At 65.2% G+C, this 56,482-nt stretch carries 54 protein-coding genes (1 of these 54 cut by a window edge); 14 read left to right on the forward strand and 40 right to left on the reverse strand.

Features of this window, described 5'->3' with window-relative positions; genetic code table 11:
* Positions 1-27, forward strand: partial view of a 2-isopropylmalate synthase gene (leuA, locus tag JMY28_RS03195; RefSeq protein WP_201694446.1) — the 3' portion only. Its footprint begins 1,620 nt before the window's first position; 27 of the gene's 1,647 nt are visible here — the last part of the coding sequence; the start codon falls outside the window, past its left edge; it ends in the stop codon at positions 25-27.
* A gap of 143 nt (positions 28-170) precedes the next feature.
* Here the strand turns inward: leuA and JMY28_RS03200 are convergent, their stop codons facing one another.
* Complete coding sequence (locus JMY28_RS03200; protein WP_042270104.1) at positions 171-554, reverse strand: nuclear transport factor 2 family protein; 384 nt, start codon at positions 552-554, stop codon at positions 171-173.
* A 578-nt stretch (positions 555-1,132) separates the two neighbouring features.
* On the opposite strand from JMY28_RS03200, the gene rpoH reads away from it, so the two are divergent.
* From rpoH to cydB, 4 genes are all read left to right on the forward strand, one after another.
* Positions 1,133-2,068 (forward strand): RNA polymerase sigma factor RpoH, encoded by a 936-nt coding sequence (gene rpoH / locus JMY28_RS03205; RefSeq protein WP_201694447.1) that lies wholly within the window; start codon positions 1,133-1,135, stop codon positions 2,066-2,068.
* Positions 2,069-2,269: 201 nt separating this feature from the next.
* Positions 2,270-2,572, forward strand: coding sequence for a cytochrome oxidase putative small subunit CydP (gene cydP, locus JMY28_RS03210; protein WP_236596663.1), 303 nt, complete (start codon positions 2,270-2,272; stop codon positions 2,570-2,572).
* Complete coding sequence (locus JMY28_RS03215; protein WP_201694448.1) at positions 2,559-4,145, forward strand: cytochrome ubiquinol oxidase subunit I; 1,587 nt, start codon at positions 2,559-2,561, stop codon at positions 4,143-4,145. The genes cydP and JMY28_RS03215 overlap by 14 nt, the downstream gene beginning before the upstream one ends.
* A 37-nt stretch (positions 4,146-4,182) precedes the next feature.
* Complete coding sequence (gene cydB, locus JMY28_RS03220) at positions 4,183-5,319, forward strand: cytochrome d ubiquinol oxidase subunit II (protein WP_201694449.1); 1,137 nt, start codon at positions 4,183-4,185, stop codon at positions 5,317-5,319.
* Between the two features lie 83 nt (positions 5,320-5,402).
* On the opposite strand, the gene nagE is transcribed toward cydB, so the two are convergent.
* The 11 genes from nagE to JMY28_RS03275 all read right to left on the reverse strand — a co-directional run bounded on the left by nagE (position 5,403) and on the right by JMY28_RS03275 (position 18,585).
* Entirely contained in the window at positions 5,403-7,166 is a 1,764-nt protein-coding gene (gene nagE, locus JMY28_RS03225) for an N-acetylglucosamine-specific PTS transporter subunit IIBC (protein WP_201694450.1), read from the reverse strand.
* Between the two features lie 118 nt (positions 7,167-7,284).
* The gene (gene ptsP, locus JMY28_RS03230) at positions 7,285-9,879 is read right to left on the reverse strand and encodes a phosphoenolpyruvate--protein phosphotransferase (protein WP_201694451.1); all 2,595 of its coding nucleotides are present in this window, start codon (positions 9,877-9,879) and stop codon (positions 7,285-7,287) included.
* A 12-nt stretch (positions 9,880-9,891) separates the two neighbouring features.
* Positions 9,892-10,899, reverse strand: a complete 1,008-nt coding sequence (locus tag JMY28_RS03235) for an SIS domain-containing protein (protein WP_201694605.1) — start codon at positions 10,897-10,899, stop codon at positions 9,892-9,894.
* A complete protein-coding gene (gene nagA, locus JMY28_RS03240) occupies positions 10,892-11,995 on the reverse strand; it encodes an N-acetylglucosamine-6-phosphate deacetylase (RefSeq protein WP_201694452.1) in 1,104 nt (367 codons plus the stop codon). Before nagA ends, JMY28_RS03235 begins: the two co-directional genes overlap by 8 nt.
* A 94-nt stretch (positions 11,996-12,089) precedes the next feature.
* On the reverse strand, positions 12,090-12,824 hold the full coding sequence (locus JMY28_RS03245; protein WP_201694453.1) for a GntR family transcriptional regulator: 735 nt from the start codon (positions 12,822-12,824) through the stop codon (positions 12,090-12,092).
* Between the two features lie 523 nt (positions 12,825-13,347).
* On the reverse strand, positions 13,348-14,160 hold the full coding sequence (locus tag JMY28_RS03250) for a MetQ/NlpA family ABC transporter substrate-binding protein (RefSeq protein WP_201694454.1): 813 nt from the start codon (positions 14,158-14,160) through the stop codon (positions 13,348-13,350).
* Positions 14,161-14,344: 184 nt separating this feature from the next.
* Positions 14,345-14,986: an SCO family protein gene (locus tag JMY28_RS03255; protein WP_201694455.1), complete on the reverse strand. Its 642-nt coding sequence runs from the start codon at positions 14,984-14,986 to the stop codon at positions 14,345-14,347.
* A 4-nt stretch (positions 14,987-14,990) separates the two neighbouring features.
* Positions 14,991-15,896, reverse strand: coding sequence for a heme o synthase (gene cyoE, locus JMY28_RS03260; protein ID WP_201694456.1), 906 nt, complete (start codon positions 15,894-15,896; stop codon positions 14,991-14,993).
* Between the two features lie 9 nt (positions 15,897-15,905).
* The gene (locus JMY28_RS03265; RefSeq protein WP_201694457.1) at positions 15,906-17,015 is read right to left on the reverse strand and encodes a COX15/CtaA family protein; all 1,110 of its coding nucleotides are present in this window, start codon (positions 17,013-17,015) and stop codon (positions 15,906-15,908) included.
* A gap of 38 nt (positions 17,016-17,053) precedes the next feature.
* Positions 17,054-17,698 (reverse strand): SCO family protein, encoded by a 645-nt coding sequence (locus JMY28_RS03270; RefSeq protein WP_201694458.1) that lies wholly within the window; start codon positions 17,696-17,698, stop codon positions 17,054-17,056.
* 104 nt (positions 17,699-17,802) lie between these two features.
* Positions 17,803-18,585 carry an SURF1 family protein gene (locus JMY28_RS03275; protein WP_201694459.1) on the reverse strand — a complete coding sequence of 261 codons (783 nt, stop codon included), beginning with the start codon at positions 18,583-18,585 and terminating at the stop codon, positions 17,803-17,805.
* A 105-nt stretch (positions 18,586-18,690) separates the two neighbouring features.
* On the opposite strand from JMY28_RS03275, the gene JMY28_RS03280 reads away from it, so the two are divergent.
* A complete protein-coding gene (locus tag JMY28_RS03280) occupies positions 18,691-18,900 on the forward strand; it encodes a twin transmembrane helix small protein (RefSeq protein ID WP_028201826.1) in 210 nt (69 codons plus the stop codon).
* A gap of 134 nt (positions 18,901-19,034) precedes the next feature.
* Here JMY28_RS03280 and JMY28_RS03285 read toward each other — a convergent pair whose 3' ends face one another.
* From JMY28_RS03285 to JMY28_RS03320, 8 genes are all read right to left on the reverse strand, one after another.
* Positions 19,035-19,892 (reverse strand): cytochrome c oxidase subunit 3, encoded by an 858-nt coding sequence (locus JMY28_RS03285; RefSeq protein WP_201694460.1) that lies wholly within the window; start codon positions 19,890-19,892, stop codon positions 19,035-19,037.
* A 108-nt stretch (positions 19,893-20,000) separates the two neighbouring features.
* Complete coding sequence (locus JMY28_RS03290; RefSeq protein WP_201694461.1) at positions 20,001-20,222, reverse strand: DUF2970 domain-containing protein; 222 nt, start codon at positions 20,220-20,222, stop codon at positions 20,001-20,003.
* A 34-nt stretch (positions 20,223-20,256) separates the two neighbouring features.
* Positions 20,257-20,835 (reverse strand): cytochrome c oxidase assembly protein, encoded by a 579-nt coding sequence (locus JMY28_RS03295; protein ID WP_051481078.1) that lies wholly within the window; start codon positions 20,833-20,835, stop codon positions 20,257-20,259.
* A 40-nt stretch (positions 20,836-20,875) separates the two neighbouring features.
* Positions 20,876-21,016 carry a cytochrome oxidase small assembly protein gene (locus JMY28_RS03300; protein WP_208867222.1) on the reverse strand — a complete coding sequence of 47 codons (141 nt, stop codon included), beginning with the start codon at positions 21,014-21,016 and terminating at the stop codon, positions 20,876-20,878.
* Positions 21,017-21,164: 148 nt separating this feature from the next.
* On the reverse strand, positions 21,165-22,778 hold the full coding sequence (gene ctaD / locus JMY28_RS03305; RefSeq protein ID WP_201694462.1) for a cytochrome c oxidase subunit I: 1,614 nt from the start codon (positions 22,776-22,778) through the stop codon (positions 21,165-21,167).
* Between the two features lie 119 nt (positions 22,779-22,897).
* A complete protein-coding gene (gene coxB / locus JMY28_RS03310) occupies positions 22,898-24,565 on the reverse strand; it encodes a cytochrome c oxidase subunit II (RefSeq protein ID WP_201694463.1) in 1,668 nt (555 codons plus the stop codon).
* Between the two features lie 89 nt (positions 24,566-24,654).
* Positions 24,655-25,131: a DUF2244 domain-containing protein gene (locus JMY28_RS03315; RefSeq protein ID WP_201694464.1), complete on the reverse strand. Its 477-nt coding sequence runs from the start codon at positions 25,129-25,131 to the stop codon at positions 24,655-24,657.
* Positions 25,132-25,398: 267 nt separating this feature from the next.
* The gene (locus JMY28_RS03320; RefSeq protein WP_201694465.1) at positions 25,399-26,394 is read right to left on the reverse strand and encodes a methyltransferase domain-containing protein; all 996 of its coding nucleotides are present in this window, start codon (positions 26,392-26,394) and stop codon (positions 25,399-25,401) included.
* Positions 26,395-26,577: 183 nt separating this feature from the next.
* Between JMY28_RS03320 and JMY28_RS03325 the strand changes: the two genes are divergently transcribed.
* Entirely contained in the window at positions 26,578-27,324 is a 747-nt protein-coding gene (locus JMY28_RS03325) for a ComF family protein (protein WP_201694466.1), read from the forward strand.
* A gap of 42 nt (positions 27,325-27,366) precedes the next feature.
* Positions 27,367-27,837 (forward strand): tRNA (uridine(34)/cytosine(34)/5-carboxymethylaminomethyluridine(34)-2'-O)-methyltransferase TrmL, encoded by a 471-nt coding sequence (gene trmL, locus JMY28_RS03330; RefSeq protein ID WP_201694467.1) that lies wholly within the window; start codon positions 27,367-27,369, stop codon positions 27,835-27,837.
* Positions 27,838-27,850: 13 nt separating this feature from the next.
* Here the strand turns inward: trmL and JMY28_RS03335 are convergent, their stop codons facing one another.
* The 5 genes from JMY28_RS03335 to JMY28_RS03355 all read right to left on the reverse strand — a co-directional run bounded on the left by JMY28_RS03335 (position 27,851) and on the right by JMY28_RS03355 (position 30,874).
* Positions 27,851-28,384, reverse strand: a complete 534-nt coding sequence (locus JMY28_RS03335) for an O-acetyl-ADP-ribose deacetylase (RefSeq protein ID WP_201694468.1) — start codon at positions 28,382-28,384, stop codon at positions 27,851-27,853.
* A 70-nt stretch (positions 28,385-28,454) separates the two neighbouring features.
* Positions 28,455-29,453, reverse strand: coding sequence for an NAD(P)H-dependent glycerol-3-phosphate dehydrogenase (locus JMY28_RS03340; protein ID WP_201694469.1), 999 nt, complete (start codon positions 29,451-29,453; stop codon positions 28,455-28,457).
* Between the two features lie 46 nt (positions 29,454-29,499).
* The gene (gene secB, locus JMY28_RS03345; protein ID WP_201694470.1) at positions 29,500-29,964 is read right to left on the reverse strand and encodes a protein-export chaperone SecB; all 465 of its coding nucleotides are present in this window, start codon (positions 29,962-29,964) and stop codon (positions 29,500-29,502) included.
* A gap of 227 nt (positions 29,965-30,191) precedes the next feature.
* Positions 30,192-30,452, reverse strand: a complete 261-nt coding sequence (grxC, locus tag JMY28_RS03350; RefSeq protein WP_133185323.1) for a glutaredoxin 3 — start codon at positions 30,450-30,452, stop codon at positions 30,192-30,194.
* On the reverse strand, positions 30,449-30,874 hold the full coding sequence (locus JMY28_RS03355) for a rhodanese-like domain-containing protein (protein WP_028201814.1): 426 nt from the start codon (positions 30,872-30,874) through the stop codon (positions 30,449-30,451). Before JMY28_RS03355 ends, grxC begins: the two co-directional genes overlap by 4 nt.
* 222 nt (positions 30,875-31,096) lie before the next feature.
* On the opposite strand from JMY28_RS03355, the gene gpmA reads away from it, so the two are divergent.
* The 3 genes from gpmA to JMY28_RS03370 all read left to right on the forward strand — a co-directional run bounded on the left by gpmA (position 31,097) and on the right by JMY28_RS03370 (position 34,770).
* Entirely contained in the window at positions 31,097-31,846 is a 750-nt protein-coding gene (gene gpmA, locus JMY28_RS03360) for a 2,3-diphosphoglycerate-dependent phosphoglycerate mutase (protein WP_201694471.1), read from the forward strand.
* Between the two features lie 392 nt (positions 31,847-32,238).
* A complete protein-coding gene (locus JMY28_RS03365; protein WP_201694472.1) occupies positions 32,239-33,831 on the forward strand; it encodes a S41 family peptidase in 1,593 nt (530 codons plus the stop codon).
* Positions 33,832-34,008: 177 nt separating this feature from the next.
* Positions 34,009-34,770 carry a HesA/MoeB/ThiF family protein gene (locus tag JMY28_RS03370; protein WP_201694473.1) on the forward strand — a complete coding sequence of 254 codons (762 nt, stop codon included), beginning with the start codon at positions 34,009-34,011 and terminating at the stop codon, positions 34,768-34,770.
* An 81-nt stretch (positions 34,771-34,851) separates the two neighbouring features.
* Here JMY28_RS03370 and ptsP (JMY28_RS03375) read toward each other — a convergent pair whose 3' ends face one another.
* The 7 genes from ptsP (JMY28_RS03375) to JMY28_RS03405 form a co-directional block, all read right to left on the reverse strand.
* Positions 34,852-36,591 (reverse strand): phosphoenolpyruvate--protein phosphotransferase, encoded by a 1,740-nt coding sequence (ptsP, locus tag JMY28_RS03375; protein WP_201694474.1) that lies wholly within the window; start codon positions 36,589-36,591, stop codon positions 34,852-34,854.
* 213 nt (positions 36,592-36,804) lie between these two features.
* The gene (locus JMY28_RS03380; RefSeq protein WP_201694475.1) at positions 36,805-37,074 is read right to left on the reverse strand and encodes an HPr family phosphocarrier protein; all 270 of its coding nucleotides are present in this window, start codon (positions 37,072-37,074) and stop codon (positions 36,805-36,807) included.
* 85 nt (positions 37,075-37,159) lie between these two features.
* Entirely contained in the window at positions 37,160-37,756 is a 597-nt protein-coding gene (locus tag JMY28_RS03385) for a PTS sugar transporter subunit IIA (protein ID WP_201694476.1), read from the reverse strand.
* A 454-nt stretch (positions 37,757-38,210) separates the two neighbouring features.
* On the reverse strand, positions 38,211-39,164 hold the full coding sequence (gshB, locus tag JMY28_RS03390; protein ID WP_201694477.1) for a glutathione synthase: 954 nt from the start codon (positions 39,162-39,164) through the stop codon (positions 38,211-38,213).
* Between the two features lie 135 nt (positions 39,165-39,299).
* On the reverse strand, positions 39,300-40,589 hold the full coding sequence (gshA, locus tag JMY28_RS03395; protein WP_201694478.1) for a glutamate--cysteine ligase: 1,290 nt from the start codon (positions 40,587-40,589) through the stop codon (positions 39,300-39,302).
* Positions 40,590-40,992: 403 nt separating this feature from the next.
* The gene (locus JMY28_RS03400) at positions 40,993-42,495 is read right to left on the reverse strand and encodes an ammonium transporter (protein WP_201694479.1); all 1,503 of its coding nucleotides are present in this window, start codon (positions 42,493-42,495) and stop codon (positions 40,993-40,995) included.
* 52 nt (positions 42,496-42,547) lie between these two features.
* Positions 42,548-42,886: a P-II family nitrogen regulator gene (locus JMY28_RS03405; RefSeq protein ID WP_028201804.1), complete on the reverse strand. Its 339-nt coding sequence runs from the start codon at positions 42,884-42,886 to the stop codon at positions 42,548-42,550.
* Between the two features lie 528 nt (positions 42,887-43,414).
* Here JMY28_RS03405 and JMY28_RS03410 point away from each other — a divergent pair.
* Positions 43,415-43,672 (forward strand): accessory factor UbiK family protein, encoded by a 258-nt coding sequence (locus JMY28_RS03410; RefSeq protein ID WP_028201802.1) that lies wholly within the window; start codon positions 43,415-43,417, stop codon positions 43,670-43,672.
* 200 nt (positions 43,673-43,872) lie between these two features.
* Positions 43,873-45,537 (forward strand): YifB family Mg chelatase-like AAA ATPase, encoded by a 1,665-nt coding sequence (locus tag JMY28_RS03415; protein ID WP_201694480.1) that lies wholly within the window; start codon positions 43,873-43,875, stop codon positions 45,535-45,537.
* Positions 45,538-45,960: 423 nt separating this feature from the next.
* Here JMY28_RS03415 and JMY28_RS03420 read toward each other — a convergent pair whose 3' ends face one another.
* On the reverse strand, positions 45,961-46,557 hold the full coding sequence (locus JMY28_RS03420; protein WP_236596664.1) for a hypothetical protein: 597 nt from the start codon (positions 46,555-46,557) through the stop codon (positions 45,961-45,963).
* Between the two features lie 197 nt (positions 46,558-46,754).
* Between JMY28_RS03420 and JMY28_RS03425 the strand changes: the two genes are divergently transcribed.
* Entirely contained in the window at positions 46,755-47,240 is a 486-nt protein-coding gene (locus tag JMY28_RS03425) for a TlpA disulfide reductase family protein (RefSeq protein ID WP_407945465.1), read from the forward strand.
* Between the two features lie 112 nt (positions 47,241-47,352).
* On the opposite strand, the gene JMY28_RS03430 is transcribed toward JMY28_RS03425, so the two are convergent.
* The 7 genes from JMY28_RS03430 to lipA form a co-directional block, all read right to left on the reverse strand.
* Positions 47,353-48,693: a sigma-54-dependent transcriptional regulator gene (locus tag JMY28_RS03430; protein ID WP_201694607.1), complete on the reverse strand. Its 1,341-nt coding sequence runs from the start codon at positions 48,691-48,693 to the stop codon at positions 47,353-47,355.
* 51 nt (positions 48,694-48,744) lie between these two features.
* Positions 48,745-50,673 carry a sensor histidine kinase gene (locus tag JMY28_RS03435; protein WP_407945459.1) on the reverse strand — a complete coding sequence of 643 codons (1,929 nt, stop codon included), beginning with the start codon at positions 50,671-50,673 and terminating at the stop codon, positions 48,745-48,747.
* Positions 50,674-50,892: 219 nt separating this feature from the next.
* Positions 50,893-52,179, reverse strand: a complete 1,287-nt coding sequence (locus JMY28_RS03440) for a dicarboxylate/amino acid:cation symporter (RefSeq protein WP_201694608.1) — start codon at positions 52,177-52,179, stop codon at positions 50,893-50,895.
* Positions 52,180-52,477: 298 nt separating this feature from the next.
* Positions 52,478-53,365 (reverse strand): ABC transporter permease subunit, encoded by an 888-nt coding sequence (locus tag JMY28_RS03445; protein ID WP_201694483.1) that lies wholly within the window; start codon positions 53,363-53,365, stop codon positions 52,478-52,480.
* Positions 53,362-54,165, reverse strand: a complete 804-nt coding sequence (locus JMY28_RS03450; RefSeq protein ID WP_201694484.1) for a taurine ABC transporter ATP-binding protein — start codon at positions 54,163-54,165, stop codon at positions 53,362-53,364. The genes JMY28_RS03445 and JMY28_RS03450 overlap by 4 nt, the downstream gene beginning before the upstream one ends.
* A 16-nt stretch (positions 54,166-54,181) precedes the next feature.
* A complete protein-coding gene (tauA, locus tag JMY28_RS03455; protein WP_201694485.1) occupies positions 54,182-55,234 on the reverse strand; it encodes a taurine ABC transporter substrate-binding protein in 1,053 nt (350 codons plus the stop codon).
* A 242-nt stretch (positions 55,235-55,476) separates the two neighbouring features.
* On the reverse strand, positions 55,477-56,478 hold the full coding sequence (gene lipA, locus JMY28_RS03460; RefSeq protein ID WP_201694486.1) for a lipoyl synthase: 1,002 nt from the start codon (positions 56,476-56,478) through the stop codon (positions 55,477-55,479).
* Positions 56,479-56,482 lie beyond the last annotated feature (4 nt).

Consider the following 56,482-nt stretch of genomic DNA (forward strand, 5'->3'; position numbering starts at 1 on the left):
CAAGCAGATCGGCGCGTGGCGGCCTGACGCCCCTCGCACGCGGCAAGGTAAGCAGTTTGACGTTAAGCAGGGAAATCGGCGGGATTGTTGAGCGCCGGCGGCAAAACGGGCCGCCAGCGTGCGCCTGAAACGCCTTAAGCGGCGTTCCAGCGAGTGGACTTACCAGGTCATCACTCGATCGCGCAACGTGTCGCCTGCCATGCGAGCAGACGCCAATGCCCCCCTTCCTGCGTCTGGATCGCCGTGTAGGCAATAGGAAAGAGCAGCGCGCCGTTGTTCGCTTCCATCTCGATCAGCACGCGGCCCGAGACTACGCAGGCCTCGTTTCCAGCGTGAAGCACGTCCTGCGACTGGATCTCGATCTGGCGGTACCGGCGGCGGCCCGCCGTGATCGCCTCGATGAACTGCTGTTTGGTCTCGCGTTTGCCGTTGGTGTGGACGAAGGTCGCGTGATCGGACAGCAACTGGTCCAGCGACGTGCCGTCGCCGTCAACCATCGCGCGAAAGCGCTCGCGCTCAAGTCCGCGAATCGCATCGATTAATTTTGCCGCCATCGCTAGAGCCCCTTGCGCGCCGGCCCGCGCCTGAGCGCAGATCCACGCCGAAGATTTTCAGCATACGTCTGGCTGAAATTTATACCAGGATTCGGCGCAAGGATACTTGCGATCAAAGACAACGTCTCCATCTATACACCACAAACCATGCGCCCGGTGAAAACCGCGCATGGCGGTGGCGGCATCCCCATGGCCGCGCCCTGATGTCGCAGCGCAGCACTTTCAGCTTCGTCCGATGTCTATATATTAGGTTCCGTGGCAATGTCCGAGCGCCGCGTGGCCTGTCGAGAACCCCTGATTCAACCCTTTATTTCCCGCGCCCTCGCGCTGGACGGTTGTCCCGTTCTAGAGTGTTCCTTCGGCCTGCCCCCCCTGCGCTGGCCTGCGCCGGGCGCGAGGCCCCGCCCCGCTTGGCTGCCGGCGTTTAGTGTAATCTATCGATACAACCATTTCGATAGGAACAAAGGAACCTTGAAGCCCCTACAGACTCCAAGTATTAGCACTCGGCAATTCAGAGTGCTAACATCCAGCGTGGAGTCGCTGTCTGACTTTTGCAAGATTCCTAAGGAGTTCGCTACGTGAGCAACGCAATGACCATGACCCTTCCGAATACGCTGAGCCCGTCATCGGCCAAGGCCGGGGGCTCATTGGCGCTCGCGAATGCTTCCCTGTTGCCCGGCCAGCTGGGCAACATCGACGCCTATATTCAAGCCGTGAACCGGATCCCGATGCTGACGCCGCAGGAAGAGCGCCAGTTCGCGACCGAGTTTCGCGAGCAAAACAATCTTGAAGGTGCGCGCCGTCTGGTGCTGTCGCACCTGCGTCTCGTCGTGTCGATCGCACGTAATTACCTCGGCTACGGCCTGCCGCACGCCGACCTGATCCAGGAAGGCAACATCGGCTTGATGAAGGCCGTGAAGCGTTTCGACCCCGAGCAGAATGTCCGCCTCGTGTCGTACGCGATGCACTGGATCAAGGCCGAGATCCACGAGTACATCCTGCGCAACTGGCGCATGGTGAAGGTCGCCACGACCAAGGCGCAGCGCAAGCTGTTCTTCAACCTGCGCAGCCACAAGCAGGGCCTGCAGTCGTTCACGCCGGAGGAAATCGACGGCCTCGCGCAGGAACTGAACGTGAAGCGCGAAGAGGTCGTGGAGATGGAAACGCGCCTGTCAGGCGCTGACATCGCGCTCGAAGGCCAGACCGATGACGGCGAGGAGTCGTTCGCCCCGATCGCCTGGCTCGCCGACTCGCATAGCGAGCCGAGCGCCGTGCTGGCCGCACGTTCGCGCGACCGCCTGCAGTCCGACGGCATCGCGAGCGCGCTGGAAGCGCTCGACGCCCGCAGCCGCCGCATCATCGAGGCGCGCTGGCTCAACGTCGAGGACGACGGTTCGGGCGGCTCGACTCTGCACGAACTAGCCGACGAGTTCGGTGTTTCGGCCGAGCGCATTCGCCAGATCGAGGCAAGCGCCATGAAAAAGATGCGCACCGCGCTCGCCGAGTACGCGTAAGCACTACGCGTAAGCCTTAGCAGGCCTGAACGCTAAACCGAAAACCCCGTTCCCGCGAACGGGGTTTTTCTTTTGCGCGCCCCGCAAGCTGAGCACCTTCGCACCGGCCTCGCTGTTTCCACCCTAAGATGATTTCGAGGTGGTGAGCCAGAGGCCGCGCCGCGGTCTGGCCTCGCAACGCGTTCGAGGGCACCCGTCGTCATGATCCCGGCTTCCGGTCAACGCCAGCGCACACCGTCGTTGCTGCGCACGCGCATCCTTCAGTGGATGCGCGGCCCCACCTTCGCGCGCGATATTGCCCTCGTTCTTGTCATCAAGCTCGTCCTGCTGATGGCGCTCAAATACGCATTCTTCAATCACCCGCAGGCAGAAGACATGAACATGCCGCCTGCCGCTGTCGCGCAGGCCATCCTGGCCGTGCCCATGACATCAAAGCTCAAGCCATCCGCGTCCCAACCTCAGACCATGCCGCCACAACGAGGAGACCGTTATGCCCACGATTGAATCGGTGGAACTCTCGCGTCTTCAGTTCGCCATCACCGCGCTCTACCACTTCCTCTTCGTGCCGCTCACGCTCGGCCTCTCGTGGCTGCTCGTCATCATGGAGTCCGTCTACGTGATGACCGGCAAGGTGATCTACAAGGACATGACGCAGTTTTGGGGCAAGCTCTTCGCCATCAACTTCGCGATGGGCGTCACCACCGGCCTCACGATGGAGTTCCAGTTCGGCACCAACTGGTCGTACTACTCGCACTATGTGGGCGACATTTTCGGCGTGCCGCTCGCCGTGGAAGGGCTCGCGGCGTTCTTCCTCGAATCGACCTTTGTCGGGGTGTTCTTTTTCGGCTGGAATCGTCTGTCGAAAGGCGCGCATCTCTTCACCACGTTTCTCGTCGCGCTCGGCTCGAATCTTTCCGCGCTGTGGATTCTCATCGCCAACGGCTGGATGCAGAACCCCGTGGGCGCGGCGTTCAACTACGAAACCATGCGCATGGAACTCACCAACCTGTTCCAGGTGATTTTCAACCCCGTCGCGCAGGTGAAGTTCGTGCACACGGTTTCGGCCGGCTACGTGACGGCGTCGATGTTCGTGCTCGGCATTTCGTCGTGGTACCTGCTGCGCCGGCGCGACGTGGAGTTCGCGCTGCGCTCGTTCGCGATCGCCGCGGGCTTCGGCCTGGCGTCCACGCTGTGCGTGCTGATCCTCGGCGACGAATCGGGCTACACCGACGGCGTCGTGCAGCAGGTCAAGCTCGCCGCCATCGAATCCGAATGGGACACCGCGCCCGCCCCGGCGCCGTTCACGCTGTTCGGCCTGCCTAACCAGAAGGAAGAGCGCACCGACTACGCGATCCGCATTCCCTGGCTAATGGGCATCATCGCCACGCGCTCGATCGACACACCCGTGATCGGCCTGAAAGACCTGATGGGTCGCGCCGAGGTGCGCATCCGCAACGGCATGCTCGCGTACGCCGCGCTGCAAAAGATGAAAGAAGGCAGCGCCGACACCGAAACGCGCGACGTGTTCGAAGCGCACAAGGCCGACCTCGGCTACGGCCTGCTCCTCAAGCGGTTCACGCCGAACGTGGTCGACGCGACCTCCGAGCAGATCAGGGCCGCGTCGAGAACCGCGATACCGCCCGTTGCACCCGTATTCTGGTCGTTCCGCGTCATGGTGGGTCTCGGCATCTTCTTTCTCGTAACCTTCGTGCTCGCCTTCTGGTTCTGCGCGCAGCGCTCGCTGCTCAAGGAGAACCGCCGCTGGTTCCTCCGCTGGGCGCTGGTGGCGATCCCGCTGCCGTGGCTCGCCGCCGAGTTCGGCTGGGTCGTCGCGGAAACGGGCCGCCAGCCGTGGACCATCGCTGAGGTGCTGCCCACGCGCCTTTCGGCTTCGAGCCTCGCGCCCGGCGACGTGATGCTGAGCATCGCGGGCTTCGTGATCTTCTACACCGTGCTCTTCATCATCGAGATCACGCTGATGTTCAAGTACGCGCGCCTCGGGCCGTCGTCGCTGCACACCGGCCGTTACTTCCACGAGCAGACGGCCACGCTGGCGACCGACGGCAAGGTCATGTGATCGACGCGAGATAACGAAAGACGCGAGGGAACACGCCATGGACTACGCAACGCTCAAGTTGATCTGGTGGGTGCTGATCGGTGTGCTGCTGATCGGCTTTGCGCTTACCGACGGCTTCGACATGGGCGCGGCCGTGCTGCTGCCCTTCGTCGGCAAGAACGACGAGGAACGCCGTATCGTCATCAACGCGGTGGGCGCGACGTGGGAAGGCAACCAGGTCTGGTTCATCACCGCGGGCGGCGCGATGTTCGCCGCCTGGCCGCTCGCCTACGCGGCGTCGTTCTCGGGCTTCTACTTCGCGATGCTGCTCGTGCTCTTCTCGCTGTTTTTCCGGCCCGTGGGCTTCGACTATCGCGGCAAGCGCGTGGACGTGAGATGGCGCCAGGGCTGGGACTGCGGTCTCTTTATCGGCGGCTTCGTGCCCGCGCTCGTGTTTGGCGTGGCGTTCGGCAATCTGCTCCAGGGCGTACCGTTCGCCTATGACACGGACCTGCGCGTGACGTATCACGGCAGCTTCTTCGCACTCCTCAATCCGTTCGCGCTGATCTGCGGACTGGTGAGCGTTTGCATGCTCACCGCGCACGGTGCGGCGTTTTTGAAGACGAAGACCGATGGCGTCGTCGCCATGCGCGCCTCGAAGGCGCTGAGGCTCTTCGCGGCGCTCACGGTCGTTTTGTTCCTCGTGGCGGGCGCGCTCGTGGCGACGCTCATCGGCGGCTATACCATTACGTCGCCCGCGCCTCTCGATACGGTGGCCAACCCGCTCCTCAAGAGCGTCGATTCCGGGCCTGGGCTTTGGCTCGCCAACTACGGGCTTTATCCGTGGATGGCGCTCGCCCCTGCCCTGGGTCTGCTCGGCGGCGTGCTCGCGTTCGCACTCGCGCTCTCACGCTTCGAGCGGCTCGCGTTCCTGAGTACGGGGCTGCAGATCGTCGGCGTGATTCTCACCGCGGGCTTCTCGATGTTCCCGTTCATCATGCCCTCGTCGCTCGACCCGCGTTCGAGCCTCACGGTCTGGGACGCGACCTCGAGCAAGATGACGCTCGAGATCATGCTCGTTGCCGTCATCATTTTCCTGCCGATCGTGCTCGGTTATACGGCATGGGTCTATCGCGTCATGCGCGGCAAAATTACCGCTGATGCCATACGGGACAACCATCACACGTTGTACTAAGCATCGAAGACGTTGAAAGACGCCAGAAACGAAAACGCCGCGGCATGCGCCGCGGCGTTTTTCATAGGCATGCAGCGATTCGATTACGCCGGCTGAAGCGCCAGTTCACGCGCATAACGCGGCGCGGCATCGCCGACCACGATGTGCAGCGTATCCGCCGAGATCCACGCCACGTCGAGCGCGCCGAGCTTCTCGCGATCCACGGCCGCCGGGTCGCGCACGACCACGCGCAGGCGTGTGGCCGCTACCGCGTCGAGCGAAACGATGTTGGCAACGCCGCCGAACACCGCGAGCCAGCGCGACGGATTCGGATCGAGCGGACCCTGCGCGACATCCGCGCTCGCGTTCGCCTCACCGGCCGGAACGGCCTGTGCAGCGGGCTGCGCCGCGGCAACCGGCTTAGCCGCCGCCGCACCGCCGCGTGCGATCTCACCGCGAATTTCATCGGCGATGATATCCGCTTCCGGCCCGATGATGACCTGCACGCTTTCGCCGCCGCGCTTGAGTACGCCGCGCGCGCCGATTGCCTTCAATGCCGGCTCCGAAACATGCGCCGGATCGGCCACCGAGAGACGCAGACGCGTCGTGCAGGCATCGACCACCTTGAGGTTGGCCGCGCCGCCCAGCGCATCGATGTAACGCGCAGCACGCGAGAGCGACGCCGCCGTTGCCGCGCCACCAGCCGCCACCTCAACGCCAGACATCGTCGAGGCGATTGCCGTATCGCCCGCCGAGGCTTCGCGGCCCGGCGTGGGCAAGTTGAAACGGCGAATGAAGTAGCGGAACAGCCCGTAGTACACGACCGCATAGACCACGCCGAGCGGAATCGCATACCAGCCATGCGTGGAGAGCCCGTAGTTCAGCACGTAGTCGATGAAACCCGCCGAGAACGTGAAGCCGAGCTTGATGCCGAGCAGCGAGCAGATTGCCAGCGACAGCCCCGTGAGCACCGCATGGATCGCGTAGAGCACGGGAGCGAGGAACATGAACGTGAACTCGATCGGCTCAGTCACGCCCGTGAGGAACGAGGTGAGCGCCATCGAAAGCAGCAGGCCGCCCACCATCGCGCGCTTGTCCTTCGGCGCTTCGTGCAGCATCGCGAGGCACGCTGCCGGCAGGCCGAACATCATCACCGGGAAGAAGCCGGCCATGAAGCTGCCCGCGGTGGGGTCGCCCGCAAAGAAGCGGTGCAGGTCGCCCGTGACGGCGCCGCCGCCGGCTGCCGGCGTGAACGAGCCGAACACAAACCACACGAGCGAGTTGAGAATGTGATGCAGACCCGTGACGAGCAAGAGGCGGTTGAGCAAGCCGTACACGAAGGTGCCGATCGCGCCCGCCGTGGTGAGCCAGTGGCCGGCCGTGTCGATCACGCCCTGCACCGGTCCCCACGCATAGCCGAACACGATGCCTAGCACCAGACACGTAAGCCCTGTGACGATCGGCACGAAGCGTTTGCCGCCGAAGAACGCGAGAAACTCGGGCAGCTTGATGTCCTTGAAGCGGTTATAGAGCATGCCCGCGACGACACCGGCCACCACGCCCGACAGCACGCCCATATTGAGCTTGTCGTTGATGTCCTTCATCACGGCGGTCTGGACCAGATAGCCCAATGCGCCCGCGAGGCCGGCTACGCCGTTGTTGTCCTTCGCGAAGCCCACGGCGATGCCGATCGCAAACAGCAACGGCAGGTTATCGAAGATCGCGCCGCCCGCGTCGGCGATGATCTTGATGTTGAGCATGTCGGCCTGGCCGAAGCGTAGCAGGATGCCGGCGACCGGCAGCACTGCGATGGGAAGCATCAGCGCGCGGCCGAGGCTTTGTATCTTGAGAAACGGATTGCCATCCATTGAACTGCCTCCAGTCTCTATCTCTTGCTTGACGTGTGGGTGAGAGAAGCCGGCGCACGATCGCTGCGCACGCCGGCGTGTTTTTAAGGATTGCTTAGGGTAGGTGCAACAGAAGCCATCAATCGAGCGGCCAGCTTTCGCGGCTTGCCGCACGCACGGCTTGCGCCGATTCGAGTGCGAGCGCGCTTTGAGCGCGCTGGCGACAGTCGTTGTAGTCGAGCTTGCGCACGCGCGCCTTGATCGACGGCACGGAAACCGGATCGACGGAAAGCTCCGTCACACCGAGGCCGATGAGCAGCGGCACCGCGAGCGGATCGCCCGCCAGCGCACCGCACACGCCCACCCACTTGCCGTGCTTGTTCGCACCCTCGACCGCCGCTGCCACGAGACGCAGCACGGCCGGATGCAGGCCGTCGGCCTGCGCCGCGAGATCGGGCTGGCAACGGTCCATCGCGAGCGTGTACTGCGTGAGATCGTTGGTACCGATCGAGAGGAAATCGGCATGGCGCGCGAGCTGGTCCGCGAGCAGCGCAGCCGAGGGTACCTCGATCATCACGCCCACTTCGATCGGCTCGGTGCGGCCCGCTTCGCGTGCGAACGTGTCGATGCGCTCGCGCAGGCGCACGAGTTCGCCCACGTCGGTCACCATCGGCAACAAGATGCGCACCTTGCCCGCCGGCTTCACGGCAAGGAGGCCGCGCAGCTGGTCGTCCAGCAGATCGGGCCGCACCTGCGCGAGGCGAATGCCGCGCAGACCCAGCGCCGGGTTCGGCTCGGGCGGCAACGTCAGATAGTCGACTTCCTTGTCGGCGCCCACGTCGAGCGTGCGGATGATCGCCGTGCGGCCCGCGAGCGCATCCGTGATTGCCTGGTAGCTCTGAAGATGCTCTTCCACCGTCGGTGCCGCCTGGCGATGGATGAACAGCAGTTCCGTGCGCAGGAGACCCACGGCGTCCGCACCGTTATCCACCGCCGTGTTGGCATCTTCCAGCGTCGCGATGTTGGCCGCGACCTCCACCGCGTGGCCGTCGCGCGTGGCGGCGGCTTCGTGCGACGTGCGGCGGTTCGCTTCGCGCACGCCGGCCTGGCGCTGCTTCTCGCTGCGCGCACGCTCGATATCGAGCGCACTCGGCGTGTACGCAAAGCGGCCTGCGAGCGCATCGATGACGACTTCCGTGCCCTCCGGCACCGCATGAAGCGCGTCGCCGAGCGCGACGATCGCCGGAATGCCCGCCTGGCGCGCGATGATCGATGCGTGCGAGGTCGCGCCGCCGCGCGCCATCACGAGCGCCGTCACGCGCTTGCGGTCCAGCGTTGCGAGATCGGAAGGCGTGAATTCGTCGGCGGCGAGCACGGCTTCTTCGGGCAGCGTGCGCGCGGCCGTGTTCGAGAGGCCGAGCGCGCGCAGCACGCGCTTTTCGAGGTCGCGCAGGTCGGCGGCGCGCTCCGCGAGCAGCGGATCGTCCACCTTGCCGAGCACCGCGATCTGCGCGCGAATCGCTTCGCGCCACGCGTAGCCCGCGCTCTTGCCGAGGCTGATCGCATCGCGTGCGGCGTCGACGAACGTCGGGTCTTCCAGCAGCACGCGGTGCATCGTGAAAATGCCCGCTTCGCCAATCGCGCCGCGCTGCGAAGCCGTGCGCACGCTCTGGTTCAGTTCGGCGTCCACAGCGGCGATCGCCTTATCGAGCAGACGGCTTTCCGCGGCCGACGAGCCGCTCGCGAGTTCGGGCGGCGTGAGTTCGGCTTCGTCCCAGCGCACCAGCTTGCCCACCGCAACGCCCGGCGCCGCGCATACGCCCGCGAGGACGCCCGCCTCGGCGGGGGATGCCACGACGGCCGCGGCTTCCGGCATCACGGGCGCGGGCGACTGCTGCCGCGCCGGGGCTTCGCCGCCCTCGCCGGGCGCTTCGCGCAGGAGTTCGTTGGCTACGGCGTCCACGGCGCGCTGCGCCTCCCGGCCGATGCCGACGAGTTCAATGGTCGCGCCCTCGCCCGCACCGAGGCCCAGCAGGCCCACGACGCTTTCGATGGCAGACTTGCGATCGCCAAAGCGGACCTCGACGCGCGCGTCGATGCCGCGCACCGCTTCGCGCGAGCGCGCCGCCGGTCGCGCATGCAGACCGCCCGCATGCGTGAGCGTGACGCTGCGGCGCACTTCGTTCGCAACCAGTTCGTGGGCCGTGGCGATCTGTGCGCCATCACGCACGCGCAGCACGAGCAACCCGGACTTGCCCGCTTCGACGTGACCCGCACCCGCGCGCTCGATCACTTCGAAGGCATCTGAATTGGCGATCGCGACGACCGAGACGAGGCTCGGCGCATTGCACGCCACCACGTCGAGATCGAAGTCGATCAGCGTGTCGCCGCGGCGCACCTGCGCGCCCTGCGCGACTTTCGGCGTGAAACCTTTGCCGTTCAACTCGACGGTGTCGATGCCGACGTGCACGAGCACCTGTGCGCCTTCGGCCGTTTGCAGCGTGACCGCGTGGCCGGTGCGCGCGAGATGCACGACGATGCCGTCGCACGGCGCGACGACACGGCCGACGAGCGGATCGACGCCAATGCCGTCTCCGAACAAACCTTCCGAGAACACCGGATCAGGCACCGACGCGAGCGGCACGACCGGCCCAGTGAGCGGCGAAACCAGCACGATGTGCCCCTCGACGCGAGTATGCGGATCCATCAGGCGAGACTCCTCGATGCGTTCCATTCGCTTTCCAATCTAGTGTGTTTCGGTGACTTTGTTCAGGTAACGCGGCTCGTCGGGGTTGCGCCCGCGCGCGGCCGCCAGGCCCGCCGCCATCACGTAGAACGACAAAATGGCCGCGATTGGATCGAGCGCCGCATCGGCAGCCGTTTCGAGCGGCAGCGCAGCGCCTGGCACGTCGGCGGGGGCCGCGAGCAGCACGCGCGCGCCGCGTTTTTCCATGTCGCGGGCAAACTCGATCAGGCCTGCCTGCTCCGGCCCGCGCGGTGCGAACACGAGTAGCGGGTAATCGCGGTCGATCAGCTCCATCGGGCCGTGCCGCACTTCGGCGCTCGAAAACGCCTCGGCCTGGATGCCCGACGTTTCCTTGAGCTTGAGCGCCGCTTCCTGCGCAATAGCGAGGCCCGGACCACGGCCGATAACAATCATCTGTTTGACGTCGCGCAACTCTTCGACAGCCTTCGACCAGTCGAGCGTGCCCGCGCGATCGAGCGCGTCGGGGAGCGCGCGCACGGCGTCGAGGAACGCAGCGTCGCGCTGCCAGAAGCCGACGAGCTGTGCCGACATCGCGAGCATGGCGATATAGCTCTTGGTGGCGGCCACGCTGAGCTCGGCACCGGCGAGGAGCGGCAACTCAGTGCCGGCGGCTTCGGCGAGCGGCGAGCCCGCGACGTTGACCATCGCTGCCGTCAGCGCACCGGCTTCGCGTAGTGCCTTGATCGTCGCCACGAGGTCAGGACTCCTACCCGATTGGGAGAAAGCAAGGGCAAATTGGCCCCGCACGCGTAAGGGCGCCTGCTGGAGCGTAGCGATCGACATGGGAATCGAGGCCACCGGCACGCCGATGCGGCTCATGGTGAGCGCGGCGAAGTAGCTCGCCGCGTGATCCGAACTACCGCGCGCGACCGTGAGCGCAACATGGCGCGGCTCGGCCTCCAGCGCGCGGGCGAGCGCTTCGACGGGCGAGGTGTCCGCGAGCTGCGCGGCGACGACGCTGGCCGAGGCCAGCGCTTCTTTAAGCATATTCGACAATCGATTCTCCTTCGACATAAGTCGCGGTGAGCGCCAGCTCGCGATCGAACACGTTGACATCGGCCCATGCGCCGCGCACGAGGCGGCCACGGTCTTCAATGCCGAGGTAGTCGGCGGCATAGCGCGACAGGCGCGCAGACACGTCCGCGATCGGCAAGCCGATCGAAACGAGGTTGCGCAGTGCCTGGTCCATGGTGAGGGTGCTGCCCGCGAGCGTGCCGTCGGCAAGACGCACGCCGCCGAGGCATTTCGTCACGTGCTGGCTGCCGAGGCGGTATTCGCCGTCAGGCATGCCGGTGGCCGAGGTGCTGTCGGTCACCACATAAAGGCGCGGAATGGCGCGCAGCGCGGCGCGGATCGCGCCGGGATGGACGTGCAGCAGGTCGGGAATGATCTCCGCGTACTCGGCATGCGCGAGCGCCGCGCCGACCACGCCAGGATTGCGATGATGCAGCGGCGACATTGCGTTGAAGAGATGCGTGAAGCCGCAGGCGCCGTGCTTGAGCGCGGCCACGGCGTCGTCGTAGGTCGCGAGCGAGTGGCCGATCTGCACGCGCACGCCGCGCGCCGCCATCTCGCCGATGATCTCGATATGGCCCGCGATCTCGGGCGCAACGGTCACCACGCGAATCGGCGCGATCGAGAGGTACTTGAGCACTTCGTCGAGCACGGCCGAAACGGCCGCGTCGGGCTGCGCGCCGAGCTTGCCGGGGTTGATGTACGGGCCTTCGAGGTGCACGCCCAGCACGCGAGCGCCGCCCGCCGTGCGGTTGCGCGTGACGTTGCCAAGGCCCGCGACCACATGCATCAGCTCGTCGCGCGGCGCGGTCATGGTGGTGGCCAGCAGGCTCGTGGTGCCATAGCGGGCGTGCGTACGCGCAATGGTTTCGATCGCGTCGCCGGCTTCCATGACGTCGGCGCCGCCGCCGCCGTGCACGTGCAGGTCGATGAAGCCCGGCAGGATGTAAGGCGCGTCGTTCTTCGCCGGATCGGTGGCCTCGCCCGTGATCGCGGTGATGCGTCCGTTCTCGAACGACAGCGTGCCGTGGATCCAGCCTTCAGGGGTGAGTATGTTTCCGCTCAACATGAGAGTTTTCCGATGAGGCGCATCAAAGCGCGATAGGACGTTTCGGTGACATGCATGAGAGAGACCAAGGCGGCGCGCCGTTCCCGCGGGGCGTTCACTGGCGCAACTCCGCAACGAAGTCGTAATAGCCGTCGCGGCAATAGGTGTCGGTCAGCTCGATGGCACGCTGATCGGCGGAAAAGCCCACGCGCGTGATGACGAGTAGCGCCGCGCGCGACTCGACGCCCATCAGTGCGGCGATCTCGCCCGTCGCGTTGACCGCGCGAAAGTGCTGCAGGGCGCGCACCACGGGCACGCGGCGCTGCTCCAGATACGAATACAGCGAGCCCTCGATCGCTTCCGGGTCCGGCACGATCGATACGGGCAGCGCCGAATGCTCGACGGCCATCACGGTGCCGTCGGCGCGGCGCAGCCGGCGCAGGCTCGTGATCGAGGCGCCCGGTGAAAGGCCGAGCTGCACGATCTCCTCGCGGTGCGCGGGCCGTACCTCGCGCGCGAGCCACACCGAGTCGGGCGTGAAGCCGCGCTGCTCCATTTTCTTCGTGAAGCCCGTGAGGCGCGACAGCGGATCTTCCACGCGTGGCGTGATGAAGCTGCCCGCGCCGCGCGCGCGCCGGATCAGCCCCTGCTCCACGAGCAACTCGATCGCCTTGCGCGCAGTGATGCGCGACACACCGATCGCGTCCGACAGCGTGCGCTCCGAGGGCAGCGCCTCGCCGGCCGACCACACGCCGCAGTGAATGGCCGTGGCGAGGTTGCGCGCCAGCTGCAGATAGAGCGGCGTCACGTTGCGCGCATCGGGCATCAGGGCAGACCAACGGGTTTCCATGGACTTGGCGCCAGCGGTTGGACGATCGTGGGGGGCCGGACGGGCATGTTACGCGGCGATGCCGGGTGTGCCGATTGATCCGGTGTGAATGCGAGCCCATTATATAACCACAATAAGACCAGTCAACAGATGCCGGTCCGTCGCAGCGGCTCTAAAAATATCATTAAAAATCAATATGTTGCACGAACACACAAGGCCCCAGTCAGTCGTGACCCGGCATCAGGATTTACCCTGGAAAGGGATCGTTGGGCTCCACAGTGGCATCCACAGGTTATCTGACATAGCCCACCGTAGTACCGCCGTAGGACCAAAGTGTGACGTCGGCAGGAAAGATAGCGCGCACTCAAGCGATTCCCTAGCGTCTCAATTGAGTGACATCAATCCGGCGCGCTGCGATCTTCAATTTCAAACAATCCTGATACTGCATGCGCAACAAAAAACGCCGTGGCTCTCGCCACGGCGTTCGGGTCCTGCTGGGCTCCCGCGTCGATGGGACGCTGGCAACCGGTTCTCGAATGTGCCTTTAGAACGACGGAACCATCGAGCCCTTGAACTGGTTCTTGATGAACTCGCGCACGTCTTCCGACTGGTACGCGGCAACCAGTTTCTTCACCCACGGCTTGTCCTTGTCCTGGGTGCGAACGGCAATCAGGTTCGCGTACGGGCTGTGGATGTCCTCGATTGCGATGGCATCCTTGGTCGGCTGCAGGCCGGCAGCCAGCGCGTAGTTCGTGTTGATCACGGCGGCGTCCACGTCGCCGAGCGCGCGCGGCAGTTGCGCGGCGTCGAGTTCGACGAGCTTGATCTTCTTCGGGTTTTCGGCAACGTCGAGCGGCGTCGCGTTGTTGCCGTTAGTGCCCGCGCCAGCGCGCAACTTGATCAGGCCCTTGTTTTGCAGGAGCAACAGCGCGCGGTTTTCGTTCGACGGGTCATTCGGCACGGCGACCTTCGCGCCTTGCGGCAGCTCGTTCAGCGATTTGAGCTTTTTCGAGTACACGCCAATGGGCGAGATGTACGTGAGGCCCGCGTTTGCGAGCTTGTAGCCGCGCTGCTTGATCTGGCTGTCGAGATACGGGCCGGTCTGGAAGCTGTTGGCGTCGAGTTCGCCGGCGTCGAGCGCGGCGTTCGGCTGCACGTAGTCGTTGAATTCGATGACCTTGACGTTCAGGCCTTCGCGCTTGGCGACCTTCTGGACGACGGCCCAGACCTGCGCGTCCGGACCCGAAACGGTGCCGACCTTGATGACCTGGTCGTCGGCGCGGGCGCCGAAGCTGGCTGCGAGAGTGGCGGCGGCAACGCCGGCGAGGAGTGCTTTAATCAGATTTCTGCGCTGCATGGAGGTGATGATCCTGCGTGGTTTTGTTGTTGCTCCGGTCCCGCGGCGTTGTGCGCCGTCTGCCGGACGATATAAATCGTCTCATATGGCGCCGGTTGCGGGAAATAATGAATTCGCATACTGGTATGCCAGCGCGGCTCTGAGGCGCGCGTTCACCTCTCGCGGTGAACGCGCAAGGCTTCCCTTAGTCGGGATTCGAGCCGAGAAGGATCTTCAGATCGTGCAGCCAGGGCGTGACGCCCTGCCCGTCGCGCGCGAAGAGGCGCAGTTTGCCGGTCGTGTCGAACACGTAGCTCGCCGCAGTGTGGTCCATCGTGTAGCTGTCAGGCGTGTTGCCGGGCACCTTGGCGTAGTACACGCGGAAATCCTTCGCCACCTGCTTGAGCTGGTCCTCGTTGGCAGGGCGCAGCCCGATGAAGGTCGGATTGAACGCGGCCGTGTACTGGCTCAGGATCTGCGGCGTGTCGCGCTCGGGATCGACGCTGACGAACAGCACCTGCACGCGCTTCGCCGCATCGGGCCCCAGTTGCTGGAGCGCCTGCGAAAGCTCGGCCATGGTGGTCGGGCAAACATCCGGGCAGTGCGTGTAGCCGAAGAACAGCACGACGACCTTGCCCTTGAAGTCGGCGAGCGTGCGTGTCTTGCCGCTCGTGTCGGGCAGCGCGAAGTCCTTGCCGAACTGCGTGTTGCCGGTGATGTCGAGATTCGTGAACGAGGGCGGCTGCTGGCCGCAGCCCTCCAGAACCAGCGTGCCGCCGAGCGCGCCTGCAGCGGCAAGCGCAACGACCGTGGCGCGCACGAAGCGCGCAAGCGTGCGGTGGGCCATAGCGTTACGCCGCGATGAGCGCATGCACGTAATGGTCGACAAGCAGCGCCACGAACAGCAACGAGAGGTAGATGATCGAATAGCGGAAAGTCTTGCGCGCCAGTGCGTCGGAATACTCGATGTAGATCTTCCACGCGTAGGCGAGGAACACCGCGCCGAGCAGCACGGCCGCAGCCAGATACAGCACGCCGCTCATGCCCGAGATGTACGGCATCAGCGTGACCGCGAACAGGATCACGGTGTAGAGCAGGATATGCAGACGCGTGTACTTCTCGCCGTGCGTGTTGGGCAGCATCGGCAGGCCGGCGTTTTCGTAGTCCTTGCGGCGGTAGAGCGCGAGCGCCCAGAAGTGCGGCGGCGTCCACACGAAAATGATCAGCACGAGAATCCAGGCGTCGCCGGGCACGTGGCCTGTGACAGCGGCCCAGCCGAGCGCCGGCGGCATGGCGCCCGAGGCGCCGCCGATCACGATGTTCTGCGGCGTGGCCGGCTTGAGCAGCAGCGTGTAGATGATCGCGTAGCCGATGAAGGTCGCGACCGTGAGCCACATGGTGAGCGGATTGGCGAACGTGTAGAGCACCCACATGCCGATGCCGCCGATCACCGCCGAGAAGATCAGGATCTGCCGGCTCGTGATCTCGCCGCGTGCCGAAGGACGCCAGGCAGTGCGACGCATGCGCGCATCCACCTTTTGCTCGACCAGACAGTTGATCGCGAAGGCCGCGCCAGCCGTGAGCCAGATGCCGACGGTGCCGCCGATCAGCTGTTTCCAGGGCACCATGCCCGGCACGGCGAGGAACATGCCGATGACGGCGCAAAACACGGCCAGTTGCGTGACGCGCGGCTTGGTGAGCGCGAGATATTGGGAAATCCGGCTACCGGGCGTCTGGGATAGGGTTGTACTTTCCATAGGGCGGGATCACACCGCAGCGGTGTCGCGCGCAGGGAGAACGGCGCGACCGGGGCGGCTACAAGCAATTCGAAAGTTTAGCACGACGACCAAAAGCAGCAGGATCGCCGCGCCACCGTTGTGCGCCACTGCCACGGGCAGCGGCCACTGCAGCACGATGTTGGAAAGCCCTGTCAGAAATTGGATAAAGATCACGATCATGATCCAATTTGCCGGGCGTCGCAGCGAGGCATAGCGTCGCAACTTGAGCGCGAACCATACCAGATAAGCGATCACGACGAACGCGAACGTGCGGTGCGTCCAGTGGATCGCGACGAGCGCGTCCTGTGTGATCACGTCGCCGTTGCCGTCCATGCCGAGCGCACGCCAGAGGTGGAAGCCGTGATGGAAATCCATCGGCGGAATCCACGCGCCGTTGCAGGTCGGAAAGTCGGTGCAGGCGAGCACCGCATAGTTCGTGCTCACCCAGCCGCCCAGCGCGATCTGCACGACGAGCAGCACGAGTGCCGTTAGCGCGGCCACGCGCCAGCGCGCGGCGTCGGGTTCGTATGCGGGCAGCGGCGTCATGCGCGCAGCGAGCCACGCGAGCGAGCCGAGCAGCGTGAGGCCGAGCAAGAGATGCGTCGTGACGATGATGGGCTGCAGCTTCATCGTCACCGTCCACGCGCCGAACACGCCCTGCACGAGGATCAGCCCGAGCAGCGCGGTGGGCCACCACGGCGACACGTGCAGCGGCAGGCGCTTGATGCGCGCGCGCCAGGCAATCGCCATCTGCGCAATGATCAGGACACCGATAGCCATGGCGAAATAACGGTGGATCATCTCGATCCATGCCTTCGTCATGCTCACGGGGCCGCTCGGCATGGCGAGATGCGCTGCGGCGATTTGCACATGCGCGATGAACGGCGACGACGTGCCATAGCAGCCCGGCCAGTCCGGACAGCCAAGGCCCGAGTCGGTCAGGCGCGTAAAGCCGCCAAACATCACGAGGTCGAGCGTCATGAACGTCGTGAGCCACACGAGCTTGCGAAACTTGTTGTCGTCGGCCTTCACCCAGACCCACGAGAGCGGCAGCAGCGCGATGCACAGGCCAATCAGGCCCAGCTCCAGGATAAACATCTCTCTTACTCTTCTCTGTCAGACTCGCGCTGCGCACCTTAACCGATGCGGGACCACTTGAGCAGTTTAGTGACGTCTTGCTTGATTTTCGACGGATCGGGATTCGCCGGGAATCGCATCATCAGGTTGCCGTTCGGATCGACCAGGTAGATGTGATCGGTGTCTTTCGTCGTTTCCGTGGCGGGCAGCCACGCAGCGACGGCGACCGGATCGGCGCGCAGCATGCGCGTGTCCGCGTAAGCGCCCTTCACTTTCGCGGGAACACTCGCGTCGTCGGAGCGCAGCCAGACCGTGACGACGCGCTCGCGCTCCGCGCCCTGCGTCGCGCGCACCTGGCGCATGAAATAGAGCTTCGTTGCGCAGGCCTCGTCGCAGGCGCCGCCATTCACCGAGATCATCAGCCAGCGGCCCTTGAGCGAGGCGAGCGGCACTTCATGACCGTCGTCGCCTGTCACCATGAGTGCGCCGGGAATGGGCCGCTGCGGCTCGATGAGCGCGCCATAGCTCGTCGTGCCGCCCTTCGGCTTGATCACGTAGTACGTGAAGTACGAAAGCGCGATAGGCGCGCCGCAGATGAGCGCGATGATGAGCAGCGTCCAGCGGCCACGCCGCTTTGCGTCCTTCTGCGCGGGTGCGGCGGCCGGCTGTGCGACCTGGGCGGAACGGGGGGATTGCGTCGACACTCTCGTGGAACCTCGCTTCTGTCGCTTTCAGTTGTCCATGCGCTGCATACGCAGCGCCATCGTCCGGATCGTGCCGGGACGGAATTGATTCGTCCGACGGATCATCAGGCATCCTTCGCGCTGCCTGCGCTTTGCCTTCCGGGCTCTTCGGCCCGCCGCCTGGCTTCGCCTTCGATGCGCTCTTTTGTCGCAGCCTTACGGGCTGCAAAAAGACCGAAACCGAGGGCCGCGAGCGCCATGCCCCACCACTGGAGCATGTAGCCGTAGTTGCGCTCGACGTCGGTATCCGGCACAGGCCAGTCGCGCACGAGCCCGTCCTTGAGGGCCGGCACGAAGCCGGTTTGCTGGATCACGAACGGTTGCAGCGGCAACCCGGTTTCCGCTGCGTAGGAAGCGACGCCGAGATTCTGCCGTATCTTCTGATGCGCCGCAGAGCCGCCCGCACCCAGTTCGAACGCGCGCGAGGCATCCGCGCGCGCAATGCCTTCCACGACTATCGGCCCCGGCGGCGTGACATAGGGCGCGATCGCGGCCCGCTCTGCGATGTTGCGCGGCAACCAGCCGCGATTCACCAGCACGTAGCCGCCGCCTTCAAGTTTAAGCGGCATCACCACATAAAAACCCGGCTGATCGTTATAGGGACGATTGTCGAGATACACCACGCGCTCGGGCAGGAATGTGCCCGTCGCCAGCACGCGATGAAACTCAATGTCCTTCAGCGCGAGCGGCGTTACGCCCACTGGTTGCGGCGTAGACGATTCGTACTGCGTGATTTGCGCCTGCAGCGCCTCCTTCTGATGCGCGCGATCGCGCTGCCAGAAGCCGAGCCGGATCGTCACGGCCATCACGATCAGGATGAGCAATGCGGGGACGAGCCTGAATTTCATTGGGCACGCCCGATGCGAAACATAGAAGTGATCGAACCCCGCGCCGTGTGACACGATGCGATAATGAGACAGGCGTTTTCAGGCATGCCAAATTCCGTGAACTTCATGCACATACTCGTCCCCGTTGCGTTCGCGCTGATCATCGCGAGCATGATCTCCGCGCTCTACTTCATGATGCACGACCGGGGCCGCACCAAGCGGATGGTCTGGTCGCTCGCCACGCGCGTGGGTCTTTCCATCTCGCTCTTTCTCTTCATCCTGTTCGCGCACTGGATGGGCTGGATTCAGTCCACCGGGATTCCTTATGGTCGCTGAGCGCAGCCGAGCGTAACCGAACGCCGCAGCGCAAACCCCATTGCGTAAAACACAAGGCGCCGCGCCGACGAGGTCGGGCGGCGCCTTGTTTCATTCTGTTCCCAAACGCCGCGGCCTGCGCGGCGCACCACACATCACAGCCAGTACACGACGACGTAGAGGCCGAGCCACACCACGTCAACGAAGTGCCAGTACCATGCCGCGCCTTCGAATGCGAAGTGGTGTTCCGCGGTGAAGTGGCCGCGAATGAGCCGGATCATCACGACCGTGAGCATCGTGCCGCCCAGGAACACGTGGAAGCCGTGGAAGCCCGTGAGCAGGAAGAACGTCGAACCGTAGATGCCCGAAGCCAGCGTGAGGTTCAGTTCGCCGTACGCGTGGATGTACTCGAACGCCTGCAGGAAGAGGAAGCACACGCCCAGCACGATCGTCGCGGCGAGCCAGGCGATGGCCTTCGTGCGATGGTTGTCGCGCAGCGCGTGGTGCGAAACGGTGAGCGTCGCGCCCGAGGAGAGCAGCAGCGCCGTGTTGATGGTCGGCACGGGCCAGGGCGTCATCGAGCGGAAGTGCGAGACCAGTGCTGCTGGACCGTTGTTCGGCCAGACGGCCGAGAAGTCCGGCCAGATCAGCTTGTAGTCGAGGCTGCCGAGTTGATGCAGGGCGATCGCACGCGCGTAGAAGAGCGCACCGAAGAACGCGCCGAAGAACATCACTTCCGAGAAGATGAACCAGCTCATGCTCCAGCGGTACGACACGTCGACGCGCTTGCCGTACATGCCGCCCTCGGATTCGGCGATGGCGTCGCCGAACCAGTGCCACAGCGTGAAGAGCAGCCACAGCAGGCCGACGACTACGCCGATCGGCCCCCACGAGTCGCCGTTGATCCACGACGCGAGCGACGCGAGCATGACCAGAAGCCCAATGGACGCGCTGATCGGATGCCGCGACGGGTGCGGTACGAAGTAGTACGGGCTATCGTTTTGGCCGCTCATGCCTGTTTCTCCAATTTCCAGTTGCTCCGGACATCGCCGGCTGCTTTTACCCGAGTGTGTCCTCGTTATTCACTGCTTCGCGCGCAGCATTGCGCGCTCCAGGGCTGCTCACCCCACCACCGCGTGCACGATCAACAGCAGCACGACGATGAACAGCACTGCGCCGATGATGCCCGCGATGATCAACTGCACGGGGTTCAGGTTCGCGGCGTCGTCTTCGAGGTCGGCGCGTTTGCGCACGCCGAGAAAAGACCACGCCACCGCCTTCATCACCTGCAGGATGCCGCCCTTCTTCTTCGCCGGGCCCGTGCCGCCGCGTTCGTCGCTCATGCGCCTTTCGCCTCCTGGCTTCGCTGCCAGAACCTCATGCTCCCGCCGACTGTTTCGGCGGCGGCGGCACGGCCGGCTTGTTCAGCTCGAAAAACGTGTACGACAGCGTGATCGTCTTCACGTCCTTCGGCAGCTTCGGGTCGATGACGAACACCACCGGCATGCGCTTCGTCTCGTTCGCCTTCAAGACCTGTTGCGTGAAGCAGAAGCACTCGATCTTGCGGAAGTACTCGGTTGCCTGCTTCGGCGCGTAGCTCGGAATGGCCTGCGCGTCGATCGTGCGTCCTTCGTTGTTCGAAATGTCATACATCACCGTCATGACTTCGCCCGGATGCACGTCGAGGCTCGTTTGCTCCGGCTTGAAGCCGAGCAGCCCGCGTGCGTTCGCGTCGAACTCGACCGAGATCGTGCGCGTCATGTCCACCTGCGTGTTGCGCGCCTCGCGCTCGGTGGCATCGCGCTGCACCAGGTTGTTGATGCCCGTGACCTGGCAGATCGCGCGATACATCGGCACGAGCGCAAAACCGAAACCGAACATCAGCAGCGCCACGACGACGAGCTTGATGAGCATCGACCGGTTGAATGCGCGATCATTTCCAGCTTGCGTGGACATCGGACTTCCTCGAACGATCTTCCGGCAAACGCACTTCGCGTTAGTGGCCGGGGAAATACACCTGCTTGACGACGGCAGCCACAAAGAAACCGACTACGACGGCCAACAGAATGAGGCCGAGCCGCAGATTGCCCGCGCGGATTTGCTCAGGCGTGCGTCTTTTTTGTGGATCCCGGGTCATACGTGCAGCGCGGTTGGCCGCGGCTTCTCCTTGCATCGTGAATCGCCTCTCATGCGTGCTGCGATGAAGACTGCGTGAAGACTGCGTGAAGACCGCGGGCTTCGTTCGCGTCCGGCCGTGTGCAGCCGGACGCCATAAACTCAACGGCTTACTCGACCGTCGGCGGATTCTCGAACGTGTGGAACGGCGCCGGACTCGGCACGGTCCATTCGAGGCCCGTTGCGCCGTCCCACGGCTTGTCGGTCGCCTTCTCCAGTTCGCCGCCGCCGCGGTACGCAGGCAGCGCCACCGCGAACAGGAAGTACACCTGAGAAAGTCCGAAGCCGAAGGCGCCGATCGAGATCACCTGGTTCCAGTCGGTGAACTGGGCCGGATAGTCGGCATAGCGGCGCGGCATCCCGGCGAGGCCGACGAAGTGCATCGGCAGGAACGCGAGGTTGAAGAAGATGAGCGAGCACCAGAAGTGGATCTTGCCGCGCGTCTCGTTGTACATCCAGCCGGTCCATTTTGGAGACCAGTAGTACCACCCTGAGAACAACGCGAATAATGATCCCGCCACCAGCACGTAATGGAAGTGCGCCACCACGAAGTAAGTGCCGTGATACTGGATGTCGAGCGGCGCCATGGCGAGCATCAGGCCCGAGAGACCGCCGAACGTGAACACGATCAGGAAACCCACTGCCCACAGCATCGGCGTCTCGAAGGTGAGCGAGCCGCGCCACATCGTGGCGACCCAGTTGAACACCTTCACGCCCGTCGGCACCGCGATCAGCATGGTCGCGTACATGAAGAAGAGCTGGCCCGTGACCGGCATGCCGGTCGCGAACATGTGGTGCGCCCAGACCATGAACGAGAGAATCGCGATCGACGCCGTGGCGTACACCATCGAGCTATAGCCGAACAGCGGCTTGCGCGAGAACGCCGGAATGACCTGCGAGACGATCCCGAACGCCGGCAAGATCATGATGTAGACCTCGGGGTGCCCGAAGAACCAGAAGATGTGCTGGTACATGACCGGGTCGCCGCCGCCTGCAGCATTGAAGAAGCTCGTGCCAAAGTGGCGGTCGAACAGCAGCATCGTGATCGCGCCTGCGAGCACCGGCATCACGGCGATCAGCAGGTAGGCGGTGATGAGCCACGTCCACACGAACATCGGCATCTTCATGAGCGTCATGCCCGGCGCGCGCAGATTCAGGATGGTCACGACGATGTTGATGCCGCCCATGATCGACGAGGCACCCATGATGTGCACCGCGAAGATCGCGAAGTCCATGCCCGGGCCCATCTGCGTGGAGAGCGGCGCGTAGAGCGTCCAGCCCGCGGCGGTCGCGCCGCCCGGCGCGAAGAACGAGCCCACCAGCAAACACGCGGCGGCGGGCAGCAGCCAGAAGCTGAAGTTGTTCATGCGCGCGAACGCCATGTCCGAGGCGCCGATCTGCAGCGGAATCATCCAGTTCGCGAAGCCCACGAACGCCGGCATGATCGCGCCGAACACCATGATGAGGCCGTGCATCGTGGTGAGCTGGTTGAAGAACTCGGGGCGCATGATCTGCATGCCCGGCTCGAACAGCTCCGCACGAATGGCGAGCGCCATGACGCCGCCCGAAAGGAACATCACGAACGAGAAGAGCAGATACAGCGTTCCGATGTCCTTGTGATTCGTCGCGAGCAGCCAGCGGCGCCAGCCGTGGGGCGTGGCGTGCGCGTGGTCGCCGTGCACGTGGCCGTGCCCTCCAGCTACATCGTGTCCGATGCTAGACATGACTTTCTCCTGAAGCGAATTGCTTTGTGTCTCTTGCTGCAGCGTTTGCCTGCTTGTTTTGTGCTCGCGCAGCGCTTGTCCTGCGTCTCTTGCTGCTTGTCTTTCTTGCGCTGGCCCGCTCAGGCCGCGGCGCCGATCTCCACCCGGCGCGCTTCCTTCGCGTTCGCACCGCCCGTGATCGTTTCCGGCTTCTTCAGAATGATGTGGTCTTCGGCAATGCCCGCCGCCTTCATCGCGTCGCGCACGGCTTGCGCGCGGCGCTTGGCGAGGTCCGCGTTCGTGCTGGCGTTGCCGCTCGAATCGGTGTAGCCCGAAAGCGTGAACTTCGCGTCCGGGTGCGCCTTCGCGTAGTCAGCCGCAGCCTGGATCGCGTCCTTCGCGTCGGCGGGCAGCGTGCTCTTGCCCACTTCGAAGTAGACGCTTGCGGGCAGCGCGGCTGCGCTCGGCGCCACGGCGCCCGACGCCTGATCAACGCCGCTTGCCGCCGCCGCACCACTTGCCGCACTCGCTTGGGCAGCGCCGCTAGCCTCTTGCGCTGCACTGGCCGCGGCCGCGCCACTCGCATCGCCCGCACCCGCCGCGGCAGTATGGTCACCGCCCTCGGGCATCTTGCCGTTACGCGCGTCGGTCACCTGGCGCGGCTGCAGCACGTCGCCGGTGTGGTTGCCCCACGAGTTGCGCTCGAACGTGATGACCGAGGCGATCTCCACGTCGTTGAGCGTGGGCGCCCACGAAGGCATGGCGTTCTTGCCGTGCAGGACGATGCTCACGTGCTCGGCGATCGGGCCGTTGGCGATCTTGCTGCCGTCAAGCGCCGGGAACGCGCCCGCGCCCTTGCCGGTGGGCTGGTGGCACACCGCGCAGTTTGACGTGTAGACCTTCTCGCCGCGCTCCTTGAGTTCGGCCAGCGTATAGGTCTTGTTCGGGTCGTCGTTGGCGGCGGCCATCTTTGCCTTTTGCGTATCGACCCACTTTGCATAGTCGTCGTCGGAGAGCACCTCGACCACAACCGGCATGAACGCGTGTTCCTTGCCGCACAGCTCGGTACAGAAGCCGCGATAGGTGCCGACCTTGTCGGCCTTGAACCACGTGTCGCGCACGAAGCCCGGAATCGCGTCCTGCTTCACGCCGAACGCGGGCACGTACCACGAGTGCACGACGTCGTTGGCCGTCGTGATGATGCGGATCTTCTTGTTCACCGGCACGACCAGCGGATTGTCGACTTCCTGCAGGTACGTATCGGTGATCGGCACCCGGTTGTTCACCTCGGAGCGCGGCGTGCTGAGCGTGGAGAGGAAGTTGATGCCCTCGCCCGGCCCCTTCACGTAGTCGTAGCCCCATTTCCACTGGTAGCCCGTGACCTTCACGGTGAGGTCGGCGTTGGACGTGTCCTTCATCGCGACGACGGCCTTGGTGGCGGGCAGCGCCATCAGCACGACGATGATGAACGGCACCACCGTCCAGATGATTTCGACCGTGGTGCTCTCGTGAAAGTGAGCGGCCTTGTGACCCTTCGATTTACGGTGCGCGTAGATCGAATAGAACATGACGCCGAACACGCCGACGAAAATCACGGCGCACAAGAGCAGCATCATCATATGGAGGCTGTAGAGCTCTTCGGCGATGCGCGTGACGGGCGGCTGAAAATTGATCTCGTTCACCGCAGGGCCGCCTGGGCTGTCTCCGACTGCGAGTGCCGCGCCGGCGACGAGAAATCCGCTGCACGCCAGCACGCCCTGGAGGGCTCGCTTGATTGTTTTCATAGCTTCCTTACCCATAATTTCCATTCAAACCCTCGACCCCGCAGGAAGGTTTTGCAACCAGGGCGCCCCCTGGGACGCTCATACCGCAAACCGGCAAACGCACGCGCCGCGTATTAAACCGCGCGCGCAAGCCAGGCACGCAGTTCCCGCGCGAACTGCGCACGCCGATATTGCGGCAGATGCAACCCGACAGCGACCGCCTGACCGCGGGACACGAGACGCACCGGGTCGCGTGGGGTCGCGCCCGGCTCGACCCGGACCCAGCGGGGATTGAATTCGAACTGCGTGAGCGCGTCGGCGCTCATCTGTTCGATCACCAGCCGGTTCGGATAAAGCCTGATACGTTCGTAATCGACAGCATGGCGCGCATAAATGACAAAAGCGCCGCCTACTACCAACAGATCGATACCGGTAAACGGCAAAACCAGCCAGGCGCCGTGGATCAACAACAGAACGGCGATCGCGATGGAAACCAGCGCCAGCGAAACATAGAAGAACACGAATTGCCTGGGCGAAACCGAACAGTTGCGCTTCATGGTCCAGTCTTTCAGGACCGGCTCCGGATTCGCCAGCAGATCAGACGCCTGCATCGCTCGCATCCCCCACTTGCAACTTCGTCAGACTATCGCCGCGTCGCGCCTCGCACAACTACGGGAACATCTGGACTTGCCACAATGGAATTTGGGGACCCTTCCGTGCAGCAAACTGACGCATTATAGGCGTGATCCCCAGCCCTCACAAGCAAGGCTCAATCGCTCGCAAACCCACACCAGACGGGACTTGCAGCGATTTTTCAAGCATTTCCCCAGGGCTTTTCAGGCGCTAATTTCAGGCATAACGAAAGCCCCCTTACCACGCTACCGATTCCTTGCCGGACCTCGGCCGATGTCTTCGAGGCGCACAATGCCATGGCCTTCGGCGGTCGTGCGCGGCACCGCCTTCCACGCGTGGCCGTAGATAATCTCGAAGGTTAGCGGGATCGTGCCCGCGTGCGGCCCATCTGTACAGCGGCGCGCCTCGAGCGCGGCCACGAGCGCACGGTGCAGGCGCCGCGCGCCGTGCGTGCCGCCGTGATCACGCTCGCCATCGCCGTTGCGCTCGAACGGATACGCACCCCAACGGCGCACGTCGGCGAGCAGCTTCTCCGGCGTCTTGTAAGTGATGGTGAGCGCTTCCTGGTCCATCACCGGAATCTCGAAACCGTTCTCGACGAGCATGTCGCCAAGATCGTGCATGTCGACGAAATCGATCACGTGCGCGCGCGTCGGCACGCCGTGCGCGGCTTCGACCTCGGCGAAGGCGCCGCGCAGCTCCTTGAGCGTGTCGGGCCCGAGCGTGCTGAACATCAGCAGCCCGTTGACCTTGAGCACGCGCTGCCACTCCCCGAACACGAGGTCGGGGCGCGGATGCCAATGCAGTGCGAAATTCGACCACAGCAGTTCGAACGCGTCATGCGCGAACGGCAGTTCGGCAAAGTCGCCCTGCACGACACGCGGACCGCGCGAACCGAGCGCACGGCCAACCGATGCGGGCAGAAAGCGCCGCCAGCTCGTGTCGGGAGCATCGTGCTCGCGGGCGCGGCGCAGCATGGCGAGGGAGAGATCGGTGCCGAACACGGGCGCTTCGGGAAAGCGCTCGCGCAAGCCGGGCAGGTCGTCGCCCTGGCCGCACGCGATGTCGAGCACGGCCGCGGGATTCACCTTGATATATTCGAGGCGCTCGCGCATGCGTTGCGCGATTTCACGCGGCAGGAAGGCAACGTCGTCGAAAGTCGCCGCTCGGCGATCGAAGATGCGCCGAAGGTGCCGGGTGTCATAGTCCGGACGGCCAGTTCTTGCGGGAGACGGGGACATGTCGGTCGTATTGGCGAAGTCTGCGAAGTATACTCGCTCACTCCTTTCCTTTCAGTCACGCGAGCCCGCTGCCCGGGCCGTCCTTCGATGCCGCCGCGCCCTATTTCACGTGAACCACGCAATGCACCGCGTGTCACGCCGACCGCTTCGGACCACACTGCGCACCGCATTCGTCATGCGTGCATGGCGTACGTCTGTCGGAAAGCGCGGGCGCTGCCATCACGGCTTGCCCACTTCGTGCTGCCCAATCTGTGCCCATTATGCGGCAATTTGACGCGAGCCACGCTCTGTGTGTGCTGCGATGCCGCGTACTGGAATGAGCCGCGCCTGCGCTGCACGGTCTGCGCCATGCCGCTTGCGCACAGGCGTGGTGCGGCGGCACGCGCACGCTACCGCTGCGAGGCCTGCGTCAGCGCGCCGCCCGCATTCGACGCGACGCTTGCGCTCGCCGACTATCGCGCGCCGCTCGACCTGCTCGCGCGGGGCCTGAAGTTTCGCGCGCGCCTCGCGCTCGGCGACGAATTCGCGCGACGCCTCGCGCTAGCCGCACAAAATATGTCCGTTGAGCACGGCATGCCGGAGATCGTCGTGCCGGTGCCGCTCTCGCGCGAACGCCTGATCGAGCGCGGCTACAACCAGGCCTGGCAGATCGCGCGTCCGCTCGCACGGCGCCTCGGCACGCACGCGGACGCCACGCTCGTACGACGCATTCTGCATACGGCGCCGCAATCGAAGCTCGATCGCGAGACGCGCCGCCGCAATGTCGGCCGGGCGTTCGCGCTCACGCGGGCACTCAGCGGCCAGCATGTGGGCGTGGTCGACGACGTGATGACCTCGGGCGCGACGCTCGACGCGCTCGCGCACACGCTCAAGGCCGCCGGCGCACGGCGCGTGACGAATTTCGTCGCGCTGCGCACGCCGAAAGACTGATCGGCCTCACACTATTCAAGACATCGAGAGAGTTTCATCGTCATGTTCAACGTCGTTCTCGTCGAACCCGAAATTCCGCCGAACACCGGCAACGTGATCCGCCTGTGCGCGAACACCGGGGCGCGGCTGCATCTGATCGAGCCGCTCGGCTTCCCCCTCGACGACGCGAAGATGCGCCGCGCGGGGCTCGATTACCACGAGTACGCGCAGATGCACGTGCACAGCAACTGGGACGCCCTCATTGCCAAAGAAGCACCGGATCCGTCGCGCATGTTCGCGTTCACGACGCGTGGCTCGGGCCGCTTTCACTCGCACGCATTCCAGCCCGGTGACTGGTTCGTATTCGGCGCGGAAACGCGCGGCCTGCCCGATGCGGTGCTCGAGCGCTTCGAGACGCCACAGCGCGTGCGTCTGCCGATGCGCCCCGGCAACCGCAGCCTGAATCTCTCGAACACGGTCGCGATCGTGGTGTTCGAAGCCTGGCGTCAGGCCGGGTTCGAAGGCGGCGAATAAGTCGAACGCGGCGCTACGCGTTGCCCCGCGCCGCGAGTTCACCCTCGTAGCGCGCGAGCATCGCACTATCGAAGCACGCGAAGATCACATGCTCGAGCGCGGGGTATTTCGGTAATTCGTCGATCACGGTCGCGACTGCAATCTGCACCGCCTCGTCAGCGGGAAAACGGTAGACGCCGCAACTGATTGCCGGAAATGCGATGCTCGTCACCCCCGCCTCGCGCGCGCAGTCGAGCGAGCGCCGGTAGCACGAAGCCAGCAGATGCGCTTCGTCATGGCCGCCGCCATGCCAGACAGGGCCCACGGTATGGATCACGTGTTTGGCGGGAAGGCGATAGCCGCCTGTGATTTTGGCGTCGCCGGTCGGGCAGCCGTTCAGCGCCCCGCACTCGCGCACCAGGCCCGGCCCGGCGGCAAGATGAATCGCGCCGTCCACGCCGCCGCCGCCGAGCAGCGATTCGTTCGCGGCGTTGACGATCGCATCGACCTTCAACGTGGTGATGTCGACGGCCTGCGCCTCGATGCGGCAGTTTCCGATGGTCAGCATACAGTCCTCCTTTGCGCGCCGGACTTGGCGCCTAAGCGCTTCATGCAAGGCGCAGCAGGACCGAAGCGCCCTACTCCGCCTTCGCGTCGCGCCGGAGCAGCGCGCTCACGGCGTCGCGCGGCGCGACACCGTCGAACAGCACGGCGCACACCGCCTGCGTAATCGGCATGTCGATGCCATGCGCGCTCGCGAGCGCCAGCACGGCCTGCGCACAGCGCACGCCTTCGGCCACGTGGCCGAGTGCGCCGAGGATGTCGTCGAGCGTGCGGCCGCTTGCGAGCTGCTTGCCCACGGTGCGGTTGCGCGAGAGATCGCCGGTGGCCGTGAGAATGAGGTCGCCGAGGCCAGTGAGCCCCGTGAAGGTTTCCGCACGCCCGCCGAGCGTGACGCCAAGGCGCGTCATCTCCGCGAGGCCGCGGGTAATGAGCGCGGCCCGTGCGTTCAGGCCGAGGCCCAGGCCATCCGCGATGCCGGTCGCGATCGCAAGCACGTTCTTGACCGCGCCGCCCACCTCGACGCCGACCACGTCGTCGCCGGTATAGATGCGCATGGCGCGGTGATGGAACGCGGCGAGCGTGCGCTCGCGGCAACCGGCGGAGGCACTCGCCACCGTCAACGCGACGGGCAGGCCCTCGCCCACTTCGCGCGCGAAGCTCGGCCCCGAAAGCACGCCGTTGCTCGCGTGGCCTGGCAGAACGGCCGCCACGACCTGATGCGGCATCAGTTGCGATTGCGCCTCGAAGCCCTTGCAGAGCCAGACGAAGTGCGCGGGCACGCGGCCCATGTCGCGCAGCGTGCAAAGCATGCCGCGCAGGCCCGCCACGGGCGTGGCGAGCACGACGAGATCCGCCTCGCCCGAAGCGTGGTCGAGCGCGGCAGCGAGATCCGTTTCGTATTGGAGAGACTTGGGCAGCGCGACGCCCGCAAGGTAGCGGGCGTTTTCATGCGTCTTGCGCAAGGTGTCGACGAGCGCGCCATCGCGCGCCCACAACAGCGTGTGATGCGCCTGGGCGAGATGCCCTGCCAGCGCGGTGCCCCACGCTCCGGCGCCGAGAACGGCGATGTTCATTCCGATACTCCGCACCGGTAGTTCGTGGAAACGATCAACTTACGCTTTAGTGCGTCGCATTGCTCGCGCCGTCTTGCTGGGCGAGTTGCTGCAGGCGTTGCTCGTAGAGCGCCTGGAAGTTGATCTCGGCCAGGTGGATCGGCGGGAAGCCCGCGCGCGTGATCGCGTCGGCGATGTTCGAGCGCAGGTACGGGAACAGGATGGTCGGGCAGGCGATGCCGACGAGCGGATCGACCTGTTCGGCCGGAATGTTGCGGATGTCGAAAATGCCGGCTTGCTTGGCTTCGATCAGGAACGCAACCTTGTCCTTGACCTTGGCCGTGACGGTGCCGGTGACGATGATCTCGAACACCGAGTCGGCGAGGCGCTCGGCCTTGACGTCGACTTCCACTTCGACCGAAGGCATGTCCTGCTCAAGGAAAATGGACGGCGAATTCGGCTGCTCGAGCGACATGTCCTTGAGGTAGATGCGCTGGATATTGAAGAACGGCTGGTTGTTCTCGTCAGACATGGTGTATGGCTTCCCTGATTGAATGGATCACGGCGGCATTATCGCGGCATCTCGAAGTCCCGAAAATGCGCCGTACTACGGCAATGAACGGCAACAGGCCCGCGCGAACCTGTCAGGCTCGCGCGGGCCGAAACCCTGCGTCGCTACGTCACGCTGCGCAGCCCGCCTGCGGACCGAGGCCGCACGGCTATCGGGCTGCAAATCAGGCTATGAACCCGCCTGTAACCTCAGGCGGCTTCGAGCAGCGGCGTCAAGCCGCCCGCACGGTCGAGCGCGGAGAGGTCATCGTAACCGCCCACGTGCGTCTCGCCGATGAAAACCTGCGGCACGGTACGCCGGCCAGTGCGCGTCATCATCTCTTCGCGCCGCGCCGGGTCCCGGTCGATCAGCACTTTCTCGATGTGTTCGACGCCGCGCGACTTTAAAAGACGCTCGGCCATCTGGCAATACGGGCACACCTGGGTGCTGTACATGACCACTTTGCTCACTTCGAACCTCCTTGTTTCACGACCGGCATTCCGGCCTGCTGCCAGGCGTTCACGCCGCCGTCCAGCACGTGGACCTCGGCAAAACCGGCGTCCTTCACGAGGCGCAGCGCCTTGTGCGACTGCTGGCCCGTCTGGCAGACCAGCAACACCGGGTTGCTCTTGTTCTTCACGAGTTGGCCGATCTTCGCCTCGAGTTCGCCAAATTCAACCTGGCGCGCCGACGGCAGATGGCCCTTCGCGAATTCACCCGCGGGACGCAGGTCAACCACCACGGCATTGCGGCGGTTGATGAGCTGCGTCGCCTCGGCGGTGGAAACGCCGCCGCGGCCGCCGCGCTTGAGCGTCGGCCACAGGAGCAACCCTCCTGAGATGAGGACGATCGCGATGAGTACAAGGTTGATGTAATTGGTGAAGAACGTCACGGAGGGTCCGCCGGAAAAAGGGAAAGTCGGAGAAATCGTTCGAAATCGGATTCGGGCAATCCGCTCATTATAAAATAACCGTTTGTCGCAGGGTTACCGCCCCCCAGCCCGGGCGTGCAGCCCGCCGGACTGGACCGCCGCCATCGCGTTGCCGTTGTGTCACCGCGGCGTTGCGTCTCCCGTCCCCGATTACCGCTTCCTTCACTACCGACCGGCATCCTCATGTACAAACTCGTACTCATCCGCCACGGCGAATCGACGTGGAACAAGGAAAACCGCTTCACCGGCTGGGTGGACGTCGACCTCACCGAGCAGGGCAACCGCGAAGCGCAGCAGGCGGGCCAGCTGCTCAAGGAGTCCGGCTACACGTTCGACATCGCCTACACCTCGGTGCTCAAGCGCGCGATCCGCACGCTCTGGCACGTGCAGGACCAGATGGACCAGATGTATCTGCCCGTGGTCCACTCGTGGCGCCTGAACGAACGTCACTACGGCGCGCTTTCGGGTCTGAACAAGGCCGAAACTGCCGCGAAGTTCGGCGACGAGCAGGTGCTCGTCTGGCGCCGCAGCTACGACACGCCGCCGCCCGCGCTCGAGCCGACCGACTCGCGCACGGCGTATAACGACCCGCGCTACGCCAAGGTGCCGCGCGAAGAACTGCCGCTCACCGAGTGCCTGAAGGACACGGTCGCGCGCGTAATGCCGATCTGGAACGAGTCGATCGCACCGGCCATCAAGGCGGGCAAGAAAGTGGTGATCGCCGCGCACGGCAACTCGATCCGAGCGCTCGTGAAGTACCTCGACAACATCTCGGACGACGACATCGTCGGCCTGAACATCCCGAACGGCGTGCCGCTCGTCTATGAGCTGGACGAGAACCTCAAGCCCATCAAGCACTACTATCTGGGCGACGCCGAAGCGATCGCGAAGGCGCAGGCCGCTGTTGCGAACCAGGGCAAGAAGTCGGGCTAAGGGTTCGCGCTTCCCGTCATCGGCCGCATCCTGGCCGTGCCCTGGTCATTCAGGCAGCCGCCGCTCCGACGGGGCGGCGGCTGGCCCTGGACGGTGACCACCAGCCTCGCGCGAGTCGCGGCTTCGCGTGTCAATCGCCGGCCGCCGCAATTCGTTGCACATTCCCCTTTTCCGCTTTTTTGGTCCTGGCTGGCAAGATTGCCAGCGCGCTGCCAGCATCGCGCCAGAACCGAATTTGCGGCACACGGTTTGCGAACCAGGCGGCGGCTGCACTGTCTTAGTCCCATCGTACGCGCCTTATACACAGCCACGGCGGGTGTGCAGTTATACTTGTCCGTCGCTTTTCCAATAGACGCTGCCACGCGCCTTTCCGACCGCACGCAACATACTCTATGCGAAAGAACCTGAAAAACATCGGCCTGATCGCCGCTGGCCTCGCAACCGGCGTATTTGCCACCCTGCAGATTTCCGCCGAGGCGCAGCAAACCACGCAGACGGTCGTCGAACCGCTGCCGCTCGACCAGCTGAGGCTCTTCGCCGAAGTGTTCGGTCAAATCAAGCATGAGTATGTCGTGCCGGTGGACGACAAGAAGCTCCTCACCGCCGCCATCAAGGGCATGGTGTCGAGCCTCGATCCGCACTCGTCGTATCTCGACAAGACCGATTACCAGGAGCTCCAGGAACAGACCAAGGGTCGTTTCGCGGGCCTCGGTATCGAGATCTCGTCGGAAGACGGGCTGATCAAGGTCATCTCGCCGATTGAAGACACGCCCGCGTACCGCGCCGGCATTCGTCCGGGCGACCTCATCACGCGCATCAACGACAAGCCGGTGCGCGGCATGACGCTCGACCAGGCCGTCAAGCAGATGCGCGGCGACCCGGGCACCAAGGTCACGCTCACGATCTTCCGCAAGACCGACGATCGCACCTTCCCGCTCACCATCACGCGCGCCATCATCAAGGTGCAGAGCGTGAAGTCGAAGATCCTCGCGCCGGGCTACGCGTACATCCGCGTCACGAGCTTCCAGGAGCGCACGGTCCCTGACCTCGCCCAGAAGCTGCAAGACATCGCGCGCCAGGAGCCTAACCTCAAGGGCATCATCCTCGACCTGCGCAACAACGGCGGCGGCCTGCTGCAAAGCGCCGTGGGCGTGGCGGGCGCGTTCCTGCCGCCGGATTCGGTCGTCGTCTCGACGAATGGCCAGATCCCCGACTCGAAGCAGGTCTACCGCGACACCTACGAGAACTACCGCCTGCCGTCGTTCGACGGCGACCCGCTCAAGGGCGAAGCGGCCGAGTTCAAGACCGTGCCGATGATCGTGCTGACCAACGCCTACTCGGCGTCGGCTTCGGAAATCGTGGCGGGCGCGCTGCAGGACTCCAAGCGTGCGCTGATCGTCGGCAAGACGACGTTCGGCAAGGGCTCGGTGCAGACCGTGCGCCCGATGACGGCCGACACGGCGCTGCGCCTGACCACGGCGTACTACTACACGCCGAGCGGCCGCTCGATCCAGAACAAGGGCATCCGTCCTGACATCGCGGTCGACCAGTACTCCGACGGCGATCCGGACGACGCACTCGTCACGCGCGAAGTGGACTACCAGAACCACCTCGCCAACACGCAGGACCCGGACGAGAAGAAGGAGCAGGAAGTGCGCGAGCAAGAGCGCATGGACATGCTGCGCCAGCTCGAAGAGCAGAACGACAAGAAGACGCCGGAGCAGCGCCAGAAGGAACGCGAGCGCAAGCCGGTCGAGTTCGGTTCCACCGATGACTTCATGCTCCAGCAGGCCCTGAACAAGCTCCAGGGCAAGCCGGTGACCGAGTCGAAGTCGCCGATGGAGCGCCGCCTCGCGCAGCAGAAGCCGCCGACCTCGGCGTCCGCGCCGATCGCCGTGAAGCCGGGCGCCCTCATCATGGCGCCGGGCGCTTCGGCCCCGGCTGGTGGTTCGGCTCCCGCACCGGCCTCGGCGCCGGCCAAGTAACACGCTGTACCCGCCTCGCGACCCGCGCGTCTTGTGCGCCGGTCGCGAGGCCGCCCCTCCTCCAGCCGCTGGCGTCGTTACAATAACGGCACTGTATTTCCCCGGCGCGTGCTCCCCCATTCAGGGCCACTCAGGCTCTCGAGGTCCATCGCAGCGCCACTGAGCAAGCGCATCGCGATGAACGACGACCAACTCCTTCGCTATTCCCGCCATATCCTCGTCGACGAGATCGGCATCGAGGCGCAGCAGCGCTTTCTAGACGCGCATGCGATCGTCGTGGGCGCGGGTGGCCTCGGGTCGCCCGCGGCGATGTATCTCGCGGCCTCGGGCGTCGGCACGCTCACGCTCGTCGACAACGACACCGTCGATCTCACCAACCTGCAGCGGCAGATCATGCACGAGACGGCGTCGGTGGGCCGCGCGAAGGCTGAGTCGGGCCGCGACGCCATCGCGCGCCTGAATCCCGAGGTGAAGGTGAACGCGCTGCAAACGCGCATCGACGATGCGTGGCTCGACGCGCACGTGCCGGGCGCGACTGTCGTGCTCGACTGCACCGACAACTTCGCCACGCGTCACGCCATCAACCGCGCGTGTGTGAAGCACGGCGTGCCGCTCGTCTCGGGTGCGGCGCTGCGTTTCGACGGGCAGATCAGCACGTTCGACTTTCGCGACGACGCCTCGCCGTGCTACGCCTGCGTGTTTCCCGAAGATCAACCCTTCGAGGAAGTGGCGTGCTCGACGATGGGCGTGTTCGCGCCCACGGTGGGCATCATCGGCGCGATGCAGGCGGCCGAGGCGCTGCGCGTCATTGGCGGCATCGGCACGCCGCTCGTCGGGCGGCTCATGATGCTCGACTCGCTGCGCATGGAGTGGAACACGATGCGCGTGGCGCGGCAGCGCGATTGCCCGGTGTGCGGCGAGCGGCACGGGCACGCTTGAAGCGCGCGCGAACCAGAACACAAAAAAGCCCCGGACATGCCGGGGCTTTTTGCCTTTGCGCGTGTACGCGCGTGGAGAGGTTCAGGCTTGCGCCACACGCTGCAGCGCCGCCTGCAACTCCTCGGGCTCGTAAGCGGCCAGCACTTCCGACACCGGCTTTTCCAGCGTCTTGAGCTGCGAGCGCAGGATCTCCTGCTTCACCACGAGCAACTGGCTCGGATGCATCGAAAACTCGGTGAGCCCCATGCCGAGCAGCAAGCGCGTGTACGCCGGATCGCCCGCCATTTCCCCGCACACCGAAACCGGCACGCCCGCGCGCTTCGCCTCGCGCAGCGTATGCGCGATCAGCAGCAGCACGGCCGGATGCAGCGGGTCGTACAGGTCGGCCACCGCGTTGTCGGCCCGGTCGATGGCGAGCGCGTACTGGATCAGGTCGTTGGTGCCGATCGACAGGAAGTCGAGACGGCGCAGGAACATCGGCAGCGCGAGCGCCGCCGCCGGGATCTCGATCATCGCCCCGACCTGGACGTTCGGGTCGTAGGCGTATCCGGCGTCGTCGAGCTGGCGCTTCGCCTCGCGGATCAGATCCAGCGTCTGGTCGATCTGCTGCGCGTGCGCGAGCATCGGAATCAGGATCTTGACCGAGCCAAACGCCGAGGCGCGCAGGATCGCGCGCAATTGCGTGAGGAACATCTGCGGCTCGGAAAGGCTCCAGCGGATCGCACGCAGGCCGAGCGCGGGGTTCGCCGCCGTCTCGTAGCCGTCGCCGCCGCTCATCGAGTCGAGCGGCTTGTCCGCGCCCACATCGATCGTGCGGATCGTCACGGGCAGCCCATTCATGAGCTCCACCGCGCGGCGGTAGGCCGCGAACTGCTCGTCCTCCTCCGGCAAGTGATGCTTGTGGTTCATGAACAGGAACTCGGTGCGAAAGAGACCCACGCCCGTCGCGCCCGAGTCGAGCGCGGCCTGCGCGTCGTCGGGCAGCTCGATGTTCGCGTAGAGCTGGATCTTCGCGCCGCACAGCGTTTGCGTGGGCGAGAACTTCAGGCGCTGGAGTTTGCGCCGCTCGAGCGCCATCTCGCTTTGCCGGTAGGTGTACTCCTCCAGCACGATGGGCGCGGGATCGACGATCACGATGCCATGGTCGCCGTCGACGATGATGAGATCGTCCTGACGGATCAGCGCGCTCGCCTGCTGCATGCCTACAGCCGCCGGAATGCCCAGACTGCGCGCCACGATCGCCGTATGCGAGGTACGCCCGCCCAGATCGGTGACGAAGCCCTGGAAGGTTTGCCCTTTGAACTGCAGCATGTCGGCAGGCGCGATGTCGTGCGCGACCACGATCATCTCGTCGCAGCCGCCGTGCAGCGAGGGCGGCATGGCGCCCGCAAGCGACTTCAGCACGCGCTCCACGACCTGCTCGATATCGGCTTTGCGCTCGCGCAGGTATTCGTCCTCCACGTCGTCGAAGTGGCGCGAGAGGCGTTCGAGCTGTTCGGTAAGCGCCCACTCCACATTGAAGCGGCGCGTGCGGATGAGGTCGATGGTCTCCTGCACGAGCATCACGTCGTTCAGGATCATGAGGTGAACGCCGATGAACGCGCCCATTTCGGAAGGGGCGTCGGCGGCGAGGTCGGCGCGCAGCGCCTCGAGTTCCTTCTCCACGGCCTGCAGCGCCGTGCGAAAGCGCTCGATTTCGTCTTCGATCTGCGCGGGCTCGATGAGGTAGTGGTCGACGTCGAGCGCAGCCGGGGCGATCAGATACGCTCGCCCGATGGCGATACCGCGTGATACGGGAATTCCATGCAGCGTGAACGGCACGCGCACCTCCTCTGGTTATTTGATGCTGCGGCAAACCGCTGCAATGCGCTCTCTCAGACCCCGGCGATGATTATAAATTCCAGCGCGGCCAAATGTGACCATGCACGCCTGTTCGCGCCTTACTGCGGCCTTCTGCAGCAGTCCCCGGCGCACAAATGAAAACGCCGCGGCAAACCGCGGCGTTCCGGGCAACGCGCAACCACCGCGCGCGTCTTACTGACCTTCGCCAAACTTGTCGGCGATCAGCTTGAGCAGCGCGCCCATGGCGTCGGCCTCGTCCGGGCCCTCGGTTTCGATCACCACCGTGCTGCCAATGCCTGCCGCCAGCATCATGACCCCCATGATGCTCTTGGCGTTGATGCGGCGGCCGTTGCGGCTCATCCAGATTTCCGCCTGATAGTTGCCTGCGAGCTGCGTCAGCTTCGCCGACGCCCGCGCGTGCAGGCCGAGTTTATTCACGATGGTCGTTTCTTGTTGCAGCATAGGTCGATCCGGACGCAGTGTGTGGAAGTGTGACTGGGGTCTTTGGGTGTGCCTTGTTTTTGGCTTTCGGTGCCGCGCCGCTAGTTCAGGTGGTGCCAGCCGGCCTGAATACGCCCGCCGCGACGCCGCCTGTGCAAGCCGCGCTCCGCGTTGCGGCGGCCGGCTGACTTGCGCTCTCGCCTGCGGCCTGATTTGCGACCTGACTCGCGGTGTGCTTTGTCACGTCAGCAGCGCCTTCGGCACAGGGCGTGGGCGGGCAGCCGCATTCGCTCGCCGCGGCCGCGGCGGGCGGCATGGTCGGCCCGATGGTCTGGACGCCCTTGCTCGCGCCGGCGAGCGCCTTTTCAACGAGCGTGTCGAGCGGTGTCGCGCGGTAGCACACGGCGCGCACCAGCATCGGCAGGTTCACGCCGGCCAGCACGCGCACCTCGGGCACCGTGGCGAGGCGCGCCGCGATGTTCGAGGGCGTGGCGCCGAACATGTCGGTCAACACGAGCGCGCCGTTGTCCTCGCGCAAGCGCTCGATCTCCGAATTTGCCTTGGCGACCACTTCAGCCGGGTCGCTGTCGGGGAGCACGTCGAGCGCGCCGATACGCGCCGGACAACCGCCATAGATATGCGCGATGCACTCGCGTAGCGCGGTGGCGAGCGGTGCGTGCGCAATGATCAGAATCCCTGCCATGTGAGCTTGACTGCAAAAAACGGCTCAGGTTGATGCCCGGACGATTCGTAGATCGCGTCCTGCAGCGCCGAGCCTGCGGCCAGCCGTGGGCTCGCAGGGTCGGAACACGCGCCGCGCGGCAGCCAGATCGTCTATACGACGCCGGCATGCCAGCCCGGAACGCGGGCTCGCGGCATTGTAGCAGGGTCATTTTCGCGCACGCGAGGCGGTTCTGCTCACAGTCGCGACAGATGTCGCGCGCTACTCACAAGCGCCAGGCGCGTACGCAACCTTTCGTGGTCCGAAACTGCCCGCCAGCCAAGGTCCTGATGGAGCGCCAGCCCTGCAAGGCGCCCACAACCGCCAGATGCCGCCATACATGCGGCTTTCAAGTCCGCGCTCCAGGTGCGGGCTTCAAATGAGCCCAGGCCAATTTCGGGGCCAAAGTCAGCGGAGCAAACCCGGCAGACCCACCTTAGGCCGCCGCGCGCTCCAGCGCGTCGATGAACATGGCGGCCACGTCGAAGCCCGTCTGCTCCATGATTTCGCGGAAACACGTCGGGCTCGTGACATTGACCTCGGTGAGCCAGTCGCCGATGGCATCGAGCCCTACGAGCAGCAGGCCGCGTGCTGCGAGCGTCGGGCCGAGCGCTTTCGCGATTTCCATATCGCGTGCGGTGAGCGGCTGCGCGACGCCAAGTCCGCCCGCCGCCAGATTGCCGCGCACTTCATTGCCCTGAGGAATGCGTGCGAGCGAATACGGCACCGGCTCGCCGCCGATCAGCAGAATGCGCTTGTCGCCGGCCTTGATCTCGGGGATGAACTTCTGCGCCATCACGCTGCGCGCGCCGTCATGGCTCAGCATCTCGATGATCGAGCCGAGGTTCATGCCGTCCGCCTTCACGCGGAACACGCCCATACCGCCCATGCCGTCGAGCGGCTTCAAGATCACGTCCTGATGCTCTTCGTGGAACTTGCGCAGGCGCGCCGCGCTGCGAGTGACGAGCGTGGGCGCGACGAACTGCGGAAATTCGCCGATGGCGAGCTTTTCCGAGTGATCGCGAATCGACTGCGGCTTGTTGAAGATCTTCGCGCCCGCGCGCTCGGCGATCTCCAGCAGCCACGTGGAGGTCACGTACTCCATGTCGAACGGCGGGTCCTTGCGCATGACGACGGCGTCGAAGCCCGTGAGCGCGCGCGAATCCGCCGAGGCGTCGAACCAGGTTTCGCGATGCAGATCCGCCGTATCGCCGACGATCGTGAAGCGCCGCACGTCGGCTTCGACCTGGCCGTTCACCCATGCGAGATGTTGCGGCTCGCACGCGAAGAGCGTGTGGCCGCGCTTCGCGGCCTCGGCCATCATCGCGTAGGTCGAGTCCTTGTAGATCTTGAACCGCTCGAGCGGATCGGCGATGAAGAGAATGTCCATATCGTCTCTGCCTTGTCCCTGTCTTGTCGCTGCTTGACGCCTGGTATGGCGCCCGATGTGGTGTCTGCTTTCATGACGGCAACGCCCGCACGGTGGCGGGCGCTGCGTTCAATGGTGTGAATGATGACGGCTGGATCAGACCTGGATCGCCTCGGGGTCGGTCTTCTCCAGCTCGACCGACGCCGCCAGCAACCCGAGCCGCGCCACCACGCCGTACATGTAAAAGCGGTTCGGCGGCGCCGCGCCCGCTTTCGCTCGCGTGTCCGGCAGCGCCGTGTGCTCGAAGCCGAGCGGCACGAAGTGCATGCCCGGCGCGTTCAGGTTCTGGTCGCGCTCGCGGCTGCCGTGCGCGCGGTAGAAGCCGCCCACCACGTAGCGGTCGATCATGTACACGACCGGCTCGGCTACTTCGTCGCCGATATGCTCGAACGTGTAGACGCCTTCCTGCACGATCACATCGCGCACTTCAAGCCCGTCCTTCGTGGCCGACATCTTCGCACGTTCGCGCTTCGTGAGTGCGGCGACCTCGGAGGCGTCGTGCACCGTCATCACGCCGCGGCCATCCGTGCCGGCATCGGACTTGATGACGACGTACGGCCTTTCGGTGATGCCGTACTCGCGATACTTCTTCGCGATCTTCTTGAGCACGGCGTCGATGGCGGTGGCGAGCTGCTCCTCGCCCGTGCGCGCCTCGAAGTCCACGCCTTCCACGTGCGCGAAGTACGGATTGATCATCCACGGGTCCACGCCCACCATCTTTGCGAACTTCTTCGCCACGTCGTCATAGCAGGAGAAGTGCGTGGACTTGCGGCGCACCGCCCAGCCTGCATGCAGCGGCGGCAGCAGGTATTGCTCATGCAGGTTTTCGAGCACCGGCGGAATGCCGCCTGAAAGATCGTTGTTCAGCAGGATGGAGCACGGGTCGAAGTTCTTCAGACCCAGGCGCCGCTGCGAACGCTCGAGCGGTTCTAGCACGATCTTCTGGCCGTCCGCGAGCGAAATCGTCACGGGCCCGGCGATGGTTTCGTCGAGCGTGCCGAAGCGCACGTTCAGGCCCGCCTGACGCATGATCGTCGCGAGGCGCGCGACGTTCTCCAGATAGAACGCGTTGCGCGTGTGCATCTCCGGAATCACGAGCAGGTTCTTGGCGTCCGGGCAGATCTTTTCGATGGCGGCCATGGCCGCCTGCACGGCGAGCGGCAGCACTTCCTGCGGCAGGCAGTGAAAAGCGCCGGGAAAAAGGTTGGTATCGACGGGCGCGAGCTTGAAACCGGCGTTGCGCAGGTCGACCGAGCAGTAGAACGGCGGCGTGTGCTCCTGCCATTCAAGGCGGAACCAGCGCTCGATGGCCGGCGTCGCGTCGAGGATGCGCTGCTCCAGTTCGAGGAGCGGGCCATTCAACGCCGTAACCAGATGCGGGACCATAAGGCGTAACTCGCAGACGAAATGCTTTGATTGTAGGGAAACCGGTCGTTTATCTGGGGACGATTGCGCCAGTTGCAAGACGGGATTGCCCTCATGAATCCCCGCTTGAATCCCCGCTTCAATTCCCTCAATCAGCGTAGGGTCAATCGCCGGTTCCATCCGCGCGGATATTCACGCCGGATATCCATTCTGGACCGCTCGCGCCGCCCGGCGCAATTGGGCACACGGATTGAAGGGGCACTATGCGAACGCGCGGGCGGGACGCTTATTCCCCGCGCGTTGACCGGCACGCGCAAACCTCGCACCCGCCGCATAAGGCAAATAAAGAAAAGGGCCCGCCGAAAAGGCGGGCCCAGGTCGCTGCTTGCTGCCCTGCTAGATCAAACCTTCAAGAACGGCGCGCTTATTCCACGCGCTCGCCATGCAGAACCACGTCGAGACCTTCTCGCTCGTCTTCTTCCGAAACGCGCAGGCCCATCACCATGTCGATCACCTTCAGCAGGACGAAGCTCACCACGCCGCTGTAGATGAGGGTCGTGAGCACGCCCTTGGCTTGCAGGATGACGCTGCCGTCCGCGCCGCCGATGTCCTTCACCGCGAACACGCCGGTCAGAATCGCACCGATGATGCCGCCGATGCCGTGCACGCCGAACGCGTCGAGCGAGTCGTCGTAGTTGAACTTGTGCTTGAGCCACGTAGCCGACCAGAAGCAGACCACGCCCGCCACCACACCAATCACGATCGCGCCCAGCACACCGACGAAGCCCGAAGCCGGCGTGATTGCCACGAGACCTGCCACTGCACCCGAAGCGATGCCGAGCACCGAAGGCTTGCCCTTGGCGATCCACTCGGCGAACATCCAGCCGAGCGCAGCGCAGGCGGTGGCGATTTGCGTCGTGAGCATCGCGAAGCCCGCACGGCCGTCAGCCGCGACTGCCGAACCCGCGTTGAAGCCGAACCAGCCGACCCACAGCATCGCCGCGCCCATCAGCGTGAGCGTGAGGTTATGCGGAGCCATCACTTCGCGGCCGTAGCCAACCCGCTTGCCGAGCACGAGGCAGCACACCAGACCCGCGATACCGGCGTTGATGTGCACGACCGTGCCGCCCGCGAAGTCGAGGATGCCGGCGCTGGCGAGCCAGCCGGTCGGTTCCCAGACCATGTGTGCGATCGGCGAGTAGACGATGACCGACCACAGCGACATGAACACGAGCATCGCCGAGAACTTCATGCGGTCGGCAAACGCACCGGTGATCAGCGCCGGCGTGATGATCGCGAACGTCATCTGATAGACGAAGTACACGGTCTCGGGGATGGTCGGCGCGAGGTGGCTCACGGTGAGCGTCGTCGCCTTGTCGCCCTTGATGTAGTTCATACCCTCAAGGAAGATGCGCGAGAAGCCGCCTATGAACGAGCCGCCCGGCGTGAACGCGATCGAGTAGCCCACCACCGTCCAGATCACCGTGACCACGCAGGTGATCGCGAAGCTCTGCATGAGCGTGGCAAGCACGTTCTTCTTGCGGACCATGCCGCCGTAGAAGAGCGCGAGGCCCGGAATCGTCATGAACAGCACGAGCGCGGTGGAGGTCAGCATCCACGCGGTGTCGCCCGAGTTGATCTTCGACGAATCGACCGAGAACGGCGCGGTCGGTGCGGCGGGCGCGGCGGCTGCGGCAGCAGCCGATGCATCTGCGGGGGCGCTTGCTGCGGCGGCTGCCGGGGCGCTTGCGTTGGCGTCAGCCGCGGGGGCCGAAGCCGGTGCGGCCGCCGAAGCGTCAGGCGCCGAAGCGCTGGTAGCCGGCGCGGAAGCCGCAGCGGGTGCGGATGCGTCGTCCGCCAGCGCGGCGCCGACGCCGCCGGCCAGCAGCGAGCCAGCCATCATCAGGGACATCAAAAGTTTGCGCATCTCGGTTTCCTCTTTCCTCTTGTCTCGGTCTCTTTAGGCCTTACTGGGGGCTTTACAGCGCATCGGCGCCGGTCTCGCCGGTGCGGATGCGGATCACTTGTTCGATCGGCGTGACGAAAATCTTGCCGTCGCCGATCTTGCCCGTGCGGGCCGCGCGTTCGACCGCCTCGATGGCCTGCTCGACGATGTCGTCGGCCACGGCGGCTTCGATCTTCACCTTCGGCAGGAAGTCCACGACATACTCCGCGCCGCGGTACAGCTCCGTGTGCCCCTTCTGGCGACCGAAGCCCTTCACCTCCGTCACCGTGATCCCCGAAACGCCGATCGCCGAAAGGGCTTCGCGCGCCTCATCGAGCTTGAACGGCTTGATGATTGCTGTAATCAGTTTCATGTAGTCCTCGCTGTGGTTTGCTTCATTCCTTTGTTTGCTTCTGCAACGGGCGCCTTGCGAGCGGCGCATGATGCTTCACCGCGTCGTTGGCGCACCGTGAGCCAACCGTCGTTCGGTGCGCGGGGCAGTAGTAGCAACACCCGTGCCAATCTGCTGCGCCCGTCTGCAAAGCCGATCTGATGGACTTCGATGCAAGCACGCCCAAAGCCGTGGACAATGCCGGTCCGCGCCTTGAGGGGCGCGGCGCGCAAGGCCCTGGCCGAACGGCCAGCGTGAGGCGCGCGCGGTGGCGGGGCGGGGGGAACGTTGCTACAGTGTTCTCAGGCATCGCTGCCGCGCTGGGAGCCGTATAGCGGCTGGAAGTGGCCCGCCGCGCCACAGCGCGACGCACACGGGCCGGCGGCGCGCACCAGTCGCGCGCGCACTTGGCCGTGGCCCTGCGAGTTCGCACCAAGATCGATCACGGTTCGTCGCGGGGCACAGGCGAAACAAAACTTGCACATTTCTTGTGCAGCGAAGGGGAATCGAATGAAGCAACCAAACGATGTATTCAATGATCTGCAGTCACGCGTGAGCGATCTGCTCAAGAACTCGCCGGCGCGCGATGTCGAACGCAATGTGCGCGCAATGTTGTCGCAAGGCTTTTCGAAGCTTGACCTTGTCACGCGCGAGGAATTCGACGCGCAAACGCAGGTGCTCGTGCGCACGCGCCAGCGCCTCGAAGAACTCGAGCGCCGAGTGGCCGAACTCGAGCAAAAGCTGCCGGTGACTAGCCAGTCATCCTGATCATTTTGTTGCGCATTCCTGTGCGCAATTAGGTGTGGCACCACGGCCGCAGCGCCGCAAGCGATCCGTAGCGTGATCGCAATGGAACCGTAAAGGGGCATACGCCTCACCAGCCTGGCGCATGCATGGCGCGCGAAGTCCGTACGCATTGACGTACTAAGCGCGCGCCACTCCCGCATGCGAGCCTTCCGGAGAATCCCATGTCGCTTGCCGTGGTGCGCAGCCGCGCGCCGGCTGCTGGCCGCGCGCCCGAAGTCACCGTAGAAGTCCATCTCGCCAACGGGCTGCCGTCGTTTTCCATTGTTGGGCTGCCCGATCTCGAAGTGCGCGAAAGCCGCGAACGCGTGCGCGCCGCGCTCTCGAACTGCGGCTTCGATTTCCCGGTGAGGCGCATTACCGTCAACCTCGCGCCCGCTGATTTGCCCAAGGAATCAGGCCGCTTCGATCTCCCGATCGCGCTGGGCATTCTCGCGGCGAGCGGGCAGCTTCCGGCTGCGGCGCTCGCGCACCGCGAGTTCGCGGGCGAGCTTTCGCTCACCGGCGCCGTGCGGCCGATGCGCGGTGCGTTCGCCATGGCATGCGGCACCGCCCGCGCGCATAAGGAGGGCACAGCGCGTGCTGACGATGAGGTAACGTCCAGTCACGACGCCATAGCCGAAAGCGACATCCTTCGGATTCCTGATACTGAGACTGACGAAGCAAAGCTCGCGCTCGCCTATGCGCCGCGCGAGCGCTCAGCCATGCCCGAGCTTTATCTGCCCGCACAAAACGCGGTCGAAGCGGCGCTCGTGCCGGGTGTCGCGGTGTACGGCGCGGCAGACCTGCGCTCGCTCTGCGCGCACCTTGCGGGCGCCGATCCCGAAGCGCGCCTCGCACCCGTGCGTGCGAGCGCCCTCGACGCCGCACCCACCGCCGCTCCCCTCGATATGGCCGACGTGGTGGGTCAGCGCGGCGCGCGCCGCGCGCTCGAAGTCGCCGCAGCCGGCGGTCATCATCTGTTGATGGTCGGGCCGCCAGGCGCTGGCAAGTCGATGCTCGCCGCGCGCCTGCCCGGACTCCTGCCCCTCATGACCGACGATGAAGCGCTAGCCTCCGCCGCCCTGCTCTCGGCCAGCGCGATCGGCTTCACCCCGCAGCAGTGGCGGCAGCGGCCGTTTCGCGCGCCGCATCACTCGTCGAGCGCAGCCGCGCTGATCGGCGGGCGCAATCCGCCGCAACCGGGCGAGATCACGCTTGCGCACTTAGGCGTCCTATTCCTCGATGAGCTGCCCGAGTTCGACCGCCACGTGCTCGAAACGCTGCGCGAGCCGCTCGAAGCGGGCTCGATCACGATTTCGCGCGCCGCGTGGCAAACCGACTTCCCGGCCGCGTGTCAACTGGTTGCCGCGATGAACCCCTGTCCGTGCGGCTGGCGCGGCGACCCCGCAGGGCGCTGCCGCTGCACGCCCGAAAGCGCCGCGCGCTATTTGCGCAAGCTCTCGGGGCCGCTGTTGGACCGCATCGACATCCAGATCGAGATTCCCGCGCTGCCGCCCGCCGAACTGGCCGCTCGCGCCAGCACGAGTGCCGAACCGAGCGCCGCGATCGCCGAGCGCGTACAGGCGGCGCGCGACCGTCAGTTGGCGCGCCAGGGCACAACCAATCGCGAGTTGACCGGCCGGGAAACCGACGCGGTCTGCCAGCCGGACGCCGCAGGTGTTGCGCTGCTGGGCGAAGCGGGCGAGCGCTTCGGCTGGTCGGCGCGCGCGCACTACCGGGTGCTCAAGGTCGCGCGCACGATTGCCGATCTCGCCGGCGCGCCCATGCCCGAAGCCGCGCACGTGGCGGAGGCCGTGCAGTACCGGCGCGTTTTTGCCGAGCGTTAGCCAGGCGCCGCGCGAGTTTCACAGGAGAACACCGTCTCGCGTGCGCCTCCGGGGAAGGTGAATAGCGCCAATAAATCTAAGTCAAGACTTGACTTATGCACATTTCGTCGTATTGACCCCGGATTTGTTCATCGTTCGCATGACGCTTGGGCCGGTTTGATAACCCATTGATTCTTCTGACTTTCTGGATCTACAGAAAAGCGGTAAAAACTAACAGAAAGCCCACAGGACGGCCCTTTCCGGCCAACGCGGCATTGTTTTCCACAAAGTTACCCACAGCTCCTGTGGGTAACCGGTAAACCCTCAATCAAATCCGGTAATTAGCGTGTTTACCTGCAGCGCAACTTTCACTTCGACCGGCAAACGCCCGCAGCAGCGTGGACGAAACATCGCTACGCAAGGTGTGCTGCGGACTCCCAAAGCTCAGTACAGCTTGAAAGATCCGAAGAACTGGTCGATCTGCTCGACCGGTGGCTCGGTGCGCCCGACGATCGCCACCTGGTAGGCGCGCGCGCCCTTCGCGACGAGCCGCGCGTGAATCATGCGCGACTCGCCGCCCGCGCCCGCCTTGCCGGCCATGCGTATTTCCACGCCCTCGACCGAGCCGCCCGTTGCGAGCGGCACCGCCACTGCGTGCGCGTCGGCCGGCGCGCCTACGTTGCGCGCGAGGCCCGCGCGCAGGAAATCGAGCGCCTTTTGCTGCGTCGCGGGCTGCGCGTCGGGCAGGTCGAGCGTGCCGACCACGAACACGTCGCCGGCGACTTCGGCCGTCTGCACGCGCATGCGCATCGCCGTGCCGTTCACGTCGATGCGGCGCTCGTCCTTGTCCGGCTTGGCCGGCAGGTCGACGGAGTAGCCGCTCGCGTCGTTCGAAACCGTGCGCCAGTCGTAGGTGGGCGAGCAGGCAGCCAGCGCGAGGGCCGCGGCGAGTATGCCCAGCGCCGTCACGCGGGCAGGAACGAAGGCGCGCATCGCCAGGTTCAACGGGAGACGGGCACGGCGAAGGATGTCCAGGACCATGGGGCGCGGTTCGTCACAGAAGTGAAAGGTGCGCGACATTATCCGTCGGCGCATACCCGGATGTTGTTTCGCAACCGCTATGCCGGGAAATTCGGCGCTACAATGCTTTGGCTCAACACCTGCGTCCTTCGGCGCACGAGGCAAGGCTCATGACCGCTGCATCCCCGAATTCCTCGAACTCGCGCTCCGGCGCACTCATGCGCATTGGCGCGGCGGTGGTCGTCGTCGCGATCGCCGTGGCCGGCTACTTCGCCTTCTTCGGCAGCCAGCAGCGCGTACCGGACGCCACCTTCACGCTCCTGTCCGGCCAGAAGGTCTCCACGAGCGACCTCAAGGGCAAGGTCTACCTCGTCAACTTCTGGGCGACGAGCTGCACCACCTGCATGGCGGAAATGCCGAAGATGGTCCAGACCTATAACCGCTTCAAGGGCGAAGGTCTCGAGTTCGTAGCGGTCGCGATGAACTACGATGCGCCGATGTACGTGGCCAACTACGCGCAAACGCGTCAGCTGCCGTTCAAGGTGGCAATGGATGATGGATCGGCCGCCAAACAGTTCGGCAACGTCCAGCTCACGCCCACCACTTTCGTGATCGGCCGCGACGGCAAGATTCTCAAGCGCTACGTGGGCGAGCCGCAGTTCGCGGAGCTCGACCAGCTTCTTCAGAAGGCGCTGGCGACCTGACAGGCGGCCCCGATAGCCGATAGGTCGCCAGGCCGACAGCCAACAAAAAAGCAGCGGAAAAACCGCTGCTTTTTTTACGCCTGCACGCCCCGCAACGCGTCGCGAATCGAAGCTAACCCTCGCCGCGCGCAACCAGCCCATAGCGGCGAATCTTCTCGTACAGCGTGGCCTTCGCCATCTGCAGCCGCTCGGCGGCCTGGGCGACCGCCCCACTGCTCTGCTGAAGCGCGTCCGCGATTAGCGCGCGTTCGTATTGCTCCACGCGCTCCTTGAGCGGCAGCGCGCCGTCGTCGGCGGCCGCCGCGCCTGCCGAAAGATCGTCGGGAATCCCAAGCACCCGCCGGTCCGCCGCGTTGCGCAGTTCGCGCACGTTGCCTGGCCAGTCGCGCTGGGCGAGGCGCATGCGGTCGCGCTCGGTGAGGAGCGGCGCGGGCCGCTGGTAGCGCACCGCCGCGTCGAGCAGAAAATGCTCGAACAAAGGCACGATGTCCTCGCGGCGTTCGGCGAGCGGCGGCAGCGCGATCGTCACGACGTTCAGCCGGTACAGCAAGTCGCGCCGGAAGATCCCCGCCGCGACGTGCTCGCTCATGTCGCCCTTGGCCGCCGCGACCACGCGCAAGTCAGCGCGCACCGGCTGGTTCGAGCCAAGGCGCTCCAGCACGCCGTCCTGCAGCACGCGCAGCAGTTTCACTTGAAGCGAGAGCGGCATGCTCTCGATCTCGTCGAGAAAGAGCGTGCCGCCGCTCGCGTGCTCGAGCTTGCCGATCCGGCGTTTGGCCGCGCCCGTGAACGCGCCCGCCTCGTAGCCGAACATCTCCGACTCGAACATCGGTTCGGGCAGCGCGCCGCAGTTCACGGCGACGAACGGTTTGTCATGGCGCGGCGAAAGTTCGTGAAGGCTGCGCGCGATCAGCTCCTTGCCCGCGCCGGTGTCGCCGTTGATGAGCACCGAAGCGTCCGTGGGCGCGACGTTCGCGATGAGCTTGCGCACCTGGTCGATGGCCGGACTCTTGCCGATGATGCGCGGCGCGAGCGTGTTCTGCCCCGCCAGCTCGCGGCGCAGCGCGAGGTTTTCGAGCACGAGCAGGCGCCGCTCCAGCGCGCGCCGCACCGTTTCGATCAAGCGCTCGGAGGCGAACGGCTTCTCGATGAAGTCGTACGCGCCGTCGCGCATGGACTGCACGGCCATCGAGATATCGCCGTGGCCCGTCACGAGGATGATGGGCACCTCGGGCGCGCGCTCGTGACACTGCGCAAGGAGATCGAGCCCGCTCATGCCCGGCAGACGAATATCGCTCACCACGACGCCCGCGAAGTCGGCGTCGATCAGCGGCAGCGCGCTTTCCGCGTTGGCGAAACCGGCGGCGTCGAAGCCCGCGAGCTGCAGGCTTTGCACGCCCGCGCGGCGCACGAGTTCGTCATCCTCTACGTAAAGCACCCGGCCGGGCGACATGTTCACCATGTTCGTTCGTCATCCTGATTCATGAGCGTGCTTTAGAGCGCTTCATTGCAACCCCGCCTCACGCGCCGCGCTCGCGGCATCCGCACGCGCGCGGCGCAGCATCAGCACGAAGCGCGCGCCGCCTTCCGGTGCGTTGCTCGCCGTGAGCGAGCCGCCGCAATCACGCGCAATCGACGAGGAAATCGCGAGTCCAAGGCCGAGCCCCTGCCCCATTTCCTTCGTCGTGAAAAACGGCTCGAAGAGGCGCGGCAGCACATCTTCTGGAATGCCCTGCCCATTGTCGCTCACCGCGATCGCGAGCGTTGCCGCGCTCGCCTGAACGTCGATCGCAATGCGCGGCGACGGCACGCCCGCCACGGCATCGAGCGCGTTGCCGAGCACGTTGATGAGCACTTGTTCAAGCCGCAAGTCGTCGGACTGAGCGCTCAGGTCCGTGTACTCGGAATCCAGATCGAGCGGCACCGGCGGCGCGCCGTCTTCCGTCAACGTGAGATCCACGCGCACGCCGTCGAGCCGCTTGCCGAGCAACGCGAGCGAGTTGCGCAGCGCGCGGGCAACCGGCGCGCGCGCGCTCCTCGGCCGCGCACGCCCGACGAATAGCTTGAGCTGGTTCACGATCTTGCCCATGCGCTCGGTGAGCGAGCCGATCGCTTCCAGGTTTTCGGTGGCCGCCGCGTACTGGCCGCGCTCGAGAAACACGCGCGTGTTGTCCGAGAAGCTGCGCAGCGCCGCCAGCGGCTGGTTCAGTTCGTGCGTGATGCCCGCCGCCATCTGGCCGAGTGCCGCCAGCTTGCTGGCCTGAATCAGCTCGTCCTGGGTCGCGCGCAGTTCTGCCTCGGTGCGCGTGCGCTCCGCCACCTCGCGCTGCAGATGCTCGTTCGCCTGCGAGAGATCGGCGGTACGCTCGGCCACGCGCTCGTTGAGCATCGCGTAGGCCTTTTGCAGCATCGCGCGGCTGCGCATCACTTCCTTCACGCGCGCACGCCGCATGCGCCAGTAGAAACCAAAGAGGCACAGCGAGACGTAGCCGAAGCCCGTCATGATGGTCGCGTTGCGCGAGGCGTCGAGCACGGGGTCGATCGACGACATGGTGACGAGATGCCAGTCGGGCTCCCCGAGCGAGCGGCGCGTTTCCAGGTAGCGCGGCGCGCGTAGGCCCGCCCCCATGCGCACGATGTCGGCGTCACCCGGCAACACGCGCTCGACGCTTGCCGGCAGCGGCGCGATCGGCTCGCTCGCATACTGGCGCGTGGCGTCGATCGAGGCGACGACAGCCGGCGGCAGCGGGCGCACCGTGCGGTACTTCCACGCGGGCACCGAGGAGAGAAAGATCACGCCGTGATCGTCGGTCACAAGCAGCGGCTCCGAGGCATCGGTGCCCGGAAACCATTCGAGATTGAGCTTCACCACGGCCACGCCGACGATCTTGCCGTCGCGTCGCACCGGCTGCGACACGTAGTAGCCGGGATCGTGCGAGATCGTGCCGATGCCGAAGAAGCGGCCCACGCCGCCCTGCATCGCGTCGATGAAATACGGCCGGAAGCGGTAATCCACGCCGACGAAGCTATCGGGGTCGCGCCAGTTGCTGGCCGCGATGCTCATGCCGTCGGCGCGGATGATGTAGGTCGTCGTGGCGCGCGCGTGGCGGTTCACGTCCTCGAGATAGCGGTTCGCGGCGGCCACCCACTCGGGCCGCGGATCGACGAGCACGTCCTGCACGAGCGGATGCTCGCCGACGATATAGGGCAGCGAGTCGTAGCGCTCGAGCGTGCTCTTGAGCGAAGCCGCGGTGCGGTCGCCGCGCACGGCGGCGTTGCGGCGCAGCGCGTCGATGCCGGCCTGCCACGTGAGCGCCCACGTCAGCGCGCAGACCGCGACAAGACCGGCTGCGAGCGCGAAGAAGATGATGAGGCGGCGCGTCACGTGAGCGGCTTCCAGACGGTCAAGGGGGGATGAGGGAGATTGTGGCACACGGCCGCGCCAGGGCGTCCGGGGCGTCCGGGGCGGACAGCGGGCTTCGGGTGCACTGGCCAACGTGCAGCCAGGTCGGTCCGGGACAACAAAAACGGGCGGCGCTCACGCAGGGGAAACGCTCGCGCCGCCCAGCGGCTATGGCCGCGAAACAGGGGGTGAAGCTACATCGGCGGGCGGCGCGCGCCTCACGGCTTGCGCGCGGCCGCCCAGCGCGGCTTACGCGCCCGCGCTTTCCTTCATCTCTTCGACCTCGCCGGACAGCACGGCGCGCAGCTTGTTGCGGTCGAGTTCCTTCTCCCATGCCGAGACCACGACCGTTGCCACGCCGTTGCCGACGATGTTGGTCAGCGCACGGCACTCGCTCATGAAGCGGTCGATGCCGAGAATCAGCACCATGCCCGAGAGCGGAATGGTCGGCACCACGGCCAGCGTCGCCGCGAGGGTGATGAAGCCCGCGCCGGTCACACCGCTCGCGCCCTTCGAGGTGAGCATCGTCACCGCGAGCAACGTGAGCTGCTGGGTCCACGTGAGGTCCGTGTTGGTCGCCTGGGCGATGAAGAGCACCGCCATCGTCATGTAGATGTTGGTGCCGTCGAGGTTGAACGAGTAGCCGGTCGGCACCACGAGGCCCACCACCGAGCGCGAGCAGCCAAGGCGTTCGAGCTTCTGCATCAGTTGCGGCAACGCCGATTCCGACGAACTCGTGCCGAGCACGATCAGCAACTCTTCCTTGATGTAGGAAACGAAGCGAATGATCGAAAAGCCCGTGAAGCGAGCGATCGCGCCGAGCACGACGAGCACGAACACGATCGACGTGAGGTAGAACGTGCCGATGAGTTTGAGCATCGGGATGAGCGAGCCCACGCCGTACTTGCCGATGGTGAACGCCATCGCGCCGAACGCGCCGATCGGTGCGAGCTTCGTGACGATCTTCACGACGCCGAACAGCACGCCCGAGATGCCGTCGATGAACTCGGTCACCACGCGGCCGCGCTCGCCCAGTTGCGTGAGCACTGCGCCGAACAGCAGCGCGATCAGCAGGATCTGCAGAATTTCGCCTTGTGCGAACGCCGAGGTGAGCGTGTCCGGAATGATGTGCATCAGGAAGTCGACGCTGCTCTGGCCGTGCGCCTTTTCGGCGTAGCTGGCCACGGCCTTGGCGTCGAGCGAATGGACGTCGACGTTGAAGCCCGCGCCGGGTTTGAGTACGTGCGTGGCGATGAGGCCAAGCACGAGCGCGAAGGTCGAGACGATCTCGAAGTAGAGCAGCGCCTTGCCGCCCACGCGGCCCACCTTCTTCATGTCCTCCATGCCGGCAATGCCGGTCACGACCGTACAGAAGATGATCGGCCCGATCACCATCTTGATGAGCTTGATGAAGGCGTCGCCGAGCGGCTTCATGTCGATGCCGAGGGCGGGCCAGTAATGGCCCAGGATCACGCCGATGACGATCGCCACGATCACCTGGAAGTAGAGGACTTTGTGGAGAGGTTTCTTCACGATGGTTCCCGCAAATGAGTTAAGCCAATGGCCGAACGAAGCTGGTTCGGGCCGCGACAGGACGAAACTGGGGATCAGCGAAACCGGAAGATGGGATCGGACATCGGCTGTCTCCTTGCTGTTTTTTTGTCGCGGCCTGGGTGGCCGCGTGTTCTTAATTGCAAGGAGAATGCCAGCGAGCACTAACGCTCATATCGTTGATTTATAAGGATTTTTATCCAACAAACAAAGGCGCGAATCTGGTTTTCCAGAATCGCGCCCTATGGCTGTTTGGATTTCCAGAAACGGCGGGTGCGCCGCGTCAGCCCCGCCCCTTCCACGGCACGAGGCGCTTTTCGAGCGCGCGCATGCCCAGGTCGAAGCCCCAGGCGATGAGCCCGATCAGCACGATGCCCATCACCACGACATCCGTGCGTAGAAAGCTCGACGCGTTGAGCACCATCTGGCCCAGGCCCGCCGTCGCGGCGACCATCTCGGCGGCCACGAGCGTGGTCCAGCCAAAGCCGATGGCGATACGCAGGCCCGTGAGGATCTCCGGCAACGCGGCGGGCAGCACGACGAAGCGCACGATCTGCGCGAAGCCGCCGCCCAGCGACGCCGCCGCGCGGATCTGCTCGACGCTCGCGCTCTTCGCACCGGCGCGCGCGGCCATCGCGATGGGCGCGAAGCAGGCGAGCCAGATCACGACGATCTTGGCCGTCTCGTCGATGCCGAACCAGATCACCACGAGCGGCAGGTAGGCGAGCGGCGGCAGCGGCCGGTAGAACTCGAGCGGTGGATCGAGCAGGCCGCGCGCAACGCGCGACACGCCCATCAGGATGCCCACGGGAACGGCCGTCGCCACCGCGAGCAGGAATGCGCCGAACACGCGCAGCGCGCTCCAGAACAGATGCTCGGAAAGCGGCAGGCCGCCCTGGATGCGGCCATGCCAGGCGTCGGTGAAGGCCTGCCAGACGGCTTCGGGCGTTGGCAGGAAGAGCGGCGGCAGCCAGTGCAGGTGCGTGGCGAGCCACCAGAGCAGCGCGAGCGCCGCCACCGAGGCCGCGCTCAGCGCAGCGGTCGGGCCTTCGCCGGGCATGCGCCAGACTTTCGAGCGGGCGGCTTGCCCGTCACGCGCCTCGCCAGCGTGGGGCAACGCGCGACGCGCCTTCAGCGCGACTTCTCTCAACGATTCCTGCGGCACGCTCATACCGGCTCCTCGTGTGCGAGCGCGTCCGCGTGCAGCAAATCCACCAGCCGCTCGCGCCACGCAATGAATTCCGGCGACGACTTCACCGCGCGCGCGTCGCGCGTGGCGAGATACTGGCGCGCGAACGGCACCTCGTACTCGCGCTCGATACGGCCCGGCCCCGGCGTCATGACCACGATGCGCGTCGCGAGAAAAAGCGCCTCCTCCACGCTGTGCGTGATGAAGAACACCGTCTTCTGCGTGCGCGCCCAGACGTCGAGCACGAGCGTTTGCACCTGCTCGCGCGTCATGGCGTCGAGCGCGCCCATCGGCTCGTCCATCAGCAAAATCTGCGGGTCGCTCGCGAGCGCGCGTGCAATGCCCACGCGTTGCTGCATGCCGCCCGAGAGCGCATACACGCGTTCGCGCGCCTGCGCTTCAAGCCCCACGAGTGCAAGCTGCTCGCGCGCGATGCGCTCGCGCTGCGCCCTCGGTACGCGCCGAAAACGCAGGCCCAGCGCGACGTTGTCCAGCACGTCGAGCCACGGCAGCAGCGCATGCTTCTGGAACACCACGCCACGCTCTGCTCCCGGGCCCTCCACGCGCGCGCCGTTTACGCGCACCTCGCCTTGCGCGGGTTCGATGAAGCCCGCAATGCAGTTGAGCAACGTGGTCTTGCCGCAGCCCGAAGCGCCGAGCGCCACGACGAACTCGCCACTCGCCACTTCGAGGTTCACGTTCGCGAGCGCGACGTTCGGCGGCGCACCGCGTCGCGCGCCCTCATAGATGACGGTGAGATCGCGGATCGCGAGCGCGCTCATCGGTTGCTCCTTGGGTTCAGTGCGCAGCGGCGCGCTGCACATACTGCGGATCGACGCCCACCGAGTAATCGGGCAGCACGTTCTGGATCGTGCCCTGCTCTTTGAGGAAGGTCGCCGTGGCGAGCAACGACTGCGCCGCACCCGACTGTGCGCCGCCGCCCAGCCATTGCTTCGAGGCCTGCTCGGCGGGCGTGGGGAAGGCGTAGAGCGCGAGGCTCGCGGGCACTTCGGCGGCATTCGCACCCGACTCCTTCGCTACGGCCTGCACCTGCGGCGAAGTCGCGTTCCACGCGCTGCGATGCGCGCTGTAATCGGCATCGGCGGCGGCCAGCACCTTGACGAACTTCGCGACGAAATCGGCGTTGTCCTTCGCAAAGCGCTTGTCCACGACGAAGCCGTCGAAGGTCGCCTTGCCGGTGGCCTTCGCCACCTGGCCCGAAGTAATGAGCACCTTGCCGTTCTTCTTCACCTGCGCGAGCACGGGGTCCCAGATATAGGTCGCGTCGATGTTGCCGCGCTGCCAGGCGGCCGCGACTTCGGGCGGACGCAGGTTGACGATCTTCACATCGGCGGGATTCACGCCCGCGTTCTGCAGTGCGACGAGCGCGTGAAAGTGCGAGGTCGAGACATACGGCACGCCGATCGTCTTGCCTTTGAGGCCCGCGATGCTCGTTACGCCCGAACCGTCGCGCGCGACGAGCGCCTCGGCGTCGTTGATGTTGTCGAGAATCCAGAAGAGCGAGAGATCCACGCCTTGTGAAAGGCCCGCTGCGATCGGGCTCGAACCGGCCTCGCCGAGCTGCACCGAACCCGAGGCGAGTGCGCGGACCACGTCGGCGCCGCTCGCCAGCTTGCGGTAGGTGACCTTGTAGCCCGTTTCCTTCTCGACTTCGCCCGTCGCCTGCGCGTAGCGCCACGGCACCACCATGTCCTGATACGCGATCACGACCTCGCGCGTTTCGGCATGCGCGCGCGGCGCGCCGAACGTGGCTGCGAGGCAGACGGCGGCCAATGCAACGGCGGCGATGTGCGGGCGGCGTGCGAATGCAGGGATAGCGCGTGGGTTCATCGAGAGACTCCGGCGGAACGACGTTCGAGTGAATGAAGGTTCCGACTATAGGGAGTCTGGCGGCGGGTGGTTCTAACTTATCAGCGTTAGCTAATGACGCTGCTGAAGCATTGCTTTTCGCGCTTGAATGGATGGTGTCGGGATGGCTGCATGACACGCGCTGTTCGAGCGCGGCGCATAGCAAAAAGCCCGCTTTTCAGCGGGCTTTTCGTGTTGCGTGCTTGCAAGAAGCGGGGGACTGTTTAAACCACCCCTGCCCCATGCGCCTGCAGATCGGCGTGATAGCTCGAGCGCACCATCGCGCCAACGGCCGCGTGCGTGAAGCCCATCTTGTAGGCCTCTTCCTCGTACATCTTGAACGTGTCGGGATGCACGTACGAACGGACCGGCAGGTGATGCTCCGAAGGCTGGAGGTACTGGCCGATCGTCAGCATGTCGACGTCATGCGCGCGCAGGTCGCGCATCACCTGAAGAATTTCCTCTTCGGTTTCGCCAAGGCCCACCATCAGGCCCGACTTCGTCGCGACTTCGGGATGCAGTGCCTTGAAGTCCTTGAGCAGCTTGAGCGAGTGCGCGTAGTCCGAACCGGGACGCGCTTCCTTGTAGAGGCGCGGCACCGTCTCGAGGTTGTGGTTCATCACGTCGGGCGGCGCGGCGTTGAGAATGCCGATCGCGCGGTCCAGACGGCCGCGGAAGTCCGGCGTGAGAATCTCGATACGCGTTTCGGGCGATTGTTCGCGCACCTGGCGGATGCACTCCACGAAGTGGCCGGCGCCGCCGTCACGCAGGTCGTCGCGGTCCACGCTCGTGATCACGACGTACTTGAGCTTGAGCGCACCGATGGTGCGCGCGAGGTTCGCCGGTTCGTCCGGATCGAGCGGATCGGGGCGGCCGTGGCCCACGTCGCAGAACGGGCAGCGGCGCGTGCACTTGTCGCCCATGATCATGAACGTCGCGGTGCCCTTGCCGAAGCATTCGCCGATGTTCGGGCAGCTCGCTTCCTCGCACACCGTGTGCAGGTTGTGCTCGCGCAGGATGTTCTTGATTTCGTAGAAGCGCGAGTTGCCCGTGGCCGCCTTCACGCGGATCCAGTCAGGCTTCTTGAGCTTCTCGATAGGAATGACCTTGATCGGAATGCGCGAGGTCTTGGCCTGCGCCTTCTGCTTTGCGGTGGCGTCGTAGGGAACGGCGTCGGCATGGGTGCCAGCGGAGTTCGCAGCGGGGTTCGCAGTTACGTCAGTCATGCTT

The sequence above is a fragment of the Paraburkholderia hiiakae genome (assembly GCF_904848665.1).
GTDB classification, from domain to species: domain Bacteria; phylum Pseudomonadota; class Gammaproteobacteria; order Burkholderiales; family Burkholderiaceae; genus Paraburkholderia; species Paraburkholderia hiiakae.

Coding starts and splice junctions, on each gene's coding strand:
- cydP (WP_236596663.1), top strand. CDS start 2,270: ATGATCCCGGCTTCCGGTCAACGCCAGCGCACACCGTCGTTGCTGCGC.
- trmL (WP_201694467.1), top strand. CDS start 27,367: ATGTTCAACGTCGTTCTCGTCGAACCCGAAATTCCGCCGAACACCGGC.
- JMY28_RS03320 (WP_201694465.1), bottom strand. CDS start 26,394: ATGTCCCCGTCTCCCGCAAGAACTGGCCGTCCGGACTATGACACCCGG.
- JMY28_RS03245 (WP_201694453.1), bottom strand. CDS start 12,824: ATGGAAACCCGTTGGTCTGCCCTGATGCCCGATGCGCGCAACGTGACG.
- JMY28_RS03215 (WP_201694448.1), top strand. CDS start 2,559: ATGCCCACGATTGAATCGGTGGAACTCTCGCGTCTTCAGTTCGCCATC.
- tauA (WP_201694485.1), bottom strand. CDS start 55,234: ATGAACCCACGCGCTATCCCTGCATTCGCACGCCGCCCGCACATCGCC.
- JMY28_RS03370 (WP_201694473.1), top strand. CDS start 34,009: ATGAACGACGACCAACTCCTTCGCTATTCCCGCCATATCCTCGTCGAC.
- JMY28_RS03415 (WP_201694480.1), top strand. CDS start 43,873: ATGTCGCTTGCCGTGGTGCGCAGCCGCGCGCCGGCTGCTGGCCGCGCG.
- JMY28_RS03265 (WP_201694457.1), bottom strand. CDS start 17,015: ATGTTTATCCTGGAGCTGGGCCTGATTGGCCTGTGCATCGCGCTGCTG.
- JMY28_RS03385 (WP_201694476.1), bottom strand. CDS start 37,756: ATGGCAGGGATTCTGATCATTGCGCACGCACCGCTCGCCACCGCGCTA.
- JMY28_RS03255 (WP_201694455.1), bottom strand. CDS start 14,986: ATGGCCCACCGCACGCTTGCGCGCTTCGTGCGCGCCACGGTCGTTGCG.
- JMY28_RS03300 (WP_208867222.1), bottom strand. CDS start 21,016: ATGACCCGGGATCCACAAAAAAGACGCACGCCTGAGCAAATCCGCGCG.
- ptsP (WP_201694451.1), bottom strand. CDS start 9,879: ATGGAACGCATCGAGGAGTCTCGCCTGATGGATCCGCATACTCGCGTC.
- JMY28_RS03285 (WP_201694460.1), bottom strand. CDS start 19,892: ATGAGCGGCCAAAACGATAGCCCGTACTACTTCGTACCGCACCCGTCG.
- JMY28_RS03315 (WP_201694464.1), bottom strand. CDS start 25,131: ATGCAGGCGTCTGATCTGCTGGCGAATCCGGAGCCGGTCCTGAAAGAC.
- JMY28_RS03335 (WP_201694468.1), bottom strand. CDS start 28,384: ATGCTGACCATCGGAAACTGCCGCATCGAGGCGCAGGCCGTCGACATC.
- lipA (WP_201694486.1), bottom strand. CDS start 56,478: ATGACTGACGTAACTGCGAACCCCGCTGCGAACTCCGCTGGCACCCAT.
- JMY28_RS03410 (WP_028201802.1), top strand. CDS start 43,415: ATGAAGCAACCAAACGATGTATTCAATGATCTGCAGTCACGCGTGAGC.
- nagE (WP_201694450.1), bottom strand. CDS start 7,166: ATGGATGGCAATCCGTTTCTCAAGATACAAAGCCTCGGCCGCGCGCTG.
- nagA (WP_201694452.1), bottom strand. CDS start 11,995: ATGTTGAGCGGAAACATACTCACCCCTGAAGGCTGGATCCACGGCACG.
- coxB (WP_201694463.1), bottom strand. CDS start 24,565: ATGGAAATTATGGGTAAGGAAGCTATGAAAACAATCAAGCGAGCCCTC.
- JMY28_RS03420 (WP_236596664.1), bottom strand. CDS start 46,557: ATGGTCCTGGACATCCTTCGCCGTGCCCGTCTCCCGTTGAACCTGGCG.
- JMY28_RS03400 (WP_201694479.1), bottom strand. CDS start 42,495: ATGCGCAAACTTTTGATGTCCCTGATGATGGCTGGCTCGCTGCTGGCC.
- JMY28_RS03275 (WP_201694459.1), bottom strand. CDS start 18,585: ATGAAATTCAGGCTCGTCCCCGCATTGCTCATCCTGATCGTGATGGCC.
- JMY28_RS03450 (WP_201694484.1), bottom strand. CDS start 54,165: ATGAGCGCGCTCGCGATCCGCGATCTCACCGTCATCTATGAGGGCGCG.
- cydB (WP_201694449.1), top strand. CDS start 4,183: ATGGACTACGCAACGCTCAAGTTGATCTGGTGGGTGCTGATCGGTGTG.
- JMY28_RS03405 (WP_028201804.1), bottom strand. CDS start 42,886: ATGAAACTGATTACAGCAATCATCAAGCCGTTCAAGCTCGATGAGGCG.
- JMY28_RS03445 (WP_201694483.1), bottom strand. CDS start 53,365: ATGAGCGTGCCGCAGGAATCGTTGAGAGAAGTCGCGCTGAAGGCGCGT.
- cyoE (WP_201694456.1), bottom strand. CDS start 15,896: ATGGAAAGTACAACCCTATCCCAGACGCCCGGTAGCCGGATTTCCCAA.
- JMY28_RS03280 (WP_028201826.1), top strand. CDS start 18,691: ATGCACATACTCGTCCCCGTTGCGTTCGCGCTGATCATCGCGAGCATG.
- JMY28_RS03430 (WP_201694607.1), bottom strand. CDS start 48,693: ATGTCGCCCGGCCGGGTGCTTTACGTAGAGGATGACGAACTCGTGCGC.
- gshA (WP_201694478.1), bottom strand. CDS start 40,589: ATGGTCCCGCATCTGGTTACGGCGTTGAATGGCCCGCTCCTCGAACTG.
- gshB (WP_201694477.1), bottom strand. CDS start 39,164: ATGGACATTCTCTTCATCGCCGATCCGCTCGAGCGGTTCAAGATCTAC.
- JMY28_RS03200 (WP_042270104.1), bottom strand. CDS start 554: ATGGCGGCAAAATTAATCGATGCGATTCGCGGACTTGAGCGCGAGCGC.
- ctaD (WP_201694462.1), bottom strand. CDS start 22,778: ATGTCTAGCATCGGACACGATGTAGCTGGAGGGCACGGCCACGTGCAC.
- JMY28_RS03250 (WP_201694454.1), bottom strand. CDS start 14,160: ATGCAGCGCAGAAATCTGATTAAAGCACTCCTCGCCGGCGTTGCCGCC.
- JMY28_RS03295 (WP_051481078.1), bottom strand. CDS start 20,835: ATGTCCACGCAAGCTGGAAATGATCGCGCATTCAACCGGTCGATGCTC.
- JMY28_RS03340 (WP_201694469.1), bottom strand. CDS start 29,453: ATGAACATCGCCGTTCTCGGCGCCGGAGCGTGGGGCACCGCGCTGGCA.
- JMY28_RS03325 (WP_201694466.1), top strand. CDS start 26,578: ATGGCGTACGTCTGTCGGAAAGCGCGGGCGCTGCCATCACGGCTTGCC.
- JMY28_RS03425 (WP_407945465.1), top strand. CDS start 46,755: ATGCGCATTGGCGCGGCGGTGGTCGTCGTCGCGATCGCCGTGGCCGGC.
- JMY28_RS03365 (WP_201694472.1), top strand. CDS start 32,239: ATGCGAAAGAACCTGAAAAACATCGGCCTGATCGCCGCTGGCCTCGCA.
- JMY28_RS03290 (WP_201694461.1), bottom strand. CDS start 20,222: ATGAGCGACGAACGCGGCGGCACGGGCCCGGCGAAGAAGAAGGGCGGC.
- secB (WP_201694470.1), bottom strand. CDS start 29,964: ATGTCTGACGAGAACAACCAGCCGTTCTTCAATATCCAGCGCATCTAC.
- gpmA (WP_201694471.1), top strand. CDS start 31,097: ATGTACAAACTCGTACTCATCCGCCACGGCGAATCGACGTGGAACAAG.
- JMY28_RS03380 (WP_201694475.1), bottom strand. CDS start 37,074: ATGCTGCAACAAGAAACGACCATCGTGAATAAACTCGGCCTGCACGCG.
- JMY28_RS03235 (WP_201694605.1), bottom strand. CDS start 10,899: ATGCTTAAAGAAGCGCTGGCCTCGGCCAGCGTCGTCGCCGCGCAGCTC.